Below are 52500 nucleotides of genomic sequence, written 5' to 3' on the forward strand. Positions count from 1 at the left end.
TTTTAGTTTGGTTAAGTTAGAAAGGGCGCACGGTGGATGCCTTGACACTAGGAGTCGATGAAGGACGGGACTAACGCCGATATGCTTCGGGGAGCTGTAAGTAAGCTTTGATCCGAAGATTTCCGAATGGGGAAACCCACCATACGTAATGGTATGGTATCCTTATCTGAATACATAGGGTAAGGAAGACAGACCCAGGGAACTGAAACATCTAAGTACCTGGAGGAAGAGAAAGCAAATGCGATTTCCTGAGTAGCGGCGAGCGAAACGGAACATAGCCCAAACCAAGAGGCTTGCCTCTTGGGGTTGTAGGACATTCTATACGGAGTTACAAAGGAACGAGGTAGACGAAGCGACCTGGAAAGGTCCGTCGTAGAGGGTAACAACCCCGTAGTCGAAACTTCGTTCTCTCTTGAATGTATCCTGAGTACGGCGGAACACGTGAAATTCCGTCGGAATCTGGGAGGACCATCTCCCAAGGCTAAATACTCCCTAGTGATCGATAGTGAACCAGTACCGTGAGGGAAAGGTGAAAAGCACCCCGGAAGGGGAGTGAAAGAGATCCTGAAACCGTGTGCCTACAAATAGTCAGAGCCCGTTAACGGGTGATGGCGTGCCTTTTGTAGAATGAACCGGCGAGTTACGATCCCGTGCGAGGTTAAGCTGAAGAGGCGGAGCCGCAGCGAAAGCGAGTCTGAATAGGGCGTTTAGTACGTGGTCGTAGACCCGAAACCAGGTGATCTACCCATGTCCAGGGTGAAGTTCAGGTAACACTGAATGGAGGCCCGAACCCACGCACGTTGAAAAGTGCGGGGATGAGGTGTGGGTAGCGGAGAAATTCCAATCGAACCTGGAGATAGCTGGTTCTCCCCGAAATAGCTTTAGGGCTAGCCTTAAGTGTAAGAGTCTTGGAGGTAGAGCACTGATTGGACTAGGGGTCCTCATCGGATTACCGAATTCAGTCAAACTCCGAATGCCAATGACTTATCCTTAGGAGTCAGACTGCGAGTGATAAGATCCGTAGTCAAAAGGGAAACAGCCCAGACCGCCAGCTAAGGTCCCAAAGTGTGTATTAAGTGGAAAAGGATGTGGAGTTGCTTAGACAACTAGGATGTTGGCTTAGAAGCAGCCACCATTTAAAGAGTGCGTAATAGCTCACTAGTCGAGTGACTCTGCGCCGAAAATGTACCGGGGCTAAATACACCACCGAAGCTGCGGATTGATACCAATGGTATCAGTGGTAGGGGAGCGTTCTAAGGACAGTGAAGTCAGACCGGAAGGACTGGTGGAGTGCTTAGAAGTGAGAATGCCGGTATGAGTAGCGAAAGACGGGTGAGAATCCCGTCCACCGAATGCCTAAGGTTTCCTGAGGAAGGCTCGTCCGCTCAGGGTTAGTCAGGACCTAAGCCGAGGCCGACAGGCGTAGGCGATGGACAACAGGTTGATATTCCTGTACCACCTCTTTATCGTTTGAGCAATGGAGGGACGCAGAAGGATAGAAGAAGCGTGCGATTGGTTGTGCACGTCCAAGCAGTTAGGCTGATAAGTAGGCAAATCCGCTTATCGTGAAGGCTGAGCTGTGATGGGGAAGCTCCTTATGGAGCGAAGTCTTTGATTCCCCGCTGCCAAGAAAAGCTTCTAGCGAGATAAAAGGTGCCTGTACCGCAAACCGACACAGGTAGGCGAGGAGAGAATCCTAAGGTGTGCGAGAGAACTCTGGTTAAGGAACTCGGCAAAATGACCCCGTAACTTCGGGAGAAGGGGTGCTTTCTTAACGGAAAGCCGCAGTGAATAGGCCCAAGCGACTGTTTAGCAAAAACACAGCTCTCTGCGAAGCCGTAAGGCGAAGTATAGGGGGTGACACCTGCCCGGTGCTGGAAGGTTAAGGAGAGGGGTTAGCGTAAGCGAAGCTCTGAACTGAAGCCCCAGTAAACGGCGGCCGTAACTATAACGGTCCTAAGGTAGCGAAATTCCTTGTCGGGTAAGTTCCGACCCGCACGAAAGGTGTAACGATTTGGGCACTGTCTCAACCAGAGACTCGGTGAAATTATAGTACCTGTGAAGATGCAGGTTACCCGCGACAGGACGGAAAGACCCCGTGGAGCTTTACTGTAGCCTGATATTGAATTTTGGTACAGTTTGTACAGGATAGGCGGGAGCCATTGAAACCGGAGCGCTAGCTTCGGTGGAGGCGCTGGTGGGATACCGCCCTGACTGTATTGAAATTCTAACCTACGGGTCTTATCGACCCGGGAGACAGTGTCAGGTGGGCAGTTTGACTGGGGCGGTCGCCTCCTAAAGTGTAACGGAGGCGCCCAAAGGTTCCCTCAGAATGGTTGGAAATCATTCGTAGAGTGCAAAGGCATAAGGGAGCTTGACTGCGAGACCTACAAGTCGAGCAGGGACGAAAGTCGGGCTTAGTGATCCGGTGGTTCCGCATGGAAGGGCCATCGCTCAACGGATAAAAGCTACCCCGGGGATAACAGGCTTATCTCCCCCAAGAGTCCACATCGACGGGGAGGTTTGGCACCTCGATGTCGGCTCATCGCATCCTGGGGCTGTAGTCGGTCCCAAGGGTTGGGCTGTTCGCCCATTAAAGCGGTACGCGAGCTGGGTTCAGAACGTCGTGAGACAGTTCGGTCCCTATCCGTCGTGGGCGTAGGAAATTTGAGAGGAGCTGTCCTTAGTACGAGAGGACCGGGATGGACGCACCGCTGGTGTACCAGTTGTTCTGCCAAGGGCATAGCTGGGTAGCTATGTGCGGAAGGGATAAGTGCTGAAAGCATCTAAGCATGAAGCCCCCCTCAAGATGAGATTTCCCATAGCGTAAGCTAGTAAGATCCCTGAAAGATGATCAGGTTGATAGGTTCGAGGTGGAAGCATGGTGACATGTGGAGCTGACGAATACTAATAGATCGAGGACTTAACCATATAATATGTAGCAAATGTTATCTAGTTTTGAAGGAATATGCCTTCATAGTTTGGTGATGATGGCAGAGAGGTCACACCCGTTCCCATACCGAACACGGAAGTTAAGCTCTCTAGCACCGATGGTAGTTGGGACCTTGTCCCTGTGAGAGTAGGACGTCGCCAAGCAACTAAAAACACAAGTCATTTGACTTGTGTTTTTTTGTATTGTTAAAAAGAATGGGAAAGAAGTAATGGAAATACAAACACGTTGCCCAAGAGTTAATCATATTATATAAAAGATGGGTGTATATTTTTCTGTAAATTGTTAAGGATTAGAAGTATAAAATAGGTTCACTTAAATAGGGAGGGAAGATTATGACATTACAAAGTGAAGTTTGTATTGTTTGTGAGACAAAAAGAAAAGAAGGTATATATGTTTATAATAATTTAATATGCCATGAATGTGAAAAGGATATTGTGAATACAGAGACAGATGATCCGAAATATATATATTATTTAAAGCAGCTTCGAAAATTAGAAGTATCATATTTTTAAATAGGCATATGCCTATTATTTTTTTTGTTCTGTATAATAGATAGAGAATGAATAATAAGGAAGAGATGTAGATGAATCAAAATCGTATGCCTTTATATGAGGCGTTAATAGAGTTTAAAGAAAGAGGGCCGTTATCCTTTCATGTTCCTGGTCATAAGAATGGTTTAAACTTCCCTCAGGAGGCAATAAGAGAGTTTAAAGGTATTCTATCTATTGATGTAACTGAATTAGCAGGACTAGATGATTTGCATAGTCCGTTTGAATGTATAGATGAGGCACAACAATTATTGGCTGAAGTTTATAATACAAAGAGAAGTTATTTTTTAATTAATGGTTCAACAGTCGGGAACTTAGCAATGATTTTGTCTTGTTGCGGGGAACATGATATTGTTCTTGTACAAAGAAATTGTCATAAATCAATTATTAATGGTTTAAAACTTGCGGGAGCAAATCCCATTTTTTTAGATCCATGGATTGATGAAGCTTACAACGTACCAGTGGGAGTTCGTAATGAAATTATTAAGAACGCAATTAGAAAGTATCCAAATGCGAAAGCACTTATTTTAACGCATCCTAATTATTATGGTATGGGGATGGATTTAGAGGCAAGCATCGCTTTTGCACATGCACATAAAATCCCTGTTTTGGTAGATGAGGCACATGGGGCACATCTATGTTTGGGAGAACCATTTCCGAAGTCAGCATTAACATATGGTGCAGATATTGTAGTTCATTCTGCACATAAAACATTACCCGCAATGACAATGGGTTCCTATTTACATATAAATAGTCATTTAGTAGACGAAGATAAGGTTACTACTTATTTAAGTATGCTACAATCTAGTAGTCCATCGTATCCAATTATGGCTTCCTTGGATATAGCACGCTTTACAATGGCGCGTATAAAAGAAGAAGGTCACAGTGAAATTGTTGAGTTTTTACGAAGATTTAAGGAACAATTACGTTCTATTCCCCAAATCGCCATTTTAGAATATCCGTTGCAAGATGAGTTAAAGGTCACCGTACAAACTCGTTGTCAGTTATCAGGGTACGAATTACAGTCTGTATTTGAAAAGGTCGGTATATATACAGAGATGGCTGATCCGTACAATGTCCTATTTATTTTACCCTTACAAGTAAATGAGGGATATATGAAGGTTATAGAGATGATCCGAGTAGCATTGCAACATTATGAGGTGAAAGACAAGAGGGAATCTATTCGTTATACTTATAATGGTGAATTCTCTCTTTTACCGTATACGTATAAACAACTAGACGGATATGAAACAAAGATAGTATCTATAGAAGATGCTGTTGGAATGATAGCGGCGGAAATGGTGATTCCGTATCCACCTGGAATTCCATTAATTATGTATGGAGAGAGAATTACTTCAGAGCATAAAGAGCAAATTATGTATTTAGAAAGAGCAGGAGCTCGTTTTCAAGGTAATACGAAATATATGAAAGTGTATGATATAGAAAGTAGGTTTTAGGATGAAGGGATTATTTGTAACAATTGAGGGCCCAGAAGGTTCAGGTAAAACAACGTTAATTAAAAGCTTATTGCCATATTTTGAACAAAAAGCACAAAAGGTAATGGCGACAAGGGAACCAGGCGGTATTGCAATTTCTGAGGACATTAGGACGATTTTACATAAACAAGAATATACGATGATGGAAGCACGTACAGAAGCGCTTCTTTATGCTGCTGCGCGCAGACAACATTTAGTAGAAAAAGTTATGCCAGCACTTAATGAGAACTACCTCGTGTTATGTGATCGTTTTATAGATAGCTCTTTAGCATACCAAGGCTATGCAAGAGGATTGGGTATGGATAAGGTATTTGAAATAAATCGTTTCGCAACAGAGGACTGTATGCCTAGTTTAACAATTTATCTAGACATTGAGCCTGAGGTTGGTTTGGCTCGGATTGAAAAAGATGCAGGACGTGAAGTAAATCGACTAGATATGGAAGATATCTCTTTCCATAAACGTGTGCGCGAAGGGTATTTACAAGTTGTAGAACGTTTCTCGGATCGTATTGTATTGGTAAATGCTGATCAACCGATGGAAAAACTTATAGAAGAAGTTGTTCAGATTATAGAAGATAAATTGTTATAATAGAAGGAAAGAATGAAATAAGTGAGGTATGCATTATGACGAAGACGTGGGAGCAGCTTTCTGCTATACAACCCATCGGTGTAAAAATGTTGATGAATAGCATTGCAAAAGAGCGTATATCCCACGCTTACTTGTTAGAGGGAGGGAAAGGGACAGGAAAGTTTGCGACAGCAATTCAAATGGCAAAGAGTTTCCTCTGTTCTGAGCGGAATGGAGTAGAGCCCTGCCATGTATGTACAAACTGTAAGCGAATTGATTCAGGTAACCACCCTAACTTACATATTGTAAAACCAGACGGATTATCTATTAAGAAGCAGCAAATTCATGATTTACAAGAAGAGTTTTCCAAAACAGGATTAGAGGCAAATAAAAAAATATATATTATTGAGCACGCAGATCGTATGACAGCAAATGCGGCAAATACACTTTTGAAATTTTTAGAAGAACCAAGTAGTGATACAACTGCTATTTTACTTACTGAACAAAGTCATCAAATTTTAAATACGATTTTATCTCGCTGCCAAGTTGTTACGTTTAGACCGTTACCTACGGAATCTTTAATTAGAAGATTACAGGATGAAGGGATTACAGCATCTTTATCGACACTTGCTGCTCAACTTACAAATAGTTTTGATGAAGCTTTAGCTTTATGTAGTGATGAATGGTTTGCACAAGCACGAGCTTTAGTGATAAAATTATGTGAAGCGCTCGAAAAAGATAAAACCTCTATTTTTTTTGTACAAGAAAAATGGGGAAAACACTTTGGAGAGAAAGAACAATTACAGCAAGGTTTAGATATGTTACTCCTTATTTATAAGGATTTATTATATGTTCAACTTGGAGAAGAAGATCGTCTTGTTTTTCATGAGCAGAAAGAGATGTTTGAATCGTTTTCCTATGCTCAGAAGCGCATTGTATCAGCTCTCTTTAATATATTAGAGGCAAAAAATAGAATCAACGCTAATGTAAATGCGCAGCTTGTGTTCGAACAGTTAGTGTTGCGGTTGCAGGAGGGATGACCGTTTTGTATGATGTAGTAGGTGTTCGCTTTAAGAAGGCCGGAAAGGTATATTACTTTGATCCAAACCAGTTCGATATCTCTGAAAATGAGTTTGTCATTGTAGAAACGGTAAGAGGTATTGAATACGGAAAAGTAGTTATTACCAAAAAACAAGTTGATGAAAACGACGTTGTATTACCGCTAAAAAAGGTTATTCGTATTGCAAATGAAAATGATCGTACCATTGTTGAAGAGAACAAACATGCTGCCAAAGAAGCATATCAAGTTTGTCAACAAAAGGTAGTAGAGCATAATCTTGATATGAAACTTGTAGATGTAGAGTATACATTCGATCGTAATAAGATTATTTTCTATTTTACTGCGGATGGTCGGATCGATTTCCGCGAACTAGTGAAGGACTTAGCCGCAATTTTTAGAACAAGAATTGAACTAAGACAAATTGGTGTTCGTGATGAAGCGAAGATGCTAGGTGGTATTGGTCCATGTGGTCGTATGCTTTGTTGTTCTACTTTTTTAGGGGATTTTGAACCTGTATCCATTAAAATGGCAAAGGATCAAAATTTATCATTAAATCCTGCAAAAATCTCTGGTTTATGTGGTCGCTTAATGTGTTGCTTAAAATATGAGAATGATGAATATGAGGCAGCAAAGGAACAACTTCCTGATTTAGATCAACGTATACAAACCCCGCATGGTACTGGCCGTGTTATCGGATTAAATATTTTAGAAAGATTAATTCAAGTGGAACTAGTAGACAAGGAACGGATAGTAGAATATACGTTAGATGAGTTAGTGAATAAAGGGGTCGTTTCGAGTCAAACCACAGATTAATGAGGTGGGTGCTTGTGGAGAAAAAAGATATTTTTGAATCGGTTTCTAGTATGGAAGAGCAAATTGGACATTTATATAAACAGTTGGGAGAGTTAAAACAGCATCTTGCAGAGTTGTTGGAAGAAAACCAACATATAAAAATGGAAAATAACAATTTGCGACACCGTTTTGAAGAAGTGCAGAATAAAGAAAAACAAAAAACTCAAAAACGTAAAGAAGTGAAGCCGAAAACAGATATTGGTGAAGGCTATGACAATTTAGCGAGACTATATCAAGAAGGTTTTCATATTTGCAATCTACATTATGGAAGTGTACGTAAAGAGGGAGATTGTTTGTTCTGTCTTTCATTCTTAAATAAAAAGTGAAATTACCTTTCCAATTATAATTGGAAAGGTAATTTTTTATACATGAAATAGGGTAGGTTAAGGGTAAGAAAAGGAGCAGTATATGAATTTATATGAAGATGAACGTTTAGATTACTTATTAGCACAAGACATGAAGATTATACAAAGCCCATCAGTATTTAATTTTTCTTTAGATGCCGTTTTACTTGCAGATTTTGCATGGGTACCAATTCAAAAGGGGAATTTACTTGATTTGTGTACAGGTAACGCGGTTGTTCCCCTTCTATTAAGTACAAGAACAAAAGGAAATATTACTGGTGTGGAAATTCAAGAACGCTTATATGATATGGGAGTAAGAAGTGTTCAATACAATGGGTTGGAAGAAAGAATTCACCTCATACATGGAGATTTGAAAGATATGCCAGAGAAACTTGGGCGTCATCAATATGATGTTGTTACATGTAATCCACCATATTTTCAAACACCTCAAACTTCAGAGAAAAATATGAATGAACATTTAGCGATAGCTCGTCATGAAATTATGTGTACATTAGAAGATGTTGTATCTGCAAGTAGTCAGTTAGTAAAACAAGGTGGGAAAGTAGCGTTTGTACATCGTCCAGGGCGATTACTAGACATTGTCACATTAATGCGTAAATATAAAATTGAACCAAAGCGTGTGCAATTTGTTTATCCTAAGGTTGGAAAAGAAGCAAATACATTGTTAATTGAAGGAATTAAGGATGGAAATGCAGATTTGAAAATTTTACCGCCTCTCGTTGTATATGAGAACAATAACGAATATACAAAGGAGCTACGTTCAATTTTATATGGAGAAGAATAAGCACTTTTTTTATGTGGTAGAGTGCTCTGATGGAAGTTATTATGCTGGATATACAAACCATATAGAAAAGAGAATTCAGACTCATAATAGCGGCAAAGGGGCTAAGTATACACGCGTCAGGCTTCCTGTCGTTTTAAAATATGTAGAGACCCACGATGATAAGCGTACAGCTATGCAAGCGGAGTATTACTTTAAGCAATTAACGAGAAAACAAAAAGAGGCATATATGCAAAAAGGAGAACGCTATGTGGCAACAAAAAAGCTTTCAACAAAATGAAAAGGGAGTTTTATATTTAGTACCAACTCCTATTGGAAATCTAGAAGATATGACATTTCGTGCAATCCGAATTTTAAAAGAAGTTGATTTAATTGCTGCTGAAGATACGAGACAAACGAAAAAACTTTGTAATTATTTTGAAATTGAAACACCTGTCACGAGTTATCATGAGCACAATAAAGAAGTAAGTGGGAAGAAACTATTAGAGAAATTAGAGGATGGAAAGAATGTAGCACTTGTTAGTGACGCTGGTATGCCGTGTATTTCTGATCCAGGTTACGATATTGTCGTTGAGGCAGTAGCTGAGCAATATCATGTAATTCCGCTTCCTGGAGCAAATGCAGCCCTTACAGCATTAATTGCATCCGGTCTTGAAACAAAGCAGTTTTATTTCTATGGTTTCTTGCAGAGAAACAAAAAGGAACGGAAGATGGAGTTAGAAAAGCTTCGTTATGTACAAACTACAATGATGTTTTATGAAGCACCTCATCGTTTAGATGATACTTTAATTTCGATGCAGGAAGTGTTGGGAAATAGAGAGATTGTATTATGTCGAGAGTTAACGAAAAAATTTGAGGAATTTATTCGAGGAACAATCGAAGAAGCAATTGAGTGGACGAAGCAAAATGAAGTACGTGGTGAATTTTGTATTTTAGTAGCTGGTTCAACAGAAGAACCTGCTCCAGAAGAACAATGGTGGGAATCTCTTTCGGTATATGATCATATTGAATATTATATAAATGAAAAAAGTATGAATTCAAAAGAAGCGATTAAAACAGTCGCTAAAGATCGAGATTTGTCGAAAAGAGATGTATATCAAATCTATCATGTCGATAAAAAATAAGCTTCTCATAATTGAGAAGCTTATTTTGCTGTTTCGATATAATCTTGAAGTTCGTTTAAGATTTGCTCAGCGCCTTCTTTGCTTAAGATGATTTTACCTTCAGCTAAAGAAAGGTTACCGTCAGATACTTCACCAGTTACTTGGCAAGTCATGTTTGGTTTATATTTCTTTAAGATGATTTTTTCGTCATCAACATAGATTTCAAGAGCGTCCTTTTCTGCAATACCTAAAGTACGGCGTAATTCGATTGGAATTACTACACGACCTAATTCATCAACTTTACGAACAATACCAGTAGATTTCATAATTTTTTTCCTCCTAAATAAATAGTTTATAAGTTTCGAGTCTATTTTTAGATTCGTCATTTTTCGACAAAATACCCTATGGACATATGATACCAATCATTTACATTTCCGTCAATTCTTAAATTCTATATTTTTTAAAAAGATTTATAGATTTCTTATTTCTTATATATAATAGATTGAGAGGAAATTCCACAATTATTTACATTATTTTCTGAAAAAATAATAAATTCAAAGTGGATATTGTATATTTTTTTGAAATATGAGCAATAGATGATAAAGATATCGAGCATTAAGACCTAAATTGAAAATTAGGTTGGCGTAAAGAAGATAAGTTAGATTTGGGCTGCTCGTAAAAGCCCAATTAACGTGGGCTAATAATTAGTGGGGAGGAACAAAAACCCTACTGATTAAAGTTTCACTTTATATATGAGTTTTTGATATACTGTTTATAAATACATATGAGGTTATTCGGGAGGTCCAAAACAATGACAGAGGAAAATAAGTCCTTTTATATTACTACCCCAATTTATTATCCAAGTGGAAAATTACACATTGGACATGCTTATACGACAGTAGCAGGAGATGCGATGGCACGATATAAGCGTATGCAAGGTTATAATGTGCATTATTTAACAGGAACTGATGAGCATGGACAGAAGATCCAAAAGAAAGCAGAAGAGTTAAATATTACGCCACAGGCATATGTTGATAACATTGTTGCAGGAATTAAAGAGCTTTGGGAGAAGATGGATATTTCTTATGATGATTTTATTCGTACAACTGAAGATCGTCATAAAGATGTTGTCGAAAAAATCTTTAAACAATTAGTAGATCAAGGTGACATTTATCTTGATGAATATGAAGGTTGGTATTCTGTACAAGATGAGACGTTCTATACAGAGCATCAATTAGTAGATCCAATTATGGAAGGCGACAAAGTAGTTGGAGGAAAAAGCCCAGATAGTGGTCATGATGTAGAACTTGTTCGTGAAGAATCTTATTTCTTTAGAATGGGTAAATATGTCGACAGACTATTAAAGTTCTATGAAGATAATCCACATTTCATTCAGCCGGAGTCTCGTAAAAATGAAATGATTAATAATTTTATTAAACCAGGATTAGAAGATTTAGCAGTTTCTCGTACTTCATTTGACTGGGGAGTTCGTGTTCCTGGTAACCCAAAACACGTTATTTATGTATGGGTTGACGCATTATCTAACTATATTACGGCGTTAGGTTATGGAACAGCAAATGAAGAGAAATATAAAAAATTCTGGCCTGCAGATGTGCATTTAGTTGGGAAAGAAATTGTTCGTTTCCATACAATTTATTGGCCGATAATTTTAATGGCATTAGATTTACCTCTTCCGAAGAAAGTCTTTGCTCATGGCTGGATTTTAATGAAGGATGGAAAGATGAGTAAGTCAAAAGGAAACGTAGTAGATCCAGTTACATTAATCGATCGTTACGGATTAGATGCATTACGTTATTACCTACTTCGTGAAGTTCCATTTGGATCTGATGGCGTATTTACACCAGAAGGATTTGTGGAGCGTATTAATTTCGACTTAGCAAATGACTTAGGTAATTTATTAAATCGTACAGTAGCTATGATTGATAAGTACTTTAACGGAGAAATCCCTGCATTTAAAGCAAATGTGACGGAATTTGATGAAACGTTAGTAGCGTTTGCACAAGATACTTTGAAAAAAGTAGAAGAAGCAATGGAGAATATGGAGTTCTCTGTAGCGTTAGGATCTATTTGGCAACTAGTTAGTCGTACGAATAAATATATTGATGAAACACAACCATGGGTATTAGCAAAAGATGAGAATGATCGTGAAAAGTTAGCCTCTGTAATGGCTCATTTAGCAGAAGTACTTCGTCAAACAGGTATTATGCTTATGCCATTCTTAACAGTAGCACCAAGCAAGATGTTTGCTCAGCTTGGCCTTACTGATGAAGCTCATAAATCTTGGGAAAGTCTCTCTACAATTGGCTGCATTCCAGCTGGAACAAAAGTAGAAAAAGGAAACCCAATTTTCCCTCGTTTAGAAATGGAAGTGGAAGTAGAGTACATTAAAGAACAAATGAAAAGCTCTGCTCCTAAAGTAGAAGAGAAAAAAGAAGAAGAACCGAAGGCAGAAGAAATTACAATTGATGATTTCTTTAAAGTAGAATTACGCGTAGCTGAAGTACTATCTGCTGAACCTGTGAAAAAAGCAGATAAGCTGTTAAAAATTCAACTAGACTTAGGTACAGAAAAGCGTCAAGTTGTTTCTGGAATTGCAAAATTCTATTCGCCGGAAGACTTAAAAGGTAAAAAGGTTATTTGTGTAACAAACTTAAAACCTGTAAAATTACGCGGTGAATTATCGCAAGGTATGATTTTAGCGGGTGAAGAGAATGGCGTATTGTCATTAGCATCAATCGACCAAAATCTACCAAATGGTACAAAAATCAAGTAATTAAGACAAGAAAAGAGATGTTTCACGTGTAACATGTGTGAAGCGTCTTTTTTCTTTTTACACTCTCTATTTTTGCATTAAGATTGTAGTATTGTTATCGTTAAGTTATTAAAGAACTTATTTTTGTAGAATAAACTTGATTTCAATATAAAAGGAGTTATGTATTATGTTGTTTGATACACATTCACATTTGAATGCAGAGCAATTCGAAGGAGATTTGCAAGAGGTTATTGCCCGAATGAAAGAAGCGGGAGTTACTTATACAGTTGTTGTTGGTTTTGATGAAGTAACTATAAAAAAGGCGATGGAATTAGCTGAAGCCTATGATTTTATTTACGCTGCGGTTGGGTGGCACCCAGTTGATGCAATCGACATGACAGAAGAACATTTAGCTTGGTTAGAAGAACTTGCTTCTCATCCTAAAGTCGTTGCACTTGGAGAAATGGGCTTAGATTATCACTGGGATAAGTCTCCAAAAGAAATACAGAAAGAAGTATTCCGTAAACAAATTGCATTAGCGAAAAAAGTAAAATTGCCGATTATTATACATAACCGCGATGCAACTCAAGATATTGTTGATATTCTAGAAGAAGAGAATGCAGCTGAAGTAGGAGGCATTATGCATTGCTTTAGCGGCAGCGTAGAGGTAGCAGAGCGATGTGTTGATATGAACTTTTTAATTTCGTTAGGTGGACCAGTTACATTTAAAAACGCTAAGAAGCCGAAAGAGGTTGCTACGGAGATTCCATTAGAGAAATTGTTAATAGAGACGGATTGTCCGTATTTAACACCGCATCCATTTCGAGGGAAACGAAATGAACCGAGTTATGTAAAACTCGTAGCAGAAGAAATTGCGAATTTAAAAGGAATTTCTTATGAGGAAGTAGCAGAAATGACAACTAAAAATGCAAAAGCTTTATTTGGTGTTGAATAAAAAAGAATGGGGAAACCTGTTCTTTTTTATTTTGAGAAAAACTAGTAGAAGTGATGAAGAAAATAAATGTGAATGATGAAGTGTTACAATAAGGACAGAGAACAAAGATTTTTCTATTCTATTTTTTAAAATATAAGAATGGGGAAAATAATAATGGAAAAGTCGTCATTTTTTTGTTTTACTAAGTAGAGACGAAATGAGTGTGGAGGCAAGCATGAAAATAAAAGAGATTATCGTTGTAGAAGGTAAAGATGATACAGTTGCGATTAAGCGTGCTGTTGATGCGGATACAATTGAAACGAACGGTTCAGCAATCGGTGATCATGTTATTGAGCAAGTTAAATTAGCGCAGCAAAAAAGGGGAGTTATTATTTTCACAGATCCGGATTATCCTGGAGAGCGTATTCGAAAAATTATTTCTGACAAGGTTCCTGGCTGTAAGCATGCCTTTTTACCGAAGGAAGAAGCGCTTGCTAAAAGGAAAAAGGGTGTTGGAATCGAACACGCTTCTAATGAGTCGATTCGCCGCGCTCTAGAGAATATACATGAAGAAATGGAAGCTTACACAAGTGAAATTAGTTGGAGTGATTTAGTCGATGCAGGCTTAGTGGGCGGAGAAATGGCAAAGAGCCGCAGAGAAAGAATGGGTAAGCTATTAAAGATTGGTTATACAAATGCAAAACAGTTACATAAACGATTACAGATGTTTCAAGTTTCAAAGGAATCATTTGCAGAAGCTTATAAGCAAGTAATACAGGAGGAAAAAAGATGAAGGATATCGCAACGCCAAATCGTACAAAAGACATTGTTGAAAAGTATGGATTTTCATTCAAAAAAAGTTTAGGACAAAACTTTTTAATTGATACAAATGTATTAAATCGTATTGTCGATCATGCAGAAATTGGTTCAGAAAGTGGTGCAATTGAAATTGGACCAGGTATTGGTGCATTAACAGAGCAATTAGCAAAGCGTGCTAAAAAAGTAGTGGCTTTTGAAATTGATCAAAGACTATTACCAATTTTAGATGAGACGTTAGCGCCATATGGTAACGTTACAGTTATTAATAAAGACGTACTAAAAGCAGATGTACATGAAGTATTTAATGAGCAATTTGAAGAAGGGCAAGATGTAATGGTAGTAGCTAACTTACCATACTATATTACAACGCCAATTTTATTTAAATTGCTTGAAGAAAAGTTACCAGTTCGTGGATTTGTTGTTATGATGCAAAAAGAAGTTGGAGATCGTTTAGCTGCTAAACCTGGAACGAAAGAGTATGGTTCTTTATCGATTGCCATTCAGTATTATACAGAGGTTGAAACAGTTATGACTGTACCGCGTACAGTGTTTGTACCACAGCCAAACGTTGATTCTGCAATTATCCGCCTTCTAAAGCGTCCTAAACCGGTTGTAGAGGTGACAGATGAAACGTTCTTCTTTGAAGTAGTACGAGCAAGTTTCGCACAGCGCCGTAAAACTTTAATGAATAATTTATCAAATAATTTAAATGGTTTCCCGAAAGATAAGGAGTTATTGGATCGAATTTTAACAGAAGTAGGAATTGATCCAAAGCGAAGAGGCGAAACGCTATCTATTGAAGAGTTTGCAACATTAAGTAATGCATTAGTTCTTCATAAATTATCATAAGAATATGAAAGGGACAGTTCAACTTGAACTGTCCCTTTTGTCACCTTTCTCTCTCTAAATTCATACTTTAAAAACAGGTAAGATGGCCTAATGAGTTTGGAGGTAGGAGAATGGTTTTACATGTTGGAGAATTAGTGGAACGATATTCTCATAAGAGGGATATTCTTTTTCGTATTATAGAAATAAAAGGTGAGATAGCTATATTGTTTGGAGAGGAAATTAGACTGGTGGCGGATGCGCCACTTGAAGATTTAATTAGTATAGATCAAAGAGAACATAAAAAAAGGGTGAAGCGTGAGAAAGAAACAATGGAGCGCACGTATCGTTTGTTTCAACAAGATTATGTACTGATGAAACAAAGGCATGAACATACTTCAACTGGTGGATACACAAGTGAGGTGAATTATTTTCAAATGCCGGGACGTGTATTGCATATAGATGGAGACCCTTTATATTTGCGCAAGTGCTTAGACTTATATAACAAAATTGGCGTTCCTGTTCAAGGTATTCATTGTAAAGAAACGGAGATGCATGAAAAAGTAGTAGACTTAATAGATCACTTTCGCCCAGACATTCTCGTTATTACAGGGCATGATGCATATACAAAATCAAAAGGAGTGAAGGGAGATTTAGCGGCATATAGGCATTCAAGGCATTTTGTACAGGCTGTTCGTGAAGTGCGAAAAAAATATCCATCACTGGATCAACTTGTTATTTTTGCTGGGGCATGTCAATCACATTTTGAGGCACTAATTCGTGCAGGGGCCAATTTCGCTAGTTCACCATCTAGAATTAATATTCATGCACTAGATCCTGTATATGTAGTTGGTAAAATTAGTTTTACTTCATTTATGGAGAGAGTCAATGTATGGGATGTCGTACGTAATACAATTACTGGTGAAAAGGGACTAGGTGGAATTGAAACGAGAGGGATTTTACGAACGGGATTACCTTTTCAACATTACGAAGAGTAAGCAGGATACATATGTATCTTGCTTTTTTGTATGGAAGGATTTAAATGAATTTGGATAAAAAGAGGTAAGAACGTACAGACTACGTAATGATACTTTTACAATATAGTATTTCTTCTATCTATTCAAACGCAGGATGATATTAGCTGTGAATCGCGGTTAATAATTAGGATAGATATATCGTGCTTTAAGTGTTCAATCTAAATTACAGCGAGGTGTAGCGAAGTATATGTCAAAACGTTTAGATGAAATTAAAAGCGAATTAGATCACCATCTTGGACAACGACTTATGTTAAAAGCAAATAGTGGAAGAAGAAAAACTGTGGAGCAATCAGGTGTACTAGCAGAAACATACCGTTCCGTTTTTGTTGTACAATTGGATCAACAAGAAGATGCGTTGCAACGTGTATCTTATAGTTATGCAGATGTTTTAACAGAGACAGTAGAGTTAACATTTTATGGAGACCCTCATAATGAGGTCATTTTATAATCCGTATATCATTACATATATTCCCATAAATGAAAAGCTATATTATTTTGCATACTAACTATACCGTAGCAAAATAAGGAGGGACTCTGCATTGAGTAGACGAAGAGGTGTCATGTCAAACCAATTTAAAGAAGAGCTAGCAAAAGAGCTTGGCTTTTATGATGTTGTTCAGAAAGAAGGATGGGGCGGAATTCGTGCGAAAGATGCTGGTAACATGGTGAAACGTGCTATAGAAATTGCAGAACAGCAATTAATGAAACGAAACCAGTAGTTGTAAGATACTTTCTATGCTACGGTAGCCGAGGAGACATTCCTCGGCTTTTTGTACTCTAAAAGGTGCCATCATTTTACATAAGTAGTTTCATTCTGAATGCTTTTCGTTATAATTAGGGAAGTGTCATCGTCTTACTATAAATTTATGGTAAAATAAACGATAAAAGATTGAGTACATAGAGTGGGTGAATAGATTGAAGCTACTAGTGAAAGCACCAGCAAAGATTAATCTGTCGTTAGATGTACTGGGAAAAAGACAAGACGGATATCATGAAGTGAAAATGATTATGACAACCATTGATTTAGCAGATCGTCTAGAACTAACGGAATTAGCAGAAGACCGTATTGAAATTTTATCCCATAATCGGTATGTCCCAGACGACCAACGAAATTTAGCTTATCAGGCAGCGAAATTATTAAAAGAGAAGTTTAATGTAAAAAAAGGTGTATCTATTACTATTGAAAAAACGATTCCAGTAGCAGCTGGATTAGCAGGTGGAAGTAGTGATGCAGCAGCGACATTACGTGGTCTTAATAAATTATGGAATTTAGGGCTTACAATTGATGAGTTAGCAGAGCTTGGCGCAGAAATTGGATCAGATGTATCGTTCTGTGTATACGGAGGCACAGCAATTGCCACTGGAAGAGGAGAGAAAATTGAGCATATAAAGACTCCGCCTTCTTGTTGGGTTATTTTAGCGAAACCACATATAGGTGTATCTACTGCTGATGTGTATGGAAATTTAAAGTTAAATCGAGTTACACATCCAAATGTAGATAAAATGGTTGATGTCATAAATTCTGGTGATTATAAAGGAATTTGTGATACTGTTGGTAACGTTTTAGAAGATGTAACATTTGGAATGCATCCTGAAGTTGCCCGTATTAAATCACAGATGAAGCGATTTGGAGCGGATGCTGTATTAATGAGTGGAAGTGGTCCAACTGTATTCGGACTTGTACACCATGATTCACGAATGCATCGCATTTATAACGGATTAAAAGGATTTTGTGAACAAGTCTATGCGGTACGTTTATTAGGAGAGCGAGAAACGCTTGAATAAAGACGTATAATACGTTATGATTTGTTTAGAATATTCGTGATTTGAGGTGAGAGTATGAAAATTAGAAGAAGTACAAGGTTAGTCGATATGACTTATTACTTGCTACAAAACCCTCGTCAGCTAGTATCTCTCACTTTTTTTGCTGAAAGGTATCAATCGGCTAAGTCTTCCATTAGTGAAGATTTAGTTATTATTAAGCAAACGTTTGAACAACAAGGGGTCGGCACATTGCAAACGATACCAGGAGCAGCAGGAGGAGTGAAATATATACCGTATATAAGTGAAGAAGAGGCAGATCTAATTATTGATGAGCTTTGTGGCTTATTTGAAAACCCAGATCGCATTTTGCCTGGCGGTTACTTATACATGACAGATTTATTGAGTAATCCTCGCCATATTAATGGCGCAGGTCGTTTGTTTGCTTCTGTTTTTGCTAGGCAACCAATTGATGCAGTTATGACGGTGGCAACGAAAGGGATTCCACTTGCTTATGCAGTGGCAAATTACTTAGATGTACCAGTTGTAATTGCAAGGAAAGATAATAAGGTAACAGAAGGTCCGACTGTTAGTATTAACTATGTGTCGGGTTCTTCTAAACGAATTCAAACAATGACGTTAGCAAAACGCAGTCTTCCAGAAGGGTCGAATGTTTTAATTATTGATGACTTCATGAAAGCTGGCGGAACAATTCAAGGTATGATGAGTATGTTAGAAGAGTTCAAGGCTAATGTTGTTGGTATTGGTGTATTAGTAGAATCCACAGATATTGAAGAACGACTAATTAATAATTTTGTATCATTAATTCGTCTATCGGAAGTTGATGTGAAAGAAAAAACGATTCAAGTGGAAAAAGGGAATTATTCTCTTGCGCCATTTGATGAAGGGCTTGTAGAGGCGGAATAAAAGATAGAGCAGATAGCTCTATCTTTTTTTATTTTATTTATAGATTATAAAATAGGTGGACAAACTGCCTTTCGTACACTATTTTTAAAGAGTAAAATAAATAATAAAAGGGTGAAAAGTATGAAAGTTGTTCAAACAAGCAAGGCACCACAAGCAATTGGACCTTATTCACAGGGGATTATTGTAAATAACATGTTCTATAGCTCAGGACAAATTCCATTGACGGCAAATGGGGAGCTTGTAACAGGAGATGTAACAGTACAAACAGAACAAGTATTTCAAAATTTACAAGCGGTATTAGAGGAAGCAGGTGCTTCATTTGATACAGTCGTAAAAACAACAGTATTTTTAAAGGACATGGATGATTTTAATGCTGTGAATGAAGTGTATAGCTCTTATTTCTCTACTCATAAACCAGCTCGATCTTGTGTGCAAGTAGCAAAATTACCGAAAGATGTTTCCGTTGAAATTGAAGTAATCGCCCTAGTTAAGTAACCTTTTGTAAGCGATAACCTCCACTAATCTCTATATTCAACTACTTTAAAAATTTTTATCTTAAAAATTTTTAAAAAATTAAAGGGAAAATAGAAAATTTGTGGAATTTATACAAATATATCGCTTATTTAGAAAAGGGTGGTGAACACAAGATGGAAGTGACTGACGTAAGATTACGCCGCGTAAACACAGAAGGCCGCATGAGAGCAATTGCCTCTATTACTCTAGACCATGAATTTGTTGTTCATGATATTCGTGTAATTGATGGTAATAATGGATTATTTGTAGCAATGCCAAGTAAACGTACTCCAGATGGAGAGTTCCGTGACATTGCACATCCAATTAATTCTGGTACACGCTCTAAAATTCAAGATGCGGTTTTAACAGAGTATCATCGTTTAGGCGAGTTAGAAGAGGTTGAGTTTGAAGAAGCAGGTGCTTCGTAAAATTCGAATGAAAAGGGCTTTTGACAAAAAGCCTTATAATTTTGTAGCAAACTCCTGTAAGCATTTACAGGAGTTTGTTTTTTTTTGCTTTATATTTGGAAACTGCATAATTTATTAACATAAAAAGAAGAAACTACTAATTTTTTCAAAATCATTTTAAATAGAGGGTGTTGCAAAACTCATAAATATCCAAAAATGAATGCATAAAGAAACCCGTTTTCCTGGAAGAATGATAGTATCCTAAAACTATCTCCAGAAAGGACGGATTTACTAGTATGATAACCAATTTTGATCAAAATCAATCCATTTTACAAATTTTATTTGCCTACGTAGACAGTTTAACCATTGGAGGCGTTCCGCCTATGACAGGCCGCCCACCCATCTGTAGAAAAGCTTTACTCAAATGTTTTTTTATAAAAACGGTATTCCAGATCAATTCATTACGTAAGTTAACTCGTTTTTTACATCAATATCCTTCATTTCGTGTATCTTGTGGCCTTTCGCTTGTTCCTCATATATCTACTTTTTCACGTGTAGGCACTTGGTTTCGCAACGAAGAAATTCCGTTGCTTCATAAACAAATTCTTCAAGAAAAGAATTTAGGGTTAATTCCGTGCGTTTTAATTGATAGTACAGCCTTACGGAGTAGTTTATATGATTCTCAAGCGAAATGGGGAAAATCTACTCGCTATGGTTGGTATAAGGGATATAAAACTCATGTCTGTTCTACACCAGAAGGTGTTATATTGTCGTATGCATTTACAACCGCAAATGTACATGATAGTAAAATAGCTCCTGCATTGCTTCGGGATATACAAAACCAAAATGTGTTATTTTCCGTTGCAGATGCCGCTTATGATAGTCAGCACATTCATGAAATTGCCGGAGCATGTGATATCTTTGCGATCAATCCAATTAACCCGCGTAATAGCGGACCAATCAAAAGTACACATCGTCGTGTAGTGTCTCATTTTCTACAAACTACCTTTGGCAAACAGTTGATGAAAGAGCGTGGAAAAATTGAACAACAGTTTAGTCATCTCAAAGATAAAGGGCTGGAACAGCCACGTTGGTATGGTCAAAATCGCTATCTATTGCATGTTCAGCTAGTTTTTCTGATTCATAACATTGCATATTTATTTTAGTTTTGCAACACCCTCTAAATAGTATAGCTTATTTCTTAAAAAAGATACTAAAGAGTAAAACATCTTATAAGAATTATGGTAAAATTTAATAGTTAAAATGTGTTTCTTGAAATATATGATGATTTAGGATAATATCTTTAATGGATAAATAGGTTGCGATGGAGGGTCTATATGTCAAACAGATTTGCAGTGATTCTAGCTGCAGGTAAAGGCACACGTATGAAGTCTAAGCTATACAAAGTGCTGCATCCTGTATGTGGAAAACCTATGGTACAACACGTAGTCGATCAAGTATCTCAATTAGGATTGCAGAAACTTGTAACGGTTGTTGGACATGGTGCTGAAATGGTACAAGAACAGCTAGGGAACGTAAGTGAATTTGCATTACAAGCAGAACAACTTGGTACAGCACATGCTGTAGATCAAGCTGCAAGTGTACTTGCAAATGAAGAAGGAACAACTTTAGTTATTTGTGGTGATACGCCTCTAATAACTGCTGAAACAATGGAAGCATTACTTCAGCAACATAAAGAAGCAGGAGCAATGGCGACGGTGCTAACAGCATACATAGAAGAGCCTGCTGGATATGGCCGTATTGTTCGTAATGAGAATGGTCATGTTGAAAAGATTGTTGAGCATAAAGATGCAAATGAGAAAGAATTAGCTATTAAAGAAATCAATACAGGTACGTATTGTTTTGATAATAAGGCTTTATTTGCTTCACTTTCTAAAGTTTCAAATGATAACGTGCAAGGTGAATATTACCTTCCAGATGTTATTGAGATTTTAAAAAATGAAGGTCATATCGTATCAGCTTATCAAACAGAGCAGTTCGACGAAACGTTAGGTGTTAACGACAGAGTCGCTCTATCGCAAGCGGAAATTATTATGAAAAACCGTATCAACCGAAAGAACATGGTAAACGGTGTTACAATTATTGATCCAAGTAACACTTATATTTCTGCTGATGCAGTTATCGGTAGTGATACAGTTCTTCATCCAGGAACAATTATTGAGGGGAACACTGTAATTGGCTCTGATTGTGAAATTGGACCGCATACAGTAATTCGCGATAGTGAAATTGGAGATCGTACGACAATTCGACAATCTACTGTACATGATAGTAAGCTTGGTACAGAAGTATCGGTTGGTCCATTTGCACATATTCGCCCAGATTCAGTTATTGGAGACGAAGTACGCGTTGGAAACTTCGTGGAAATCAAAAAAACTGTCTTTGGTAATAGAAGTAAAGCTTCACACTTGAGTTATATCGGGGATGCACAAGTTGGAGAAGACGTGAATCTTGGTTGTGGTTCAATTACGGTGAACTATGACGGTAAGAATAAATTCAAAACTGTGATTGGTAATGGGGTATTTATTGGATGTAATTCAAACCTTGTTGCTCCAGTAACAGTTGAAGATGGTGCTTATGTGGCAGCAGGCTCTACAATTACAGAGAATGTTCCATCAAAAGCATTATCGGTAGCACGTGCACGTCAAGTTAACAAAGAAGACTATGTTGATCAATTGCTGAATAAGAAAAAATCATAATGTGGAGGGTTAATCTAGATGTCGACTCAATATCTAAATTCTAATTTGAAAGTATTCTCTTTAAACTCTAATAAGGAACTTGCTGAGCAGATTGCAAAGCATATTGGAGTAGGGCTAGGAAAATGTTCTGTTGATCGTTTTAGTGATGGAGAAGTTCAAATTAACATTGAAGAAAGTATCCGTGGTTGCGATGTATTCATTATTCAATCTACAAGCTTCCCAGTAAACGAACATATCATGGAATTACTTATTATGATTGATGCATTAAAACGTGCATCTGCGAAAACAATTAATATTGTTATTCCTTACTATGGTTATGCGCGTCAAGACCGTAAAGCGCGTTCTCGTGAACCAATTACATCGAAACTTGTAGCAAACTTGCTTGAAACAGCAGGTGCAACTCGTGTAATCACTCTAGATTTACATGCTCCACAAATTCAAGGGTTCTTTGATATCCCAATCGACCACTTAATGGGTGTACCGATTCTTTCAGATTACTTTGAAACAAAAGGTCTTAAAGATATCGTAATCGTGTCTCCTGACCATGGTGGTGTAACTCGTGCAAGAAAAATGGCAGATCGTCTAAAAGCGCCAATCGCTATTATTGATAAGCGTCGTCCTCGCCCGAATGTATCAGAGGTAATGAACATTATCGGTAATATTGAAGGTAAAACAGCGATTTTAATTGATGACATCATTGATACAGCTGGTACAATTACATTAGCAGCAAACGCTCTTGTTGAGAACGGTGCTTCTGAAGTATATGCTTGCTGTACACACCCAGTATTATCTGGTCCAGCAATTGAGCGTATTCAAAATTCAAATATTAAAGAGTTAGTTGTAACGAACTCTATCGTATTACCAGAAGAGAAGAAAATCGACAAAGTACATGAACTTTCAGTTGCTCCATTAATCGGAGAAGCAATCATTCGTGTATACGAAGAAGAATCTGTGAGTGTATTATTCAATTAATTGGATAGAATGAGACGTAACCAAAATTGGTTACGTCTTTTCGTATCGAAAAAAGAAAGTAGTGGTACAAGAATGAAATTGATAGTAGGACTTGGGAACCCAGGTAGAGAATATGAATTAACAAGGCATAATATTGGATTTATGGCCATTGATGAACTTGCGAAGCGTTGGAACATTTCTTTGAATGAACAAAAATTTAAAGGTGTATTTGGTGCAGGGTTTGTTAATGGAGAAAAGGTAATCTTATTAAAGCCGCTAACATACATGAACTTATCTGGGGAAAGTATTCGTCCACTCATGGATTATTATAAAATTGATGTTGAGGACTTCGTTGTTATGTACGACGATTTGGACATTCCTGTAGGTAAATTGCGTCTTCGCATGAAAGGTAGTGCTGGTGGACATAATGGTGTAAAGTCAACGATTTCGCACCTAGGAACACAAGAATTTCAACGTATCCGTATGGGAATCGATCGCCCGAAAAATGGAATGAAGGTAGTCGATTATGTATTAGGACGCTTTACATCTGAAGAGATTCCGGATGTTAACCATTCTATTGAAAAAGCAGCGGATGCATGTGAAGAGTGGCTAAATAAGCCTTTTCTCCAAATCATGAATACTTTCAATAGTTAAAAATGAGATTGGGAATATTTCTCTTTTGTTTTACCCATACTAGTAGTAATTGAATTTTTAGGAGGCTAGTATGGAAGGGTATTATTATTGCAGACACTGCGGAGGTAATGTAGGCTCCATTAACGCAGAAAAAGTATATAGCGACGTTTTATTTCAACTAACAGAGCAAGAAGTAGTAGAAATGATTCATTTTCATGAGAATGGAAATATATATATAAAAACGATTTGTGAATCGTGTCAAGAAACGCTCGCATCTTATCCTGAGTATTATGAGTATGAAAAATTTCTGCAATAAAATGTTGTCGCTTTGGCATGTCCAAAGCATTTTTCTGTTTTCCTTTTCAAAAATATTTGCATAAAATAGAATGACTTGCTCTTTATGTTGAGAGGAGTTTTAAAAATGATAGGTTTATTAGAGCAATTTTATAAAAATGAAGAGATACAATCGGTTATTAATGGATTAGAAGATGGGTTAAAAGAACAACTTATATCAGGGATGGCAACGTCTTCTCGTTCATTATTAATGGCGGCTTTATATAAAAAAACAAAAAAATCACAATTAATCGTGACGCATAACTTATACCAAGCACAAAAAGTACATGAAGATTTAGTGGCGTTACTTGGTGAAAAAGATGTGTGGTTATATCCAGTGAATGAACTGATAGCATCGGAAATTGGAGTTGCAAGTCCAGAATTGAAGGCGCAACGTATAGAAGTGTTAAATCGCTTGGCTGCGGGAGAGAATGGAATCATTGTAGCGCCAGTGGCAGGATTGCGTAGATTTTTACCAATAAAAGAATTGTGGAAGCAAAAGCAAGTTGAAATCAATCTAGGGCAAGAGATTGATTTAGATGCGCTCTTGCATACTTTACATCATATTGGCTATGAACGTAAGTCGATGGTAGAAGCTCCAGGGGAGTTCAGTTTGCGTGGGGGAATATTAGATATTTATCCTTTAACTGAAGAACTACCATTTCGTATTGAATTCTTTGATACAGAAGTCGATTCTATTCGATTATTTGATGTGGATGAACAGCGTTCTCAAGGTAAAAAAGAAAGCGTTAGGTTTGGTCCAGCAACAGAGTTTTTATTTTCACAGGAAGAATTAAAATCAGGAATTCAGCATCTTGAAGAAGGTTTGACTAAGACGATGCAAAAACTTTCTGATGATAAACTAAAGACTACAGTGCTTGAGACGGTAAGTCATGAAATTGAGATGTTGAAAAACGGGCAAAGTATAGAACAGATGTTTAAATACTTATCTATTTTCTATAAAGAACCTGCTAGTCTGATAGATTATTTACCAGAAGACGGTGTTGTAATTTTAGACGAGATTTCCCGTATTCAAGAAACAGCATCGCATCTTGAAACAGAAGAGGCGGAATGGTATATATCACTTCTTGGTGAAGGAACAATTATTCAAGATTTATCTTTCTCTCACCCATTCGAGGGGTTTCTTCATCATAAAAAAAGAAGTTTTGTATATTTAACGTTATTCTTGCGTCATATCGCACACACACATCCGCAAAATATTGTTAATGTAACATGTAAAACAATGCAAGATTTCCATGGACAGATGAATTTGTTAAAAACAGAAATTGATAGATGGAATGAAGGGCATTTTACGACTGTTGTACTTGGAACAGATGATGAACGTGTGAAAAAATTACAACATATTTTAAGTGATTATGATATTGAGGCAGATATTGTAGAAGGTACAGATATTTTATTGCCTGGAAGGTTACAAATTGCTGTAGGTGATTTACATGCAGGTTTTGAAATGCCGATGCAAAAGCTTGTTGTCATTACTGAAAAGGAGCTTTTTCATAAGAAAGTTAAAAAATCACAACGTAAACAAAAGTTATCGAATGCTGAACGTATTAAAAGTTATTCGGAATTAAAAGTTGGAGATTATGTAGTTCATGTAAATCATGGTATAGGTAAATTTTTAGGTATTGAGACATTAGAGATTAATGGTGTTCATAAAGATTATTTAAATATTAAATATCAAGGTAATGATAAGCTATACGTTCCAATTGAACAAATTGATCAAGTTCAAAAATATGTAGGATCTGAAGGTAAGGATCCGAAAGTTTATAAATTAGGTGGTAATGATTGGAAGAAGGTTAAAACGAAAGTTGAAAAATCTGTACAAGACATTGCGGATGACCTAATTAAACTATATGCTGAGCGCGAAGCTTCAAAAGGCTATGCATATACGCCAGATACGGCAGAACAACAAGAGTTCGAATCATCTTTCCCATATCAAGAGACAGAGGATCAGTTACGTTCTATTGACGAGATTAAAAAAGATATGGAACGCGGACGCCCAATGGATAGGCTCCTTTGTGGTGACGTAGGATATGGAAAGACTGAAGTGGCTATTCGTGCGGCATTTAAAGCAATTATGGATGAAAAACAAGTTGCAATTTTAGTACCGACAACGATTCTTGCGCAGCAACACTATGAAACAATTCGAGAGCGTTTTCAAGATTATCCGATCAATATAGGCTTATTAAGTAGATTCCGTACGAGAAAACAACAAAATGAAACAATTAAGGGCTTAAAGGATGGAACAGTAGATATTGTAATCGGAACACATCGTATTTTATCTAAAGATGTTACGTATAAAGATTTAGGGCTTCTTATTATTGATGAAGAACAAAGATTTGGTGTAACACATAAAGAAAAAATTAAACAATTGAAGGCGAATGTTGACGTATTAACATTAACGGCAACTCCGATTCCGCGGACGCTTCATATGTCTATGCTTGGTGTGCGCGACTTATCTGTTATTGAGACACCACCAGAAAATCGTTTCCCAGTCCAAACGTATGTAGTAGAGTATAATCCAGCATTAATACGAGAGGCGATAGAGCGAGAGCTTGCAAGAGGTGGTCAAGTTTACTTCCTATATAACCGTGTAGAGGATATTGAAAGAAAAGCGGATGAAATTTCGATGTTAGTTCCAGATGCCCGCGTAACGTACGCACATGGGAAAATGAACGAAAGCGAATTAGAGTCTGTTATGCTATCATTTTTAGAAGGACAGCATGATGTTCTTGTAAGTACAACAATTATTGAGACGGGTGTAGATATTCCGAATGTAAATACGTTAATTGTATTTGATGCAGATCGTATGGGATTATCACAGTTGTATCAGCTTCGTGGGCGTGTTGGACGTTCTAATCGTGTTGCATATGCATACTTTGCATATAAACGTGACAAAGTGCTGTCAGAGGTTGCAGAGAAGCGTCTACAAGCAATTAAAGAGTTCACGGAACTTGGATCTGGTTTCAAAATTGCGATGAGAGATTTATCTATTCGTGGAGCAGGTAATTTGTTAGGGGCAGAACAGCATGGATTTATTGATTCTGTCGGATTTGATTTATATTCTCAAATGTTAAAAGATGCAATTGAACAGCGTAGAGGAACAGATGGGGCTGAAAATATAGTTAATGTTGAAATTGACTTAGAGGTAGATGCATATCTACCAGATGCTTATATTTCAGATAGTAAGCAAAAAATTATGATGTATAAACAATTTAGAGGTGTTTCTGCAATTGAGGATATTGAAGAATTGCAGGAAGAAATGATCGATAGATTTGGCGATTATCCACAAGAAGTTGGTTATTTATTACAAATTGCAAATATTAAAGTGTTGGCAATGAAAGAACAAATTGAATTAATTAAGCAGAATAAATTTGAAGTAACATTCCTGTTTTCTGAACAAGCAAGCCAAAATATTGATGGTGGAAAATTATTCATGCTCGGAAATAGTTTTGGACGTATGATCGGTTTAGGAATGGAAGGATCACAATTGAAAATTGTTATGAAAACAAATGGCTTAGAGACATCGAAGTGGTTAACAATTGCTGAAAATTTATTAAAAGGCTTACCAGATGTAAAAAAAGAAGTAATAAATGCCTAAAATAAGATAAAAAAATACAATTCGACGTGCATAGAAGAACTAATGTGTAAAATACTATGTCTAACAGTTGGTGATTTTTACATGAACAGGTAAATTCACCACTTTGATCATCAGTAGAAAGTGAGGCAGCATTAGAATGAAAGCAACTGGAATCGTACGTCGAATTGATGATTTAGGCAGGGTAGTAATCCCGAAGGAAATTCGTAGAACCTTACGTATTCGAGAAGGAGACCCACTAGAAATATTTGTTGATCGCGATGGAGAGGTAATTTTAAAGAAGTATTCTCCAATTAGTGAGCTAGGTGATTTTGCAAAAGAATATGCTGATGCTTTATATGACAGCTTAGGACATAATGTGCTTGTGTGTGATCGAGATTCTATCATCGCAGTATCAGGCGTATCGAAAAAAGAATACTTAAATAAAAGTGTTGGCGATCTAATTGAAAAAACGATGGAAGAACGAAAGTCTGTTATTATGACGGATGAAAGTGATATTTCCATTATTGATGGTGTAACAGAAAAGGTTCATTCTTATACAGTTGGACCGATTGTTGCAAACGGAGATCCGATTGGAGCCGTCATTATTTTCTCAAAAGAAGCCATTATAAGCGAGATCGAGCATAAAGCGGTTAATACTGCTGCCAGTTTCTTAGCGAAACAAATGGAACAGTAAGGGTATATTGATTTTAGAAGTAGCAATCTTTCCTAATTATGATCTTTCTTTTCGAGAAATCAATTATTTGGAGATATATGTATATTGAATGAAGGTAGCACTTTGCTACCTTTTTTCGTTGAATATTTTTAACATGTAGGAACTCATTATTACCCGTGTTGGTAAGGGAGTTTGTTCTTTTCTTTATGATATAATACGAGAGGTGAGAATAGAAAAAGGAGTTTTCTTGTATGGAAGCGAAGAAGTATCAAGCCTTTTGGCGTGGGGCTATTATATTAACGATTGCAAGTTTTGTTACAAAAGTATTAAGCGCTTTTTACCGTATTCCATATCAAAATATAGCGGGGGATATTGGGTTTTATATTTACCAACAAATTTACCCGTTTTATGGATTTTGTTTAATTTTAGCTACTTATGGATTTCCTGTTATCATTTCGAAAATGGTTGCAGAACGACTAGAGCGGGGAAAACAAAAAGAAGCAGAAGAAATTATTTGTGTATCTTTTTGGTTCTTATTAGGAATTGGTTTTATAGGCTTCTTTACATTGTTTTTTGGGGCCGAAACAATTGCGGCAGCTATGGGCGATATACACTTAGATAAGTTACTACGTGTTATTTCATTTTCATTCTTATTGATGCCATTTTTGTCTGTAGCAAGAGGGTATTTTCAAGGATTTAATAATATGATGCCAACGGCTGTTTCGCAAGTAATAGAACAAACAATTCGAGTTTCTATTATTGTGTTTTTATCGCTATTCCTAATTGCTCACGGATTTGATTTATATACAGTTGGTGCAGGGGCTATGTTAGGCTCAATTGCGGGTGGACTTATTGGGATTATTGTACTTATATTGTATATGCGTCAAGATTTTCGTTCTATATTCTTCAAAAGTGCAGCGAGAATTAAGGGTAAAAGGAAGATAGTTAAAATCCTTTTTTGGCAGGGGTTAGCGATTTGTGTTAGTAATTTAGTGCTTATTTTTATACAGATGGCTGATTCAGTGTCCTTTTACAGCTTACTTATTGGTGCGGGAGAACAGGCTGAAAATGCAAAGGTATTAAAGGGTGTTTATGATAGAAGTATTCCGCTAATGCAATTAGGTACTGTTGTGACGACTTCTTTCTCGTTGTCACTTATTCCGATTATTACAGCGGCGAAGGAAAGAGGAGATCTTTCCTTTATTCAAGAAAAGGTAAAGTTAGCAATGAAAATAACATTTGTTATTGGACTTGCAGCAGCTATTGGACTAACTTGTATTATTCAACCTACCAATATTATGTTGTTTGAAAACAGTGATGGATCAGATGTTTTATCTATTTTATCGTTATCTATTTTATTTAGTTCATTGTCAATTACGACAGCTTCTATTTTACAAGGATTAGGGCAAACGTTTAAGCCAGCATTATTTGTTGTATTTGGAGGTTGCTTAAAGTTAGCGTTAAATTATATATTCATGCCTTATTTTGGTGTGAAAGGTGCAGCTTTTGCGACTTTATGTGCGTTAATTATAATCTCTGGATTAAATAGTTTGTTGCTTACGAGAGCTGTATCAGGGTCACTTATCAATAAGCGAAATATGTTAGGGATAGTAATTAGTGGTATTTGTATGGGATTTGTATTAATGGTGTTCACACGTGTGTTACAGATGTCTGGATTAGTAATTAATACGGAACATAGAGGAAGCGCGACGCTTGAAGCGTTGTTAGGTGTAGCCATCGGCGGATTGACATATATGTTTTTTATTTTGAAATTACGTGTATTTACAAAAAAAGAATTAGGAACCGTTATGAAACAAGAGAAAAAAGAAGGTTCATTGAAGAAGAGTGGATAGAGGTGACTGTTTGTGAGTGGAATCATTACTATTTTAGGTTTAGGAGCTGGTGAATTAGATCAGCTAACGATGGGTGTATATCGAAAAATAAAAGAAGCAGACCATCTGTTTGTTAGAACGAAAGAACATCCAGTTATAGAAGAATTGGAGAAAGAAGGCGTACAATATACGTCTTTTGATGCTGTATATGAAGCACATGATACGTTTGAAATTGTATATGAAACAATTGCGAATAAATTGCTAGAACAAGCTGAAGGTACAGAAATTATCTATGCTGTTCCCGGGCATCCACTTGTAGCAGAAAGAACAGTTCAGCTGCTGTTAGAAAAAGGAGAAGTTTCAAATGTTGAAGTGCGAATTGAGGGTGGACAAAGTTTCCTTGATCCTATGTTTGCAAGTCTAAAGATTGATCCGATTGAAGGATTCCAATTACTTGATGCTACATCATTTGAAAGAGGGCAATTAGAACTGCGTCAACATTTAATCTTTTGCCAAGTATATGATGCATTCGTTGCATCTGATGTGAAATTAACATTAATGGAGATGTTACCAGATGATTATGAAGTGTATATCGTAACAGCTGCAGGAACTTCATTTGAACAAGTAAAGAAGGTACCGTTGTACATGTTAGATCATGAAACGGAATTGAATAATTTAACGAGTGTGTACGTGCCGCCAGTTCAGGAGCGTGCGTCCTTGTATCAACAGTTTGATGTTCTTAGAGAAATTATTGCGGAACTTCGTGGTCCAAATGGTTGTCCGTGGGATAAAAAGCAAACACATCAATCATTAAAGAAATATTTAATTGAGGAAGCTTATGAAGTGTTGGAAGCAATCGATGAAGAGGATGATGATCACTTAGTAGAAGAATTAGGTGATATATTATTACAAGTTATGCTTCATGCTCAAATCGGAGAAGATGAAGGTTGGTTCTCTATAGATGATATCATTCGAACTCTATCTGAGAAAATGGTTCGTCGCCATCCGCATGTGTTTGGAAATACGGATGTAAACAGCGCTGATGAAGTGATTGCAAATTGGGAAGAAATTAAAAAACAAGAAAAAGGATTCGTGAAAGAATCTGTTTTAAATGGCGTTCCCAAAAGTTTGCCACAGTTACTACGCGCCTATGAAATTCAGAAGAAAGCTGGTAAGGTTGGATTTGATTGGGTTGATGTGCAACCGATGATAGAGAAAGCTTTGGAAGAATGGCAAGAGTTCCAACAAGAGGTTACAAATATGGATGAGGAAAAGATGCTGGGTGAGTTTGGTGATTTACTATTTGCATTTGTTAATATAGCTCGTCATTACAAAATAGATCCAGAAGAGGCGTTACGTTCAACTAATGAGAAATTTACTGGTCGTTTTTTATACATGGAGGCAAAAGTAGCTGAAATGAATAAAGAGATGAAAGATTTATCATTAGAACAGTTAGATGTTTTATGGGAAGAAGCGAAACAAACAGAGCGTTAATAGGGGGATTTGATATGCGTCTAGATAAGTTTTTAAAAGTATCACGTTTAATTAAAAGAAGAACATTAGCGAAAGAAGTAGCTGATCAAGGAAGAATATCTATTAATGGTCAAGTGGCAAAAGCGAGTTCTGATGTGAAAGTAGCTGATGAATTAACAATTCGTTTTGGTCAAAAAATAGTGACTGTGAAAATAAATGAATTAAAAGAAACAACTAAAAAAGAAGATGCAGCAAATATGTATAGCTTAGTTCGTGAAGAAAAAGTAAAAGCGGAAGAAGGCTTGTTCTAAAATCATTTATCCCCTCATACATTACTATTAGCTAGTAAAAACCTATGGGGGGATTTACGTGAATAATGGTTACTCACCTACGTCTTCTAATCAACAAAATGTTTCTGTAGAGCATGACATTATTATGCGTGGCAGGCGTATAATTGATATTACCGGTGTGAAGCAGGTAGAGAGTTTTGATAGCGAAGAGTTTTTACTAGAGACCGTAATGGGTTTTTTAACGATTCGTGGTCAAAATTTACAAATGAAAAATTTAGATGTGGAAAAAGGTATTGTGTCGATTAAAGGGAAAGTTAATGAGATGCTGTATATTGATGAAAATCAAGGGGAAAAAACTAAAGGTTTCTTTAGTAAGTTGTTTAAATGAGCTTAACAATTCAGTTGTATACAATGCTTTCAATGATTGGAATGGGTGCTTGGATTGGAGCGTCTTTAGATACATATCAACGTTTTTTAAAGCGCCAAGAACGTAAACGTTGGCTTGTATTTATACATGATATATTATTTTGGATTGTCCAAGCATTATTCGTCTTTTATGTATTGCTTCTCGTAAATGAAGCTGAGCTACGTATATATGTGTTTTTGGCATTATTATGTGGTTTTGCGGCATATCAAAGCTTATTGAAGGCACTATACATGAAGCTGTTAAATTTTCTCATCTATATTTTTATGCAAACAACATATTTTTTTGTTCGAATTATACAGCTACTCATGATAAAACCTGTTATTATTATAGCGCAGCTATTTATTGCATTTATATTATTCTTATTTCGTATACTGCTTTCAATTAGACATGTGTTATGGAAAATGGTGATTTGGATATTACTTTTCATATGGAAAGTTTTTTTCTGGCCTGTTCGATTTATTGCTTCGCTCATATGGAAACTTCTCCCTAATCGTGTTAAACTTTTTATAGTGAAACATATAGGGTTCCTGCAATATATAGCAAAATTGAAGGGACATATCTTCCAACTATGGGAGCATATAAAAAAGAAGTTAGGGGGACCTCGGAAATGAGGGAACTGAGACAAAGAACAATCGAAAAACAGAGTCCAAATCCTGTTAAAGAGCATATAATACAAACGGATGAGAACAGGAAGCGACTTTATCGCCGTTTAGCGGTTTTTCTTGTCTTTACTTTTACAATTATTGCGAGTATTAGTGTAACGTTTTATCAACAAAACAGTTCCATTAAAGCAAAAGAAGCAAAAGTTAAGGACATGAAAAAAGAACTGGATTCATTAACGAATAAAGAAAAAAGTCTAAAAGACGAAGTTCAAAAGTTAAATGATGAAGAGTACGTATTAAAGATTGCTAGAAGGGATTATTTCTTCTCTGGTAAAGGGGAGATAATTTTTCCTGTTTCTAAGTAGAGTATGTCTTATTGACACTATATTTTAGGATTATATATAATAAAGTAAAATTTGACTTTTTAACCACTAAGGAGGAGCATTTTTTTTATGTCAATCGAGGTAGGCAGCAAGTTACAGGGTAAAGTAACAGGTATTACAAATTTTGGGGCTTTTGTGGAGCTGCCAGAGGGCTTAACGGGTCTTGTTCATATTAGTGAAGTTGCTGATAACTATGTAAAAGATATTAACGATCACTTAAAAGTGGGCGACCAAGTAGAAGTAAAAGTTATTAATGTTGAAAAAGATGGAAAGATTGGTTTATCTATCAAAAAAGCGAAAGAACGTGAAAAAACAGAAGGAGATCGTCCACGTGGTGAATACCAACGCGGTGGTGATCAACAACGTTCTGGACGTCCACAACGTAATAATCGCTCTTTCAACAGAGATAATCGCGGTGGCGGTAACGACCGAGCTCCGAAAGAAACATTTGAGCAAAAGATGGCACGCTTCTTAAAAGATAGCGAAGATCGTTTAACTTCTTTAAAGCGTAACACAGAGTCTAAACGTGGTGGCCGTGGCGCGCGTCGCGGATAATAAGGACGTTTAGTTTTTAACATATAGAGAGGTACCCAGAGTGATGGCTCAGGGTGCTTTTTTATATGTAAAAAATATTTTCAAAAAAGTTTTTGAGATGTGTTGACTTTAATCAGTATCTGATGTAAGATACTAATTGTCCGTTAAATAAGACGACATGGCGGTGTAGCTCAGCTGGCTAGAGCGTACGGTTCATACCCGTGAGGTCGGGGGTTCGATCCCCTCCGCCGCTATATTTAATTTAACGGCCCGTTGGTCAAGTGGTTAAGACACCGCCCTTTCACGGCGGTAACACGGGTTCGAATCCCGTACGGGTCATCTAAAAAGATCATGCAAATTTGCATGATCTTTTTTTGTTAAATAAATTAAGATATACAACACTTCTACAAAATCACCCTATATTTTCTGAATATTTAATTAAAATATCGAAAATAACTTACATACCCTGTATATCTGTAGAGTTATTTCGAATAAAAAGTCGAACGATTATAAAAGTGAAAACTGTTGTTTTGACAAAAAAACCAACAATCATCTTTTATAATGACAGTAATTAAACTATGCAGGTGGTGTTAAAAATATGCCTAAAGCAGGAAGGAATACTATGAATACAAGTGCATTGGCAATGAATGAGAGTCAGCTTGGTGGAATAAAGTGGACGAGTAAGTTGCGAATGAAATTTGAGCAAGTTTTCTTTAGATGGGGATTTATTATTGTTGTTATTGGTTTTCTTTTGGGACGAGCATATATATTAACAAATATTTTACCGTTTGCACTGCCATTTTTTGCTGCTGTTTATGTTATGAAGCGGGATAAGATGCCGCTAGCATTTTTAGCTCTAATGGGAGGAGCTCTTTCAGTATCGATAGATAATTTGTTTTTTACCTTTGCATCTATCTTTACCTTCTTCATTTATAATATCTTCTTTAGTCGATTTACACGTAAAACTGTTGGACTTGTTCCATTTCAAGTATTTATCTCCGCATTAACCGCACACTTAGTTGTTGTATATTTTGCGCAACAAACTGTCACCATGTACGATTTACTCGTTAGTACCATTGAGGCTGGACTTAGTTTTGTATTAACTATGATATTTTTACAAAGTGTCCCGCTTTTAGTGGAAAGGAAAGGAAAACAACAGGCATTAGAGACGGAAGAAATTGTTTGTTTGATTATATTACTAGCATCTGTTTTAACGGGTACAACAGATTGGTTTGTATATGATGCTTCTATTCAACATATTTTTACAAGGTATTTAGTGCTAGTATTTGCATTTATTGCGGGTGCTGCCACAGGGTCTACAGTGGGGGTTGTAACAGGACTAATATTAAGTTTAGCAAATGTGTCTAGCTTGTCTCAGCTTAGCCTTCTTGCTTTTTCTGGATTGCTTGGTGGATTGTTAAAAGAAGGAAAGCGTTTAGGTGTTAGTTTAGGTTTATTAATTGGGACAAGCTTAATTACATTATATGTAGACAAACAGACAAATATTGTAACAACTTTAATTGAGTCAGGTGTAGCGATTGTTATCTTCTTATTAACACCGAAGCTTGTTTTGGATCGTATTGCTAAATTTATGCCAGGTACACAAGAGCATTCGCAAGATCAACAACAATATTTAAGAAGGATGCGTGATGTTACAGCAAATAAAATCAACCAATTTGCAAATGTATTTGCTGCTTTATCTAATAGCTTTTCTGTATATGGGTATGTAGAGGAAGAAGATAAAGAGACAGAAGCAGATTTGTTTTTGAGTACAATTACTGCGAAAACATGTCAAACATGCTTTAAAAAGGATCAATGCTGGGTAGTGAATTTTGATAAAACGTACGATTATATGAAACAAATAATGAATGAAACGGAAGAAGGAACCCTGCAACATAATCGTAAATTAGTTCGTGAGTGGGACAAGCATTGTGTGAGAGGGAAAAAAGTGACGGATTTAGTAGCCGGTGAATTAGATCACTTCTATGAGGGACAAAAATTACGAAAACAAATGAAGGAAAATCGTAGAATAGTAGCGGAGCAACTATTAGGTGTATCAAAGGTTATGGAGGATTTTGCTAAGGAGATACAACGAGAGCGTGAAAATCATCAAGTGCAGGAAGAACAGATTATGCAAGCGTTCCGAGATTTTGGTGTTGAAGTAGAGCATGTTGATATTTATTGTTTAGATAGAGGAAGTATTGATATTGAAATGTTAATTCCAGTTGCATCTAATGAACATGGTGAGTGTGAAAAGTTAGTTGCACCGATGCTTTCAGATATCCTTAAAGAAAATATTGTCGTTAAACATGAAGAAAAATCGTCTTATCCAAATGGCCATAGTTTAATATCATTTGGTTCGGCGAAGACGTATTCTCTTGATACAGGATTGGCTACAGCTGCAAAAGGCGGTGGATTTGTTTCGGGTGACTCTTATGCGATGATGGATTTAAGTGTTGGTAAATATGCACTTGCGATTAGTGATGGTATGGGTAATGGGCAAAGAGCTCATATGGAAAGTAAGGAAACGGTGAAATTATTACAAAAAATACTCCAATCAGGCATTGATGAAGAAATAGCAATTAAGTCTATCAATTCAATTCTTTCTTTGAGAACGACAGAAGAAATGTTTACGACATTAGATTTAGCTATGGTAGATTTGCGGGATGCGAGTGCAAGGTTTTTAAAGATTGGATCGACGCCGAGTTTTGTTAAACGCGCAAATAATATTTTGAAAATTGAAGCAAGTAATTTGCCGATGGGAATCATCGAAGATGTTGAAGTTGATGTGGTGGGTGAACAATTAAAAACGGGCGATATTCTTATTATGATGAGCGATGGGATTTTTGAAGGAGCACAGCATGTGGAGAATCATGAATTGTGGATGAAACGAAAAATTAAAGAATTGCAAACCGAAGACCCGCAAGAAATTGCTGATATCATTATGGAAGAAGTGATTCGCTCTTGTGATGGTTATATAAATGATGATATGACTATTGTAGTGGCAAAAGTGAAGAAAAATATGCCGAAGTGGGCTACGATTCCGATTGTAGGAATGCAGGCGCAGTAAAATGTAAGTGGAATGTTTATCTATAATTTGATTTTAAAAACCTAGGTGAATACCTAGGTTTTTTTGTGGGAAAAGGTAATGTTATTAATTTTGTGAATATACACGGAGGATGTAAGATAAAAATGTAATTTTTGTATATCTTTTTTTTGCACAATGTTTGTAAAAGTTGTACCATTGTAGACAAGGTGACTAAGGTTGCTGTTCTTGTTTAATGAAAGGTGATTGCGAAGTTGAAAGATACATTTGTTGAAAAAGTAGATGACTTTGTAAAGCAGCATGATGTATTAAAGAATGATTCAACAATTGTTGTGGGAGTTTCTGGTGGTCCTGACTCGTTAGCGCTTTTATATTATTTATTAGAAAAAAGAGCGGAAAAACAGTTGGAAATTGTAGTTGCTCATGTGGATCATATGTTTAGAGGTGATGAATCTTATGAGGATTTACAGTTTGTGCAGGGCCTTTGTGAAGAACTGGGAATTATTTGTGAAACGATAAGGATTAATGTATCACAATATCAACAGCAATACGGAATGAATGCACAGGTTGCTGCGAGAGAATGCAGATATGCATTTTTGGAAAGAATAATGAAGAAATATGATGCGAGATATGTTGCTCTTGGACATCATGGAGATGATCAAGTCGAGACAATTTTAATGCGTTTTGTAAGAGGGAGTACTCCGAAAGGATATGCAGGAATTGCAGTGAAGCGTCCTTTTCATAATGGATATTTAATTAGGCCGTTACTTGGCGTAACGAAGGAAGAAATTGTTGATTACTGTAATAAGCTAAATTTAATGCCACGTATAGATCCGAGTAATAAAAAGGAAGTATATACAAGGAATCGATTACGTAAATATGTCCTTCCTCATTTGAAAGAAGAAAATCCACAAATGCATGAGAAATTCCAAAAATTTAGCGTGCAGATGCAAGAGGATGAGGCTTATTTGCAGGAATTAGCTTTTGAGAAAATGAATAAAGTAATTACAAAAAAAAGTGATAAACAAATTAGCTTATCAATTCCTGCCTTTGAATCCATGTCTATGCCTTTACAAAGAAGAGGGATTCAACTAATATTAAACTATCTTTATGAATATAAGATTCCATCTTCTCTTTCTTCTATACATATTGACAAGTTGATTGAGTTTTTTAAGCGGACACAACCTTCAGGTTCACTTGATTTTCCGGGTGATTTGAAAATTGTTCGTTCATACGAGGAGTGTAGCTTTAGATTTAAACAAGAAATTGTCTCTCCTTTTTCACAAGATTTATTAGTACCCGGGACCATTACGCTATTGAACGGGGATGAATTTGTAACAGAGGTGAGCGAAGATATACCAAGTAACATGAATGAAACAGTATTTGTTGCTAAGTATAATGATATATCATATCCACTTCGTATTCGTTCTAGAGAAAATGGAGATCGCATGTCAATACAAGGTATGAATGGTACGAAAAAGATAAAAGCTATTTTTATCGAAGCGAAAGTACCGAAAGAAAAAAGAGAAGAATGGCCGGTCGTTTGTGATGCAAGTGGGACTATTATTTGGGTACCCTTGTTGAAACGATCTGCATTTGCAATTTCGAAAGAGATGGCAAAGAAGGATAAATATATGATTATTCACTACAAAAGCAAGGAGTCTTCCGGGAGGATAATGAAATGATGAATCAAGATATCGAAAAAGTATTAATTTCTGAAGAGCAAATACAAGAAAAGGTGCGCGAACTAGGTGCAATTATTGCAGAGGATTATAAAAACACAGTACCTCTTGCAATTGGTGTATTAAAAGGCGCAATGCCATTCATGGCAGATTTATTAAAGAGAACAGATACATATCTTGAAATGGATTTTATGGCTGTATCTAGTTACGGTCACTCTACAGTTTCAACAGGCGAAGTGAAAATTTTAAAAGATCTTGATACTTCTGTAGAAGGTCGCGATATTTTAATCGTCGAAGATATTATTGATAGTGGTCTTACACTAAGCTACTTAGTAGACTTATTCAAATATCGTAAAGCGAAGTCTGTAAAAATTGTTACATTATTAGATAAGCCAACAGGCCGTAAGGTTGATCTGAAAGCGGATTATGTTGGATTTACTGTTCCACATGAATTTGTAGTAGGATATGGATTAGATTATAAAGAGCAGTACCGTAATCTTCCTTATGTAGGCGTATTAAAACCAAGCGTTTACTCAAATTAATTAAATATAGGCTTCACAATTGTATAGGAAAGTTTTTCTATGTTACGATTTACTATAGTGTTTATGCCGTGAGAGGAGGTTAGGAATGAATCGTATCTTCCGTAATACCATCTTTTATTTACTGATATTCTTAGTAGTAATTGGAATCGTGAGCTATTTTAATGGTTCGACACAAAAAACGACATCAGTTAGCTACGACAAATTCATTACTAAACTAGAAAGCGGTGAAGTGCGTAATGTGCAACTTCAACCGAAAAATGGTGTATTTGAGGTAAAAGGACAATTTAATAACTCTAGCCAAGGAGAACAATTTGTTACTTATGCACCAAATACTGAGGAATTACAAAAGAAAATTAATGATAAAGCGAAAGGTGCCGAAGTTAAGTATCAACCAGCAGAAGAAACAAGTGCTTGGGTAACATTCTTTACTTCAATCATTCCATTTGTCATCATCTTCATTTTATTCTTCTTCTTATTAAACCAAGCTCAAGGCGGCGGTAGCCGTGTTATGAACTTCGGGAAAAGTAAGGCGAAGTTATATAATGATGAAAAGAAAAAAGTTCGTTTCAGAGATGTTGCTGGTGCGGATGAAGAGAAACAAGAACTTGTTGAGGTAGTTGAATTCTTGAAAGACCCTCGTAAGTTCTCTGAAGTTGGTGCTCGTATTCCAAAGGGTGTCCTATTAGTTGGACCTCCAGGTACAGGTAAAACTTTATTAGCACGTGCTGTTGCAGGTGAGGCTGGCGTTCCATTCTTCTCTATCAGTGGTTCTGACTTCGTAGAGATGTTTGTCGGTGTCGGTGCATCACGTGTACGTGATTTATTTGAAAATGCAAAGAAAAATGCTCCTTGTATCATTTTCATTGATGAAATTGATGCAGTAGGTCGTCAACGTGGCGCAGGTCTTGGTGGTGGTCATGATGAGCGTGAGCAAACATTGAACCAATTACTTGTTGAAATGGATGGATTCGGTGCAAACGAAGGTATTATTATCATTGCTGCGACAAACCGTCCAGACATTCTTGACCCAGCGTTATTACGTCCAGGTCGTTTTGACCGTCAAATTACAGTAGATCGTCCAGATGTAAATGGCCGTGAAGCTGTACTGAAAGTACATGCGCGTAATAAACCACTTGATGAGCATATTAATTTAAGAGCGATTGCGACTCGTACACCAGGATTCTCTGGTGCGGATCTTGAAAACTTATTAAACGAAGCTGCTTTAGTAGCTGCACGTCAAGATAAGAAGAAAATTGATATGAGTGATATCGATGAAGCGACGGATCGTGTTATTGCAGGTCCAGCTAAGAAAAGTCGTGTTATCTCTGAAAAAGAACGTAATATCGTTGCTTTCCATGAAGCAGGTCATACTGTAATTGGTGTTGTTCTCGATGAAGCAGATGTCGTTCATAAAGTAACAATTGTCCCTCGTGGTCAGGCTGGTGGATATGCGGTAATGCTTCCGAAAGAAGATCGTTACTTCATGACGAAACCAGAGTTACTTGATAAAATCACTGGTTTACTTGGTGGCCGAGTAGCTGAGGAGATTGTATTTGGTGAAGTGAGTACAGGTGCTCATAATGACTTCCAACGTGCGACTGGTATTGCAAGACGTATGGTTACGGAATTTGGTATGAGTGACAAACTTGGACCGATGCAATTTGGTAGCTCGCAAGGTGGTCAAGTGTTCTTAGGAAGAGACTTCCACTCAGAACAAAACTATAGTGATGCGATTGCACATGAAATCGATATGGAAATGCAATCAATTATGAAAGAATGTTATGCTCGTGCAAAACAAATTCTTACTGAAAACCGTGATAAACTAGATATTATCGCACAAACGTTACTTGAAGTAGAAACATTAGATGCAGAGCAAATCAATCATTTATGTGATTACGGCAGATTGCCAGAACGTCCAACATCTTCAGATGATGTGAAAGTAAACATCAACATGAAGAAAGACGATGAAGATAAAGAAGATAAGTAAGAAGTGAAGGAGTGACTATCGTCACTCCTTTTTTGTTTGTTAAAATCTTTGTTAATTACTATTGAGAACTTAGTGGATAAAGTAATTTAAGTAAAACTAGTATTAAAAATTGAAATAGAGAGCAATCTTTTTGTAAAATGATGAGGGTAGGAAAGCTGATTATATAAGTATGTGTGATATGATGTTTTTATAAGTTTTATACATACTGCACAAATATAGATTAAATAAGATAAGTGGTGAGAATATGATTTTTGTATTGGATGTAGGGAACACAAATGCTGTACTAGGTGTGTTTGAAGAGGGGGAACTTCGTCAGCATTGGCGCATGGAAACAGATCGTCATAAGACAGAAGATGAATATGGAATGCTTGTAAAGCAATTGCTTGAGCATGAGGGTCTTTCGTTTGAAGATGTGAAAGGTATTATTGTGTCTTCAGTCGTACCACCAATTATGTTTGCTTTAGAGCGCATGTGTGAAAAATATTTTAAAATTAAACCGCTTGTAGTAGGGCCTGGGATAAAAACAGGACTAAATATTAAATATGAAAATCCGCGTGAAGTAGGCGCAGACCGAATTGTAAATGCAGTAGCAGGAATCCACTTATATGGAAGTCCGCTCATTATTGTTGATTTTGGTACGGCTACTACATATTGTTATATTAACGAAGAAAAACATTATATGGGTGGAGTTATTACGCCAGGAATTATGATTTCAGCAGAGGCTTTATATAGCAGAGCAGCAAAACTTCCTCGTATCGAAATTACAAAACCAAGCAGTGTTGTTGGGAAAAATACAGTAAGTGCGATGCAATCTGGTATTCTTTATGGTTATGTTGGACAAGTGGAAGGTATTGTTAAGCGTATGAAAGAAGAAGCTAGACAAGAACCTAAAGTTATTGCAACAGGTGGATTGGCAAAATTAATTTCCGAAGAATCGAATGTAATTGATATTGTAGATCCGTTTTTAACGTTAAAAGGTTTGTATATGTTATATGAACGTAATGCAAATTTACAGCATGAGAAAGGTGAATAAATACGTATGAAAGATTATTTAGTAAAAGCGTTAGCATTTGATGGAGAAGTGCGTGCGTATAGTGTGCGTACAACAAATACAGTAAGTGAGGCGCAAAGACGTCATGATACATGGAGAACAGCTTCAGCGGCACTAGGGCGTTCTTTGACTGCGGGTACAATGATGGGCGCAATGTTAAAGGGCGAGCAAAAGTTAACGATTAAGGTAGAAGGTAACGGTCCAATTGGCCCTATCTTAGTAGATGCTCATGCAAATGGAGATGTACGTGGTTATGTAACGAATCCGCATGTTGATTTTGAAGGAACAGAACAAGGGAAGTTACGTGTATATCAAGCGGTAGGTACAGAGGGGTTTGTAACTGTAATTAAAGATATTGGAATGCGTGAGCCGTTTATTGGTCAATCTCCAATCGTTTCAGGAGAATTAGGAGAAGACTTTACGTATTATTTTGCAGTTTCTGAACAAACGCCTTCTTCTGTAGGTGTTGGTGTTCTTGTAAATGGAGATGATAGCATATTAGCGGCAGGTGGATTCATCCTTCAAATTATGCCGGGTGCGCAAGATGAAACGATTTCATTTATTGAAGACCGTTTACAAAAGATTCCACCTGTATCAACGTTGATTGAACAAGGTCTTTCTCCGGAAGAGCTACTATATGCAGTTCTTGGAGAAGATAAAGTAAAAGTATTAGAAACAATGGATGTTCAATTTAATTGCACATGCTCACGCGAGCGTATTGAGAGTGTATTAATTAGTTTAGGTAAAACAGAGTTAGAGCAAGTTCGTGAAGAAGAGGAAGAGACAGAAGTTCACTGTCATTTCTGTAATGAACGATACAAGTTCTCTAAAGAAGATATTACAAATTTAATCGAGAATTTGTAATAAGGGAATTAAGAGGAGCAACCCTCCAAATGAATTGACAAACAGGGAATTTTCTGACAAAATCTAAATATAGATAAAACCAATAAAAATACTCGGTGTTAGGAGTGACAGGAATGCGAGTGGCACAATCAGTTTCAGAATTAATCGGGAAAACGCCGATCGTTAAGTTGAACCGCATCGTAGAATCAGACAGCGCAGATATATACTTAAAATTAGAATTTATGAATCCGGGGAGTAGTGTTAAAGATCGTATCGCATTAGCTATGATTGAAGATGCTGAAAAAAAGGGATTATTAAAAGAGGGCGATACAATCATTGAGCCGACAAGTGGTAACACAGGAATTGGTTTAGCGATGGTAGCGGCTGCTAAAGGATATAATGCAATCTTAGTAATGCCAGAAACAATGAGTATTGAGCGTCGTAATTTATTACGTGCTTACGGTGCGGAATTAGTATTGACTCCAGGGCCTGAAGGAATGGGTGGAGCAATTCGTAAAGCGACTGAATTAGCAAAAGAACATGGCTACTTTATACCACAACAGTTCAAAAACCAATCGAATCCAGAAATTCACCGTTTAACAACAGGTCCAGAAATTATTGAACAAATGGGCGACCAATTAGATGCGTTTATTGCAGGTATTGGTACAGGTGGAACGATTACTGGTGCTGGTGAAGTACTGAAGGAAGCGTATAAAGATATTAAAATTTATGCAGTAGAACCTGCAGATTCACCAGTATTATCTGGTGGGAAGCCAGGTCCACATAAAATCCAAGGAATTGGGGCGGGATTTGTTCCGGAGACGTTGGATGTAGAAGTATATGATGAAATTATTCAAGTGAAAACAGAGCAAGCATTTGAATATGCGAGAAGAGTGGCTAAAGAGGAAGGTATTTTAGTTGGTATCTCTTCAGGCGCAGTTATTTATGCAGCAACAGAAGTTGCGAAAAAGTTAGGTAAAGGGAAAAAGGTACTTGTTATTATCCCAAGTAACGGTGAACGTTATTTAAGTACACCACTTTATCAATTTGAATCCTAATTAAACGCGATTGAAAAAGCATCCTTGAAAAAGGGTGCTTTTTCTTTTGGGATTGGAAATAGGAAAAGAGTGAATGACTAGAAAACTTCATGTAAAATAAGAGGTAGTATAATTAAATTATTTTCACTAGCCTTCGAGTATAATCAATCTCTATATAAATAACTTATGTAGTTTGAGCTGGTTTATCTAAGAGGGTGGGATAAAAGAAGACGGGGTGTTGATATGCAACGAAGAAAATCTTTAGCGCTTTCTATTCCATATCAGTTAGATTTCTTTAAGCAATATAAATTTCTTTCTCAGGGTAAATCGCAACATATTTTGTTAGAAAGCGGCCGTGGCGGTCGTTATAACATTGTAGGGCTGAACCCAGTAGCGGTAATTCGAGGGAAGGATGAAACGTTACATATAAGTGAAAGTGGTAAGGAAACAATAAAACGAGGGAATCCGTTAGATTTAATGCAAGAATATATGGAACAATGGAAGACGGACTATAACCCAGAGTATCCGCCTTTTCAAGGTGGTGCAATTGGCTATTTCAGTTATGACTGTATCCGTTATATTGAAAAGCTGCCTTCTCTTGCGGAAGATGATATTAATATACCTGACATCTTCTTTTTATTATTTGATGACGTATTTGTCTATGATCAAAAAGAACAAGTGTTATGGGTTATTACGCATTATGTAGATAAATATGAAGAGGCGAATGAACGGCTAAATGAGTGGAAGAGTCTTTGGATGACAGAAGCGCCTGAAGTGACCGTGCCTTTTGAAAGTCCTGAAAAGAAAAGTGAAGCAGTTGCTTTTACTGAAGCCAGCTTTATGAAGGCAGTTGAATGTATTCAAGAATATATTGGGGCGGGTGATGTGTTCCAAGTAAACTTGTCGACGAGACAAGAAAGAACGTTACAGACACACCCACTAGAAATTTATACAAGTCTTCGTGAGATTAATCCATCTCCATATATGGGTTACCTGGAGCTTGGGGATTTTCAAATTGTTAGTGGATCGCCAGAGTTGTTAATTAAGAAACAAGGAACTGAAGTAAGTACAAGACCGATTGCTGGAACGAGATCTAGAGGCGCGGATGAGCAAGAGGATGAAGAATTAGCAAGAGAATTAATTGAGAACGAAAAAGAAAGAGCAGAGCATGTAATGCTTGTGGATTTAGAAAGAAATGATTTAGGACGTGTTTGTAAATATGGAACTGTAGAAGTAGATGAATTTATGGTAATTGAGAAATACTCACATGTTATGCATATTGTTTCTAATGTGCGTGGTGAGGTGGAAGAAGATAAGGATGCTTTTGATTTAGTGAAGGCTGTATTCCCTGGGGGAACAATTACTGGTGCCCCAAAAATACGTACGATGGAAATTATTGAGGAATTAGAACCTGTTCGAAGAGGGATTTATACAGGTTCAATCGGTTGGATTGGTTATTCTGGAGATACAGAATTGAATATTGTAATTAGAACACTTCTTGCTAAAGATGGAAAAGCTCATGTACAAGCAGGGGCGGGAATTGTAATTGATTCAAATCCGGAAAATGAATATAAAGAGTCGTTAAAAAAGGCGATTGCTTTATGGCGTGCAAAAGAACGTAGCGAAGAAACGGTTAGGTGAGAGAAATGATATTAATGATTGATAATTATGATTCTTTTACATTTAATTTAGTGCAGTTTCTTGGAGAACTTGGACAAGAGCTCGTTGTTAAACGTAACGATGAAGTGACCATTTCAGATATTGAGAATATGAAACCAGATTTTCTAATGATTTCTCCAGGCCCATGTAGTCCTAATGAAGCTGGGATTAGTATGGAAGCTATTAAATACTTTGCTGGAAAGACTCCGATTTTTGGTGTTTGTCTAGGGCATCAATCTATTGCACAAGTGTTTGGGGGAGAGGTTGTCCGTGCAGAGCGATTAATGCATGGAAAAACCTCGCTTATGCATCATGATGGAAAGACGATTTTTTCGGATATTCCTAATCCGTTTACTGCGACGCGCTATCATTCCCTTATTGTTAAGAAAGAGACGTTACCCGATTGCTTAGAGGTAACATCTTGGACAGAGGAAGGGGAAATTATGGCACTTCGTCATAAGGCATTGCCGATAGAGGGTGTGCAATTCCATCCAGAATCTATTATGACTTCTCATGGGAAAGAGCTGTTGCAGAATTTCATTCGTAAATACAGTCCAAGTGCGACATTATGTTAATTTACGTAAATGGTCAGTATGTAGAAGCAAGTGAAGCGAGAATTTCTCCTTATGATCATGGTTATTTATATGGTCTTGGAGTTTTTGAAACGTTTCGTATTTATAATGGTCATCCTTTCTTATTGGATGATCATTATAACCGTTTAATAGAGGCGCTGGATACATTGCAAATTAAATGGACAATGACAAAAAATGATGTAATGCTTATTTTGAAAGATTTACTCGCTAAGAATGAATTGAAGCATGCATATGTACGTTTTAATGTATCAGCGGGTATAGATGAAATAGGATTACAAACGGAAATGTATGAAGAGCCTTCTGTTATTGTTTTTATAAAACCTTTAACAGCTCCAGGGGATGTAGTGGAAAAAGAAGGTGTTATTCTAAAACAAGTGCGAAATACACCGGAAGGGACATTTCGCCTGAAGTCTCATCACTATTTAAATAATATTTTAGGGAAGCGTGAAATTGGAAATGTTGTGAGTAAGGAAGGTATTTTCCTCACTGAAGCAGGTTATGTTGCAGAGGGTATTGTTTCGAATCTATTTTTTGTGAAAGGTGATGTTTTATATACACCTTCGTTAGAGACAGGGATTTTAAATGGTATCACTCGTGCGTTTATTATAAAGAGTGCTGAAGAATTAAATATAGAAGTAAAGGAAGGTTTCTTTACAAAAGATGAGCTACTTTCAGCGGATGAAGTCTTCGTAACAAACTCCATTCAAGAAATTGTTCCGCTTTATCGTATAGAAGCGCAGGATTTCCCGGGTAAAGTAGGAGTGGTTACAAAAAGTTTAATGTACCTTTATGGAATGCAAAGAGAGAAATTATGGAGCAGAAATGAATTACGAAGAGGAGATGTGTAGTTTGAAGTGGGATTATGATTTGCGCTGCGGCGAATATACATTGAATTTAAATGAAAAAACATTAATTATGGGGATTTTAAATGTAACACCAGATTCGTTTTCTGATGGTGGGAGTTACAACGAGGTAGATGCTGCGGTACGTCACGCAAAAGAAATGCAAGGTCAAGGTGCTCATATTATTGATATTGGTGGCGAATCTACTCGCCCAGGTTTTGCTAAAGTATCAGTAGAAGAAGAAATAAAGCGAGTTGTCCCGATGATTCAAGCAGTTTCAAAAGAAGTAAAATTGCCTATATCTATCGATACATATAAAGCTGAAGTTGCAAAGCAAGCAATTGAGGCTGGTGCTCATATTATTAATGATATTTGGGGAGCGAAGGCGGAGCCAAATATTGCTGAAGTCGCAGCTCATTATGATGTACCCATCATTTTAATGCATAACCGCGATAATATGAATTATCGTAATTTAATGGCGGATATGATTGCTGATTTGTATGACAGTATTAAAATTGCTAAAAATGCTGGTGTGCCAGATGAGAATATTATTTTAGATCCAGGTATCGGTTTTGCTAAAACACCTGAGCAGAACTTAGAGGCGATGCGTAATTTAGAACAGTTAAATGTGCTAGGTTATCCGGTTCTCTTAGGTACTTCGAGAAAGTCCTTTATTGGGCACGTATTAGATTTGCCAGTGGAGGAACGTCTTGAGGGAACAGGAGCTACCGTTTGTCTTGGTATTGAAAAGGGCTGTGAGTTTGTTCGTGTCCATGATGTGAAAGAAATGGCGCGTATGGCTAAAATGATGGATGCGATGATTGGTAAGGGGGTAAGGTAATTGGATAAAATTTATATCCATGATATGGAGTTTTATGGTTATCATGGTGTGTTCCCAGAGGAGAATAAATTAGGTCAGAGATTTAAAGTTGACTTAACGGTGGAGTTGGATTTAAAGCGTGCAGGGGAAAGTGATGACTTAGAGCATTCGGTCAATTATGGAGAGCTTTTCGAATTATGTAGAAAAGTTGTTGAGGATAGAAAGTATAAGCTTGTGGAGAGTATCGCTGAAAATATTGCTGCAGATATATTAAAACAATATGAAAGTATTTCACGCTGTACAATTAAGGTAATTAAGCCGGATCCACCGATACCGGGTCATTATCGTGCTGTAGCAGTAGAAATTACGAGAGAACGTCCATGAACAATATAGCTTACATTGCATTAGGGTCAAATATTGGAGAGCGTTATACGTATCTAACTGAAGCGATTCAGTTTTTAAATAAAAATCCTTATATTCAGGTTGATGATATTTCATCTGTATATGAAACTGAGCCAGTTGGCTATACTGACCAAAGTTGTTTTTTAAATTTAGTTATAAAAATTTCTACCAATTTATCACCACAAGAGTTATTGAAAGTAACACAAAAAGTAGAAAATGACCTAGGAAGAAAAAGGGAAATTAGGTGGGGGCCGAGGACTATCGACCTTGACATTTTACTTTATAATCAAGAGAATATTGAAGCAGAGAATCTTATTGTTCCGCATCCGCGGATGTTTGAAAGAGCTTTTGTTATCGTTCCGTTGTTAGAGATTAATCAAGACATAAAACAAAACATTTCACGTTCACAAGTAGAAGAAATGAAAAGGCGAGAGGGAGTAACGGTATGGAAGCAGAAAAATGGGGAAGACGCATTCGTGCTTTTCGAAAGCTAAAAGGCTATACACAAGAAGGTTTTGCTAAAGAACTAGGGGTATCTGTATCTGTTTTAGGTGAGGTTGAGAGAGGGAATAGATCGCCTTCTCAAGATTTTGTAGTAGAAGTTGCTAAGGCATTAAATGTTTCGATAGAGGAATTAATGCCAAAGTGATTGTACAGGAAGGAGTAGGTTGATTGTTAAAGATTGCAAATATCGAGATGAAAAATCCGGTTGTACTAGCACCGATGGCGGGAGTGTGTAACTCTGCATTCCGTTTAACAGTAAAAGAATTTGGTGCCGGCTTAGTTTGTGCTGAAATGGTAAGTGATAAGGCAATATTACTTAATAATAAAAGAACATTAGATATGTTATATATCGACGAGAGAGAAAAGCCATTAAGTTTACAAATTTTTGGTGGAGAGAAAGAAACTCTTGTAGATGCTGCGAAATATGTAGATAAATATACGACAGCAGACATAATTGATATTAATATGGGTTGTCCAGTGCCGAAAATCGTTAAATGTGATGCGGGGGCAAGGTGGCTTTTAGATCCGAATAAAATATATGAAATGGTAGCAGCGGTTGTAGATGCTGTTGAAAAGCCGGTTACAGTTAAAATGCGTATCGGTTGGGATGAAGAACATATTTTCGCAATAGAAAATGCTAGGGCTGTTGAGCGTGCTGGTGGCCAAGCTGTGGCGGTTCACGGACGTACACGAGTGCAAATGTATGAAGGAAAAGCGGATTGGGATATTATTAAACAAGTAAAACAATCTGTAAATATCCCGGTTATCGGAAATGGTGATGTCGCAACGCCGCAAGATGCAAAGCGTATGCTTGATGAAATTGGTGTAGATGGTGTTATGATTGGTCGTGCGGCTCTTGGAGATCCGTGGATGATTTATCGTACGGTAAAGTATTTGGAGACGGGTGAATTAATGCCGGAACCAACAGTGCGCGAGAAAATTGATGTATGTATGTTACATCTAGATCGTCTTATTGACTTAAAGAACGAAAGTGTCGCTGTAAGAGAGATGAGAAAACATGCAGCTTGGTATTTAAAAGGTGTTCGTGGTAATGCGAGTGTACGTAATGGTATTAATGCTTGTAACACACGGGAAGACCTTGCGAATGTGTTAGGTACATTTGTAGAAGAAGTGGAAGCGAAACAACAAACAATTTACGTTGGTTAATAATGGACATAGGAGATTGACATTCTTCTATACACTTCCTATAATTACGTGAAAGAAAGAAGAGCTGCCAGTTAGTTGCTGGCAGTTTTTCTAGTTGAGTAGAAAATGCTATACTGTATATATTGTAAAATTAAATAGAGCTGGAGTGATATCAATATCATGGATAACATGAACCACGAAGAATTAAACGACCAATTGATTGTTCGTCGTGAAAAGCTACATAATTTACGTGAACAAGGAATTGACCCGTTCGGTAAAAGATTTGAACGCACAAATTCAACAACTGATTTAGTGAGTCTATATGGAGAGTTCTCTAAGGAAGAATTAGAGGAGAAGGAAATCGCTGTTTCTATCGCTGGTCGTATTATGACAAAACGCGGAAAAGGGAAAGCTGGATTTGCACACGTTCAAGATTTACATGGACAAGTTCAAATTTATGTTCGTAAAGATGCTGTTGGAGATGACGAGTACGAATTATTTAAAACAGCAGATTTAGGTGATTTAGTAGGTATTGAAGGTAAAGTGTTCAAAACAAACGTTGGAGAACTTTCAGTAAAAGCAACAGGCTTTACGCTATTAACGAAATCTCTTCGTCCATTACCAGATAAATACCATGGATTAAAAGATGTTGAACAACGCTACCGTCAACGTTACTTAGACTTAATTACAAGTATGGAAAGTCGTGAAACGTTCGTTACTCGTAGTAAAATCATTCGTGAGATGAGAAGATACCTAGATGACAACGGTTATCTTGAAGTGGAAACACCTATGATGCATGCAATTGCAGGTGGAGCTTCTGCGCGTCCTTTCACTACACATCATAATGCGTTAGATATGGAATTATATATGCGTATCGCAATTGAGCTACATTTAAAGCGTCTTATTGTAGGTGGTTTGGAAAAAGTATATGAGATCGGCCGTGTATTCCGTAATGAGGGTGTATCAACTCGTCATAACCCTGAGTTTACGATGATTGAATTATATGAAGCATACGCTGATTATAAAGATATTATGAAGTTAACAGAAGATATGGTTGCTCATATCGCGAAAAAAGTACTGGGTACAACAACAATCCAGTATGGTGATTATGAAATTAATCTAGAACCAGAATGGACACGTCTTCATATGGTAGATGCGATTAAGCAATACTCTGGAGCTGATTTCTGGAATCCGATGAGTGTAGAAGAAGCACGTGAGCTTGCAAAAGAACATAATGTAGAAATTAAAGATACAATGGAAGTTGGTCATATTATAAATGAATTCTTCGAACAAAAAGTAGAAGATAAATTAATCCAACCAACATTTATTTACGGTCATCCGGTAGAAATCTCGCCGCTTGCGAAAAAGAATGATGAAGATCCAAGATTTACAGATCGTTTCGAATTATTTATCGTTGCGCGTGAACATGCAAATGCATTCACTGAGTTAAATGATCCAATCGATCAAAAAGAACGTTTTGAAGCGCAATTAAAAGAGCGCGAACAAGGTAATGATGAAGCTCATATGATGGATGACGATTATATTGAAGCTCTTGAGTACGGTATGCCTCCTACGGGTGGATTAGGAATCGGTATTGATCGTCTAGTTATGTTATTAACAAATGCACCATCTATTCGTGATGTATTATTATTCCCTGCTATGCGCCATAAACAAGACTAAGCTTTGGAGATTTCTCCAAAGCTTTTTTTATTTGAGCATGAGTTGCGTGGGTATAGTAAATCTTGATAGTGCGAGAAATTATATTTATATAGAAGAAAGGTGCTGTTTTTATACTTTTTTACTAAGTTAAAAATTTTATTAGAAAAACTATTGCATTTTAATAATCAAACTGGTATATTTATATTCGTTGCCACGAAAGGTAACAAACAAAACAAACGAAAAACAACTTATTGAAAAAAGTTGTTGACGAAAATATAACGAAATGTTATATTGATAAAGTCGCTTCTGAGCGACGAAGTAGTTCTTTGAAAACTGAACGAAACAAACAACGTGAAACGTCAATTTTTATTTTAGATGCTAGACAAACTAACTTTATTGGAGAGTTTGATCCTGGCTCAGGATGAACGCTGGCGGCGTGCCTAATACATGCAAGTCGAGCGAATGGATTAAGAGCTTGCTCTTATGAAGTTAGCGGCGGACGGGTGAGTAACACGTGGG

General features: G+C 36.9%; 51 protein-coding genes, 2 tRNA genes and 3 rRNA genes (1 of these 56 running past the window's edge). 55 read left to right on the forward strand and 1 reads right to left on the reverse strand.

The features are described from left to right. The first annotated feature begins 9 nt into the window (after positions 1–9). From V6946_RS00145 to rsmI, 11 genes are all read left to right on the forward strand, one after another. Positions 10–2931 (forward strand): 23S ribosomal RNA (locus V6946_RS00145). Between the two features lie 49 nt (positions 2932–2980). Further along, positions 2981–3096 (forward strand): 5S ribosomal RNA (rrf, locus tag V6946_RS00150). A 189-nt stretch (positions 3097–3285) separates the two neighbouring features. Beyond that, a complete protein-coding gene (locus tag V6946_RS00155; RefSeq protein ID WP_366982302.1) occupies positions 3286–3465 on the forward strand; it encodes a sigma factor G inhibitor Gin in 180 nt (59 codons plus the stop codon). Positions 3466–3536: 71 nt separating this feature from the next. Then, positions 3537–4958, forward strand: a complete 1422-nt coding sequence (locus V6946_RS00160) for an aminotransferase class I/II-fold pyridoxal phosphate-dependent enzyme (protein ID WP_006920522.1) — start codon at positions 3537–3539, stop codon at positions 4956–4958. A 1-nt stretch (position 4959) separates the two neighbouring features. Continuing rightward, positions 4960–5586, forward strand: a complete 627-nt coding sequence (gene tmk, locus V6946_RS00165) for a dTMP kinase (protein WP_000677218.1) — start codon at positions 4960–4962, stop codon at positions 5584–5586. Positions 5587–5621: 35 nt separating this feature from the next. Then, positions 5622–6605 (forward strand): DNA polymerase III subunit delta', encoded by a 984-nt coding sequence (gene holB / locus V6946_RS00170; RefSeq protein ID WP_000169561.1) that lies wholly within the window; start codon positions 5622–5624, stop codon positions 6603–6605. 5 nt (positions 6606–6610) lie between these two features. Next, the gene (locus tag V6946_RS00175; protein WP_000272429.1) at positions 6611–7438 is read left to right on the forward strand and encodes a stage 0 sporulation family protein; all 828 of its coding nucleotides are present in this window, start codon (positions 6611–6613) and stop codon (positions 7436–7438) included. 14 nt (positions 7439–7452) lie between these two features. After that, positions 7453–7803, forward strand: coding sequence for a DNA replication initiation control protein YabA (gene yabA / locus V6946_RS00180; RefSeq protein ID WP_000412063.1), 351 nt, complete (start codon positions 7453–7455; stop codon positions 7801–7803). Positions 7804–7885: 82 nt separating this feature from the next. After that, entirely contained in the window at positions 7886–8626 is a 741-nt protein-coding gene (locus V6946_RS00185) for a tRNA1(Val) (adenine(37)-N6)-methyltransferase (RefSeq protein WP_001055366.1), read from the forward strand. Continuing rightward, positions 8613–8903, forward strand: a complete 291-nt coding sequence (locus V6946_RS00190) for a GIY-YIG nuclease family protein (protein ID WP_000414350.1) — start codon at positions 8613–8615, stop codon at positions 8901–8903. The genes V6946_RS00185 and V6946_RS00190 overlap by 14 nt, the downstream gene beginning before the upstream one ends. After that, complete coding sequence (gene rsmI, locus V6946_RS00195) at positions 8872–9747, forward strand: 16S rRNA (cytidine(1402)-2'-O)-methyltransferase (RefSeq protein WP_000267821.1); 876 nt, start codon at positions 8872–8874, stop codon at positions 9745–9747. The genes V6946_RS00190 and rsmI overlap by 32 nt, the downstream gene beginning before the upstream one ends. A 20-nt stretch (positions 9748–9767) precedes the next feature. On the opposite strand, the gene V6946_RS00200 is transcribed toward rsmI, so the two are convergent. Further along, positions 9768–10052, reverse strand: coding sequence for an AbrB/MazE/SpoVT family DNA-binding domain-containing protein (locus V6946_RS00200; RefSeq protein ID WP_000843036.1), 285 nt, complete (start codon positions 10050–10052; stop codon positions 9768–9770). A 485-nt stretch (positions 10053–10537) separates the two neighbouring features. Here V6946_RS00200 and metG point away from each other — a divergent pair, with 485 nt between their 5' ends. The 44 genes from metG to V6946_RS00420 all read left to right on the forward strand — a co-directional run. Continuing rightward, positions 10538–12520, forward strand: a complete 1983-nt coding sequence (metG, locus tag V6946_RS00205; protein WP_000134132.1) for a methionine--tRNA ligase — start codon at positions 10538–10540, stop codon at positions 12518–12520. Between the two features lie 166 nt (positions 12521–12686). Beyond that, a complete protein-coding gene (locus tag V6946_RS00210) occupies positions 12687–13454 on the forward strand; it encodes a TatD family hydrolase (protein ID WP_006915843.1) in 768 nt (255 codons plus the stop codon). 214 nt (positions 13455–13668) lie between these two features. Then, a complete protein-coding gene (gene rnmV / locus V6946_RS00215) occupies positions 13669–14226 on the forward strand; it encodes a ribonuclease M5 (protein WP_000692836.1) in 558 nt (185 codons plus the stop codon). After that, the gene (gene rsmA, locus V6946_RS00220) at positions 14223–15101 is read left to right on the forward strand and encodes a 16S rRNA (adenine(1518)-N(6)/adenine(1519)-N(6))-dimethyltransferase RsmA (RefSeq protein ID WP_000651548.1); all 879 of its coding nucleotides are present in this window, start codon (positions 14223–14225) and stop codon (positions 15099–15101) included. Before rnmV ends, rsmA begins: the two co-directional genes overlap by 4 nt. Before the next feature lie 110 nt (positions 15102–15211). Beyond that, on the forward strand, positions 15212–16075 hold the full coding sequence (gene yabG, locus V6946_RS00225; protein ID WP_000242868.1) for a sporulation peptidase YabG: 864 nt from the start codon (positions 15212–15214) through the stop codon (positions 16073–16075). 226 nt (positions 16076–16301) lie between these two features. After that, positions 16302–16562 carry a biofilm formation stimulator Veg gene (gene veg / locus V6946_RS00230; protein ID WP_000044347.1) on the forward strand — a complete coding sequence of 87 codons (261 nt, stop codon included), beginning with the start codon at positions 16302–16304 and terminating at the stop codon, positions 16560–16562. A 91-nt stretch (positions 16563–16653) separates the two neighbouring features. Then, the gene (gene sspF, locus V6946_RS00235) at positions 16654–16833 is read left to right on the forward strand and encodes an acid-soluble spore protein SspF (RefSeq protein WP_002094215.1); all 180 of its coding nucleotides are present in this window, start codon (positions 16654–16656) and stop codon (positions 16831–16833) included. Between the two features lie 196 nt (positions 16834–17029). Further along, positions 17030–17899 carry a 4-(cytidine 5'-diphospho)-2-C-methyl-D-erythritol kinase gene (gene ispE / locus V6946_RS00240; protein WP_000772104.1) on the forward strand — a complete coding sequence of 290 codons (870 nt, stop codon included), beginning with the start codon at positions 17030–17032 and terminating at the stop codon, positions 17897–17899. Between the two features lie 54 nt (positions 17900–17953). Continuing rightward, on the forward strand, positions 17954–18802 hold the full coding sequence (purR, locus tag V6946_RS00245; RefSeq protein ID WP_000702466.1) for a pur operon repressor: 849 nt from the start codon (positions 17954–17956) through the stop codon (positions 18800–18802). Positions 18803–18922: 120 nt separating this feature from the next. Next, on the forward strand, positions 18923–19297 hold the full coding sequence (locus tag V6946_RS00250; RefSeq protein WP_000869815.1) for a RidA family protein: 375 nt from the start codon (positions 18923–18925) through the stop codon (positions 19295–19297). A gap of 152 nt (positions 19298–19449) precedes the next feature. Next, a complete protein-coding gene (gene spoVG, locus V6946_RS00255) occupies positions 19450–19743 on the forward strand; it encodes a septation regulator SpoVG (RefSeq protein ID WP_000454041.1) in 294 nt (97 codons plus the stop codon). A 275-nt stretch (positions 19744–20018) separates the two neighbouring features. Beyond that, positions 20019–20888 carry an ISNCY family transposase gene (locus V6946_RS00260; protein WP_023520903.1) on the forward strand — a complete coding sequence of 290 codons (870 nt, stop codon included), beginning with the start codon at positions 20019–20021 and terminating at the stop codon, positions 20886–20888. 171 nt (positions 20889–21059) lie between these two features. Beyond that, complete coding sequence (gene glmU, locus V6946_RS00265) at positions 21060–22439, forward strand: bifunctional UDP-N-acetylglucosamine diphosphorylase/glucosamine-1-phosphate N-acetyltransferase GlmU (RefSeq protein ID WP_000071041.1); 1380 nt, start codon at positions 21060–21062, stop codon at positions 22437–22439. A gap of 18 nt (positions 22440–22457) precedes the next feature. Beyond that, positions 22458–23411 carry a ribose-phosphate diphosphokinase gene (locus V6946_RS00270; RefSeq protein ID WP_000107420.1) on the forward strand — a complete coding sequence of 318 codons (954 nt, stop codon included), beginning with the start codon at positions 22458–22460 and terminating at the stop codon, positions 23409–23411. A gap of 72 nt (positions 23412–23483) precedes the next feature. Next, positions 23484–24044: an aminoacyl-tRNA hydrolase gene (gene pth / locus V6946_RS00275; RefSeq protein WP_000767702.1), complete on the forward strand. Its 561-nt coding sequence runs from the start codon at positions 23484–23486 to the stop codon at positions 24042–24044. Positions 24045–24114: 70 nt separating this feature from the next. After that, positions 24115–24339: an anti-sigma-F factor Fin family protein gene (locus V6946_RS00280; RefSeq protein ID WP_000399438.1), complete on the forward strand. Its 225-nt coding sequence runs from the start codon at positions 24115–24117 to the stop codon at positions 24337–24339. A 105-nt stretch (positions 24340–24444) separates the two neighbouring features. Continuing rightward, positions 24445–27975, forward strand: coding sequence for a transcription-repair coupling factor (mfd, locus tag V6946_RS00285; RefSeq protein ID WP_000579686.1), 3531 nt, complete (start codon positions 24445–24447; stop codon positions 27973–27975). 136 nt (positions 27976–28111) lie between these two features. Beyond that, on the forward strand, positions 28112–28648 hold the full coding sequence (spoVT, locus tag V6946_RS00290) for a stage V sporulation protein T (protein ID WP_000648302.1): 537 nt from the start codon (positions 28112–28114) through the stop codon (positions 28646–28648). A gap of 230 nt (positions 28649–28878) precedes the next feature. Continuing rightward, on the forward strand, positions 28879–30480 hold the full coding sequence (locus V6946_RS00295; protein WP_000387579.1) for an oligosaccharide flippase family protein: 1602 nt from the start codon (positions 28879–28881) through the stop codon (positions 30478–30480). Positions 30481–30492: 12 nt separating this feature from the next. Next, positions 30493–31953: a nucleoside triphosphate pyrophosphohydrolase gene (mazG, locus tag V6946_RS00300; RefSeq protein WP_000014239.1), complete on the forward strand. Its 1461-nt coding sequence runs from the start codon at positions 30493–30495 to the stop codon at positions 31951–31953. A 14-nt stretch (positions 31954–31967) separates the two neighbouring features. Further along, positions 31968–32243, forward strand: a complete 276-nt coding sequence (locus V6946_RS00305) for an RNA-binding S4 domain-containing protein (protein WP_001234876.1) — start codon at positions 31968–31970, stop codon at positions 32241–32243. A 58-nt stretch (positions 32244–32301) separates the two neighbouring features. Continuing rightward, a complete protein-coding gene (yabP, locus tag V6946_RS00310) occupies positions 32302–32610 on the forward strand; it encodes a sporulation protein YabP (protein WP_001059104.1) in 309 nt (102 codons plus the stop codon). After that, the gene (gene yabQ, locus V6946_RS00315) at positions 32607–33260 is read left to right on the forward strand and encodes a spore cortex biosynthesis protein YabQ (RefSeq protein WP_406622184.1); all 654 of its coding nucleotides are present in this window, start codon (positions 32607–32609) and stop codon (positions 33258–33260) included. Before yabP ends, yabQ begins: the two co-directional genes overlap by 4 nt. Beyond that, a complete protein-coding gene (gene divIC, locus V6946_RS00320) occupies positions 33257–33616 on the forward strand; it encodes a cell division protein DivIC (protein WP_001208739.1) in 360 nt (119 codons plus the stop codon). The genes yabQ and divIC overlap by 4 nt, the downstream gene beginning before the upstream one ends. Before the next feature lie 87 nt (positions 33617–33703). Next, a complete protein-coding gene (locus V6946_RS00325; protein WP_000021451.1) occupies positions 33704–34189 on the forward strand; it encodes a S1 domain-containing RNA-binding protein in 486 nt (161 codons plus the stop codon). Positions 34190–34348: 159 nt separating this feature from the next. Continuing rightward, positions 34349–34422: transfer RNA gene (locus V6946_RS00330), tRNA-Met, on the forward strand. Between the two features lie 13 nt (positions 34423–34435). Then, positions 34436–34507, forward strand: a tRNA-Glu gene (locus V6946_RS00335). Between the two features lie 259 nt (positions 34508–34766). Further along, entirely contained in the window at positions 34767–37238 is a 2472-nt protein-coding gene (gene spoIIE, locus V6946_RS00340; RefSeq protein WP_001123552.1) for a stage II sporulation protein E, read from the forward strand. A 230-nt stretch (positions 37239–37468) separates the two neighbouring features. Continuing rightward, on the forward strand, positions 37469–38899 hold the full coding sequence (gene tilS / locus V6946_RS00345; RefSeq protein ID WP_006915737.1) for a tRNA lysidine(34) synthetase TilS: 1431 nt from the start codon (positions 37469–37471) through the stop codon (positions 38897–38899). Then, positions 38896–39438: a hypoxanthine phosphoribosyltransferase gene (gene hpt / locus V6946_RS00350; RefSeq protein WP_000981842.1), complete on the forward strand. Its 543-nt coding sequence runs from the start codon at positions 38896–38898 to the stop codon at positions 39436–39438. The genes tilS and hpt overlap by 4 nt, the downstream gene beginning before the upstream one ends. An 85-nt stretch (positions 39439–39523) precedes the next feature. Next, positions 39524–41425 (forward strand): ATP-dependent zinc metalloprotease FtsH, encoded by a 1902-nt coding sequence (ftsH, locus tag V6946_RS00355; RefSeq protein ID WP_001079667.1) that lies wholly within the window; start codon positions 39524–39526, stop codon positions 41423–41425. A 244-nt stretch (positions 41426–41669) separates the two neighbouring features. Then, the gene (locus V6946_RS00360; RefSeq protein ID WP_000578368.1) at positions 41670–42458 is read left to right on the forward strand and encodes a type III pantothenate kinase; all 789 of its coding nucleotides are present in this window, start codon (positions 41670–41672) and stop codon (positions 42456–42458) included. Between the two features lie 6 nt (positions 42459–42464). Then, positions 42465–43340, forward strand: coding sequence for a redox-regulated molecular chaperone HslO (gene hslO, locus V6946_RS00365; RefSeq protein WP_000656372.1), 876 nt, complete (start codon positions 42465–42467; stop codon positions 43338–43340). Positions 43341–43453: 113 nt separating this feature from the next. Continuing rightward, complete coding sequence (cysK, locus tag V6946_RS00370; protein ID WP_001261712.1) at positions 43454–44377, forward strand: cysteine synthase A; 924 nt, start codon at positions 43454–43456, stop codon at positions 44375–44377. 222 nt (positions 44378–44599) lie between these two features. Next, positions 44600–45997, forward strand: coding sequence for an aminodeoxychorismate synthase component I (pabB, locus tag V6946_RS00375; protein WP_001189722.1), 1398 nt, complete (start codon positions 44600–44602; stop codon positions 45995–45997). A gap of 5 nt (positions 45998–46002) precedes the next feature. After that, positions 46003–46590 carry an aminodeoxychorismate/anthranilate synthase component II gene (gene pabA, locus V6946_RS00380; protein WP_006915733.1) on the forward strand — a complete coding sequence of 196 codons (588 nt, stop codon included), beginning with the start codon at positions 46003–46005 and terminating at the stop codon, positions 46588–46590. Further along, positions 46584–47456 carry an aminodeoxychorismate lyase gene (pabC, locus tag V6946_RS00385; protein WP_000909884.1) on the forward strand — a complete coding sequence of 291 codons (873 nt, stop codon included), beginning with the start codon at positions 46584–46586 and terminating at the stop codon, positions 47454–47456. The genes pabA and pabC overlap by 7 nt, the downstream gene beginning before the upstream one ends. Then, complete coding sequence (gene folP / locus V6946_RS00390) at positions 47431–48291, forward strand: dihydropteroate synthase (RefSeq protein WP_153598816.1); 861 nt, start codon at positions 47431–47433, stop codon at positions 48289–48291. The genes pabC and folP overlap by 26 nt, the downstream gene beginning before the upstream one ends. Further along, positions 48292–48654 (forward strand): dihydroneopterin aldolase, encoded by a 363-nt coding sequence (folB, locus tag V6946_RS00395; protein ID WP_000358062.1) that lies wholly within the window; start codon positions 48292–48294, stop codon positions 48652–48654. Next, positions 48651–49166, forward strand: a complete 516-nt coding sequence (folK, locus tag V6946_RS00400; RefSeq protein WP_001059450.1) for a 2-amino-4-hydroxy-6-hydroxymethyldihydropteridine diphosphokinase — start codon at positions 48651–48653, stop codon at positions 49164–49166. The genes folB and folK overlap by 4 nt, the downstream gene beginning before the upstream one ends. Then, positions 49118–49321 (forward strand): helix-turn-helix domain-containing protein, encoded by a 204-nt coding sequence (locus V6946_RS00405; RefSeq protein ID WP_000387031.1) that lies wholly within the window; start codon positions 49118–49120, stop codon positions 49319–49321. The genes folK and V6946_RS00405 overlap by 49 nt, the downstream gene beginning before the upstream one ends. 23 nt (positions 49322–49344) lie before the next feature. Beyond that, entirely contained in the window at positions 49345–50343 is a 999-nt protein-coding gene (gene dusB, locus V6946_RS00410; RefSeq protein ID WP_000912251.1) for a tRNA dihydrouridine synthase DusB, read from the forward strand. 159 nt (positions 50344–50502) lie between these two features. Continuing rightward, positions 50503–52002, forward strand: a complete 1500-nt coding sequence (gene lysS / locus V6946_RS00415) for a lysine--tRNA ligase (protein ID WP_000369668.1) — start codon at positions 50503–50505, stop codon at positions 52000–52002. 372 nt (positions 52003–52374) lie between these two features. Beyond that, positions 52375–52500 (forward strand): 16S ribosomal RNA (locus tag V6946_RS00420) (it continues 1426 nt past the right edge of the window).

This window comes from Bacillus sp. PPSBB_2 (genome assembly GCF_045291115.1).
Classification (GTDB): Bacteria; Bacillota; Bacilli; order Bacillales; family Bacillaceae_G; genus Bacillus_A; species Bacillus_A cereus.

Bases quoted from the DNA above. Each gene is read 5' to 3' on its own strand.
- divIC (WP_001208739.1), top strand. From the start codon at position 33,257: ATGAGGGAACTGAGACAAAGAACAATCGAAAAACAGAGTCCAAATCCT.
- mfd (WP_000579686.1), top strand. From the start codon at position 24,445: ATGATAGGTTTATTAGAGCAATTTTATAAAAATGAAGAGATACAATCG.
- ftsH (WP_001079667.1), top strand. From the start codon at position 39,524: ATGAATCGTATCTTCCGTAATACCATCTTTTATTTACTGATATTCTTA.
- V6946_RS00250 (WP_000869815.1), top strand. From the start codon at position 18,923: ATGAAAGTTGTTCAAACAAGCAAGGCACCACAAGCAATTGGACCTTAT.
- V6946_RS00160 (WP_006920522.1), top strand. From the start codon at position 3,537: ATGAATCAAAATCGTATGCCTTTATATGAGGCGTTAATAGAGTTTAAA.
- V6946_RS00305 (WP_001234876.1), top strand. From the start codon at position 31,968: ATGCGTCTAGATAAGTTTTTAAAAGTATCACGTTTAATTAAAAGAAGA.
- V6946_RS00360 (WP_000578368.1), top strand. From the start codon at position 41,670: ATGATTTTTGTATTGGATGTAGGGAACACAAATGCTGTACTAGGTGTG.
- V6946_RS00190 (WP_000414350.1), top strand. From the start codon at position 8,613: ATGGAGAAGAATAAGCACTTTTTTTATGTGGTAGAGTGCTCTGATGGA.
- hslO (WP_000656372.1), top strand. From the start codon at position 42,465: ATGAAAGATTATTTAGTAAAAGCGTTAGCATTTGATGGAGAAGTGCGT.
- pabA (WP_006915733.1), top strand. From the start codon at position 46,003: ATGATATTAATGATTGATAATTATGATTCTTTTACATTTAATTTAGTG.
- pabC (WP_000909884.1), top strand. From the start codon at position 46,584: ATGTTAATTTACGTAAATGGTCAGTATGTAGAAGCAAGTGAAGCGAGA.
- glmU (WP_000071041.1), top strand. From the start codon at position 21,060: ATGTCAAACAGATTTGCAGTGATTCTAGCTGCAGGTAAAGGCACACGT.
- V6946_RS00260 (WP_023520903.1), top strand. From the start codon at position 20,019: ATGATAACCAATTTTGATCAAAATCAATCCATTTTACAAATTTTATTT.
- yabG (WP_000242868.1), top strand. From the start codon at position 15,212: ATGGTTTTACATGTTGGAGAATTAGTGGAACGATATTCTCATAAGAGG.
- V6946_RS00200 (WP_000843036.1), bottom strand. From the start codon at position 10,052: ATGAAATCTACTGGTATTGTTCGTAAAGTTGATGAATTAGGTCGTGTA.
- hpt (WP_000981842.1), top strand. From the start codon at position 38,896: ATGATGAATCAAGATATCGAAAAAGTATTAATTTCTGAAGAGCAAATA.
- spoIIE (WP_001123552.1), top strand. From the start codon at position 34,767: ATGCCTAAAGCAGGAAGGAATACTATGAATACAAGTGCATTGGCAATG.
- spoVT (WP_000648302.1), top strand. From the start codon at position 28,112: ATGAAAGCAACTGGAATCGTACGTCGAATTGATGATTTAGGCAGGGTA.
- V6946_RS00405 (WP_000387031.1), top strand. From the start codon at position 49,118: ATGGAAGCAGAAAAATGGGGAAGACGCATTCGTGCTTTTCGAAAGCTA.
- folP (WP_153598816.1), top strand. From the start codon at position 47,431: ATGAATTACGAAGAGGAGATGTGTAGTTTGAAGTGGGATTATGATTTG.
- rnmV (WP_000692836.1), top strand. From the start codon at position 13,669: ATGAAAATAAAAGAGATTATCGTTGTAGAAGGTAAAGATGATACAGTT.
- rsmA (WP_000651548.1), top strand. From the start codon at position 14,223: ATGAAGGATATCGCAACGCCAAATCGTACAAAAGACATTGTTGAAAAG.
- V6946_RS00155 (WP_366982302.1), top strand. From the start codon at position 3,286: ATGACATTACAAAGTGAAGTTTGTATTGTTTGTGAGACAAAAAGAAAA.
- rsmI (WP_000267821.1), top strand. From the start codon at position 8,872: ATGTGGCAACAAAAAAGCTTTCAACAAAATGAAAAGGGAGTTTTATAT.
- V6946_RS00325 (WP_000021451.1), top strand. From the start codon at position 33,704: ATGTCAATCGAGGTAGGCAGCAAGTTACAGGGTAAAGTAACAGGTATT.
- veg (WP_000044347.1), top strand. From the start codon at position 16,302: ATGTCAAAACGTTTAGATGAAATTAAAAGCGAATTAGATCACCATCTT.
- V6946_RS00270 (WP_000107420.1), top strand. From the start codon at position 22,458: ATGTCGACTCAATATCTAAATTCTAATTTGAAAGTATTCTCTTTAAAC.
- V6946_RS00210 (WP_006915843.1), top strand. From the start codon at position 12,687: ATGTTGTTTGATACACATTCACATTTGAATGCAGAGCAATTCGAAGGA.
- pabB (WP_001189722.1), top strand. From the start codon at position 44,600: ATGCAACGAAGAAAATCTTTAGCGCTTTCTATTCCATATCAGTTAGAT.
- V6946_RS00280 (WP_000399438.1), top strand. From the start codon at position 24,115: ATGGAAGGGTATTATTATTGCAGACACTGCGGAGGTAATGTAGGCTCC.
- tmk (WP_000677218.1), top strand. From the start codon at position 4,960: ATGAAGGGATTATTTGTAACAATTGAGGGCCCAGAAGGTTCAGGTAAA.
- metG (WP_000134132.1), top strand. From the start codon at position 10,538: ATGACAGAGGAAAATAAGTCCTTTTATATTACTACCCCAATTTATTAT.
- purR (WP_000702466.1), top strand. From the start codon at position 17,954: ATGAAAATTAGAAGAAGTACAAGGTTAGTCGATATGACTTATTACTTG.
- holB (WP_000169561.1), top strand. From the start codon at position 5,622: ATGACGAAGACGTGGGAGCAGCTTTCTGCTATACAACCCATCGGTGTA.
- lysS (WP_000369668.1), top strand. From the start codon at position 50,503: ATGGATAACATGAACCACGAAGAATTAAACGACCAATTGATTGTTCGT.
- V6946_RS00185 (WP_001055366.1), top strand. From the start codon at position 7,886: ATGAATTTATATGAAGATGAACGTTTAGATTACTTATTAGCACAAGAC.
- folK (WP_001059450.1), top strand. From the start codon at position 48,651: ATGAACAATATAGCTTACATTGCATTAGGGTCAAATATTGGAGAGCGT.
- pth (WP_000767702.1), top strand. From the start codon at position 23,484: ATGAAATTGATAGTAGGACTTGGGAACCCAGGTAGAGAATATGAATTA.
- yabQ (WP_406622184.1), top strand. From the start codon at position 32,607: ATGAGCTTAACAATTCAGTTGTATACAATGCTTTCAATGATTGGAATG.
- V6946_RS00295 (WP_000387579.1), top strand. From the start codon at position 28,879: ATGGAAGCGAAGAAGTATCAAGCCTTTTGGCGTGGGGCTATTATATTA.
- spoVG (WP_000454041.1), top strand. From the start codon at position 19,450: ATGGAAGTGACTGACGTAAGATTACGCCGCGTAAACACAGAAGGCCGC.
- cysK (WP_001261712.1), top strand. From the start codon at position 43,454: ATGCGAGTGGCACAATCAGTTTCAGAATTAATCGGGAAAACGCCGATC.